Source organism: Stenotrophomonas sp. CFBP8980, from assembly GCF_034046095.1.
In the GTDB taxonomy this organism is placed as follows: domain Bacteria; phylum Pseudomonadota; class Gammaproteobacteria; order Xanthomonadales; family Xanthomonadaceae; genus Stenotrophomonas; species Stenotrophomonas lacuserhaii.
On the sequence record NZ_JAXCXF010000004.1, the window covers coordinates 227464 to 284297 of the forward strand.

52 protein-coding genes (2 of these 52 only partly in view) are annotated in these 56834 nt (G+C 68.0%); 26 read left to right on the forward strand and 26 right to left on the reverse strand.

The features are described from left to right. Positions 1–133: the 3' portion of a DUF350 domain-containing protein gene (locus SOM47_RS11225; protein ID WP_042612938.1), read on the forward strand. It extends 278 nt beyond the left edge of the window; 133 of the gene's 411 nt are visible here — the last part of the coding sequence; its start codon lies off the left edge, out of view; the stop codon is at positions 131–133. Between the two features lie 12 nt (positions 134–145). On the opposite strand, the gene SOM47_RS11230 is transcribed toward SOM47_RS11225, so the two are convergent. Further along, positions 146–1237 carry a Ca2+-dependent phosphoinositide-specific phospholipase C gene (locus SOM47_RS11230; protein ID WP_320505592.1) on the reverse strand — a complete coding sequence of 364 codons (1092 nt, stop codon included), beginning with the start codon at positions 1235–1237 and terminating at the stop codon, positions 146–148. A 186-nt stretch (positions 1238–1423) separates the two neighbouring features. Here SOM47_RS11230 and SOM47_RS11235 point away from each other — a divergent pair, with 186 nt between their 5' ends. Continuing rightward, complete coding sequence (locus SOM47_RS11235; protein WP_320505593.1) at positions 1424–2704, forward strand: putative DNA modification/repair radical SAM protein; 1281 nt, start codon at positions 1424–1426, stop codon at positions 2702–2704. A gap of 1 nt (position 2705) precedes the next feature. Beyond that, positions 2706–4160 (forward strand): UdgX family uracil-DNA binding protein, encoded by a 1455-nt coding sequence (locus SOM47_RS11240; protein ID WP_320505655.1) that lies wholly within the window; start codon positions 2706–2708, stop codon positions 4158–4160. Here the strand turns inward: SOM47_RS11240 and xth are convergent. Next, positions 4129–4941, reverse strand: coding sequence for an exodeoxyribonuclease III (gene xth, locus SOM47_RS11245; protein ID WP_042613555.1), 813 nt, complete (start codon positions 4939–4941; stop codon positions 4129–4131). The genes SOM47_RS11240 and xth overlap by 32 nt on opposite strands. A 90-nt stretch (positions 4942–5031) precedes the next feature. Here xth and SOM47_RS11250 point away from each other — a divergent pair, with 90 nt between their 5' ends. From SOM47_RS11250 to SOM47_RS11300, 11 genes are all read left to right on the forward strand, one after another. Further along, positions 5032–5457 (forward strand): YqaA family protein, encoded by a 426-nt coding sequence (locus SOM47_RS11250; RefSeq protein WP_042613556.1) that lies wholly within the window; start codon positions 5032–5034, stop codon positions 5455–5457. Between the two features lie 145 nt (positions 5458–5602). Beyond that, entirely contained in the window at positions 5603–6190 is a 588-nt protein-coding gene (locus SOM47_RS11255; RefSeq protein ID WP_320505594.1) for a biliverdin-producing heme oxygenase, read from the forward strand. Beyond that, entirely contained in the window at positions 6187–8418 is a 2232-nt protein-coding gene (locus tag SOM47_RS11260; RefSeq protein ID WP_320505595.1) for an ATP-binding protein, read from the forward strand. The genes SOM47_RS11255 and SOM47_RS11260 overlap by 4 nt, the downstream gene beginning before the upstream one ends. Next, positions 8415–8888: a response regulator gene (locus tag SOM47_RS11265; RefSeq protein ID WP_042613559.1), complete on the forward strand. Its 474-nt coding sequence runs from the start codon at positions 8415–8417 to the stop codon at positions 8886–8888. Before SOM47_RS11260 ends, SOM47_RS11265 begins: the two co-directional genes overlap by 4 nt. After that, positions 8881–11280: a PAS domain-containing hybrid sensor histidine kinase/response regulator gene (locus tag SOM47_RS11270; protein WP_042613560.1), complete on the forward strand. Its 2400-nt coding sequence runs from the start codon at positions 8881–8883 to the stop codon at positions 11278–11280. The genes SOM47_RS11265 and SOM47_RS11270 overlap by 8 nt, the downstream gene beginning before the upstream one ends. A 72-nt stretch (positions 11281–11352) precedes the next feature. Then, positions 11353–11991 (forward strand): M23 family metallopeptidase, encoded by a 639-nt coding sequence (locus SOM47_RS11275; protein ID WP_192083584.1) that lies wholly within the window; start codon positions 11353–11355, stop codon positions 11989–11991. Between the two features lie 152 nt (positions 11992–12143). After that, complete coding sequence (gene paoA, locus SOM47_RS11280) at positions 12144–12788, forward strand: aldehyde dehydrogenase iron-sulfur subunit PaoA (protein ID WP_042613561.1); 645 nt, start codon at positions 12144–12146, stop codon at positions 12786–12788. Next, on the forward strand, positions 12785–13735 hold the full coding sequence (locus tag SOM47_RS11285; protein WP_042613562.1) for an FAD binding domain-containing protein: 951 nt from the start codon (positions 12785–12787) through the stop codon (positions 13733–13735). The genes paoA and SOM47_RS11285 overlap by 4 nt, the downstream gene beginning before the upstream one ends. Before the next feature lie 3 nt (positions 13736–13738). Then, positions 13739–15937: an aldehyde oxidoreductase molybdenum-binding subunit PaoC gene (paoC, locus tag SOM47_RS11290; protein WP_320505596.1), complete on the forward strand. Its 2199-nt coding sequence runs from the start codon at positions 13739–13741 to the stop codon at positions 15935–15937. Further along, positions 15934–16935 (forward strand): XdhC family protein, encoded by a 1002-nt coding sequence (locus tag SOM47_RS11295; RefSeq protein ID WP_320505597.1) that lies wholly within the window; start codon positions 15934–15936, stop codon positions 16933–16935. Before paoC ends, SOM47_RS11295 begins: the two co-directional genes overlap by 4 nt. Then, positions 16932–17537, forward strand: coding sequence for a nucleotidyltransferase family protein (locus SOM47_RS11300; protein ID WP_320505598.1), 606 nt, complete (start codon positions 16932–16934; stop codon positions 17535–17537). Before SOM47_RS11295 ends, SOM47_RS11300 begins: the two co-directional genes overlap by 4 nt. 284 nt (positions 17538–17821) lie before the next feature. Here the strand turns inward: SOM47_RS11300 and SOM47_RS11305 are convergent, their stop codons facing one another. The 13 genes from SOM47_RS11305 to glgA all read right to left on the reverse strand — a co-directional run bounded on the left by SOM47_RS11305 (position 17822) and on the right by glgA (position 37055). Beyond that, the gene (locus SOM47_RS11305) at positions 17822–20176 is read right to left on the reverse strand and encodes a GH92 family glycosyl hydrolase (protein ID WP_320505599.1); all 2355 of its coding nucleotides are present in this window, start codon (positions 20174–20176) and stop codon (positions 17822–17824) included. A gap of 77 nt (positions 20177–20253) precedes the next feature. Continuing rightward, positions 20254–20577, reverse strand: coding sequence for a thioredoxin family protein (locus SOM47_RS11310; RefSeq protein ID WP_320505600.1), 324 nt, complete (start codon positions 20575–20577; stop codon positions 20254–20256). A 3-nt stretch (positions 20578–20580) separates the two neighbouring features. Then, positions 20581–21000 (reverse strand): host attachment family protein, encoded by a 420-nt coding sequence (locus tag SOM47_RS11315; protein WP_320505601.1) that lies wholly within the window; start codon positions 20998–21000, stop codon positions 20581–20583. Positions 21001–21139: 139 nt separating this feature from the next. Then, a complete protein-coding gene (locus SOM47_RS11320; RefSeq protein WP_320505602.1) occupies positions 21140–21832 on the reverse strand; it encodes a YjjG family noncanonical pyrimidine nucleotidase in 693 nt (230 codons plus the stop codon). Between the two features lie 472 nt (positions 21833–22304). Continuing rightward, entirely contained in the window at positions 22305–24302 is a 1998-nt protein-coding gene (locus tag SOM47_RS11325; RefSeq protein ID WP_235306045.1) for an HWE histidine kinase domain-containing protein, read from the reverse strand. Between the two features lie 7 nt (positions 24303–24309). Continuing rightward, positions 24310–24711, reverse strand: a complete 402-nt coding sequence (locus SOM47_RS11330; RefSeq protein ID WP_235306046.1) for a response regulator — start codon at positions 24709–24711, stop codon at positions 24310–24312. A 163-nt stretch (positions 24712–24874) separates the two neighbouring features. Beyond that, on the reverse strand, positions 24875–26980 hold the full coding sequence (gene glgX / locus SOM47_RS11335; RefSeq protein WP_320505603.1) for a glycogen debranching protein GlgX: 2106 nt from the start codon (positions 26978–26980) through the stop codon (positions 24875–24877). Further along, positions 26967–27146 carry a DUF2934 domain-containing protein gene (locus SOM47_RS11340; RefSeq protein ID WP_042613570.1) on the reverse strand — a complete coding sequence of 60 codons (180 nt, stop codon included), beginning with the start codon at positions 27144–27146 and terminating at the stop codon, positions 26967–26969. The genes glgX and SOM47_RS11340 overlap by 14 nt, the downstream gene beginning before the upstream one ends. Beyond that, entirely contained in the window at positions 27136–29676 is a 2541-nt protein-coding gene (treY, locus tag SOM47_RS11345; protein WP_320505604.1) for a malto-oligosyltrehalose synthase, read from the reverse strand. The genes SOM47_RS11340 and treY overlap by 11 nt, the downstream gene beginning before the upstream one ends. Beyond that, positions 29673–31550 carry a 4-alpha-glucanotransferase gene (malQ, locus tag SOM47_RS11350; protein WP_320505605.1) on the reverse strand — a complete coding sequence of 626 codons (1878 nt, stop codon included), beginning with the start codon at positions 31548–31550 and terminating at the stop codon, positions 29673–29675. Before malQ ends, treY begins: the two co-directional genes overlap by 4 nt. Then, positions 31547–33286, reverse strand: a complete 1740-nt coding sequence (gene treZ, locus SOM47_RS11355; protein WP_320505606.1) for a malto-oligosyltrehalose trehalohydrolase — start codon at positions 33284–33286, stop codon at positions 31547–31549. Before treZ ends, malQ begins: the two co-directional genes overlap by 4 nt. After that, positions 33283–35520 carry a 1,4-alpha-glucan branching protein GlgB gene (gene glgB, locus SOM47_RS11360; RefSeq protein ID WP_320505607.1) on the reverse strand — a complete coding sequence of 746 codons (2238 nt, stop codon included), beginning with the start codon at positions 35518–35520 and terminating at the stop codon, positions 33283–33285. The genes treZ and glgB overlap by 4 nt, the downstream gene beginning before the upstream one ends. Further along, a complete protein-coding gene (glgA, locus tag SOM47_RS11365) occupies positions 35517–37055 on the reverse strand; it encodes a glycogen synthase GlgA (RefSeq protein ID WP_414715793.1) in 1539 nt (512 codons plus the stop codon). Before glgA ends, glgB begins: the two co-directional genes overlap by 4 nt. A gap of 208 nt (positions 37056–37263) precedes the next feature. On the opposite strand from glgA, the gene SOM47_RS11370 reads away from it, so the two are divergent. Beyond that, positions 37264–37458: a hypothetical protein gene (locus SOM47_RS11370; RefSeq protein ID WP_320505608.1), complete on the forward strand. Its 195-nt coding sequence runs from the start codon at positions 37264–37266 to the stop codon at positions 37456–37458. Here SOM47_RS11370 and SOM47_RS11375 read toward each other — a convergent pair. From SOM47_RS11375 to moaA, 8 genes are read right to left on the reverse strand one after another with little or no spacing between them, the layout of a single operon-like run. Then, positions 37434–38144 carry an ATP-binding cassette domain-containing protein gene (locus SOM47_RS11375; RefSeq protein ID WP_192083594.1) on the reverse strand — a complete coding sequence of 237 codons (711 nt, stop codon included), beginning with the start codon at positions 38142–38144 and terminating at the stop codon, positions 37434–37436. The genes SOM47_RS11370 and SOM47_RS11375 overlap by 25 nt on opposite strands. Continuing rightward, positions 38134–38817: a molybdate ABC transporter permease subunit gene (modB, locus tag SOM47_RS11380; RefSeq protein ID WP_320505609.1), complete on the reverse strand. Its 684-nt coding sequence runs from the start codon at positions 38815–38817 to the stop codon at positions 38134–38136. Before modB ends, SOM47_RS11375 begins: the two co-directional genes overlap by 11 nt. Before the next feature lie 3 nt (positions 38818–38820). After that, positions 38821–39564 (reverse strand): molybdate ABC transporter substrate-binding protein, encoded by a 744-nt coding sequence (modA, locus tag SOM47_RS11385; protein ID WP_320505610.1) that lies wholly within the window; start codon positions 39562–39564, stop codon positions 38821–38823. Between the two features lie 14 nt (positions 39565–39578). Next, positions 39579–40070 (reverse strand): molybdenum cofactor biosynthesis protein MoaE, encoded by a 492-nt coding sequence (locus SOM47_RS11390; protein ID WP_042613578.1) that lies wholly within the window; start codon positions 40068–40070, stop codon positions 39579–39581. Between the two features lie 2 nt (positions 40071–40072). Further along, complete coding sequence (locus SOM47_RS11395; protein ID WP_320505611.1) at positions 40073–40333, reverse strand: MoaD/ThiS family protein; 261 nt, start codon at positions 40331–40333, stop codon at positions 40073–40075. After that, positions 40330–41586 carry a molybdopterin molybdotransferase MoeA gene (locus SOM47_RS11400; RefSeq protein WP_320505612.1) on the reverse strand — a complete coding sequence of 419 codons (1257 nt, stop codon included), beginning with the start codon at positions 41584–41586 and terminating at the stop codon, positions 40330–40332. The genes SOM47_RS11395 and SOM47_RS11400 overlap by 4 nt, the downstream gene beginning before the upstream one ends. Further along, on the reverse strand, positions 41583–42581 hold the full coding sequence (gene moaCB / locus SOM47_RS11405) for a bifunctional molybdenum cofactor biosynthesis protein MoaC/MoaB (protein WP_320505613.1): 999 nt from the start codon (positions 42579–42581) through the stop codon (positions 41583–41585). Before moaCB ends, SOM47_RS11400 begins: the two co-directional genes overlap by 4 nt. An 8-nt stretch (positions 42582–42589) precedes the next feature. Continuing rightward, positions 42590–43585, reverse strand: a complete 996-nt coding sequence (gene moaA / locus SOM47_RS11410) for a GTP 3',8-cyclase MoaA (protein ID WP_042613613.1) — start codon at positions 43583–43585, stop codon at positions 42590–42592. Between the two features lie 239 nt (positions 43586–43824). On the opposite strand from moaA, the gene SOM47_RS11415 reads away from it, so the two are divergent. Next, positions 43825–44673, forward strand: a complete 849-nt coding sequence (locus SOM47_RS11415) for a DeoR/GlpR family DNA-binding transcription regulator (RefSeq protein ID WP_320505614.1) — start codon at positions 43825–43827, stop codon at positions 44671–44673. 20 nt (positions 44674–44693) lie between these two features. Further along, positions 44694–45830: an MFS transporter gene (locus SOM47_RS11420; RefSeq protein WP_042613582.1), complete on the forward strand. Its 1137-nt coding sequence runs from the start codon at positions 44694–44696 to the stop codon at positions 45828–45830. Positions 45831–45841: 11 nt separating this feature from the next. Here the strand turns inward: SOM47_RS11420 and SOM47_RS11425 are convergent, their stop codons facing one another. Further along, positions 45842–46138 carry a DUF3817 domain-containing protein gene (locus SOM47_RS11425; protein ID WP_235306047.1) on the reverse strand — a complete coding sequence of 99 codons (297 nt, stop codon included), beginning with the start codon at positions 46136–46138 and terminating at the stop codon, positions 45842–45844. Between the two features lie 174 nt (positions 46139–46312). Between SOM47_RS11425 and mdcA the strand changes: the two genes are divergently transcribed. The 9 genes from mdcA to SOM47_RS11470 all read left to right on the forward strand — a co-directional run bounded on the left by mdcA (position 46313) and on the right by SOM47_RS11470 (position 54529). Next, positions 46313–47956 carry a malonate decarboxylase subunit alpha gene (mdcA, locus tag SOM47_RS11430; protein ID WP_320505615.1) on the forward strand — a complete coding sequence of 548 codons (1644 nt, stop codon included), beginning with the start codon at positions 46313–46315 and terminating at the stop codon, positions 47954–47956. Between the two features lie 12 nt (positions 47957–47968). After that, positions 47969–48292, forward strand: coding sequence for a malonate decarboxylase acyl carrier protein (gene mdcC, locus SOM47_RS11435; RefSeq protein ID WP_042613585.1), 324 nt, complete (start codon positions 47969–47971; stop codon positions 48290–48292). After that, complete coding sequence (locus tag SOM47_RS11440) at positions 48289–49179, forward strand: biotin-independent malonate decarboxylase subunit beta (protein ID WP_042613586.1); 891 nt, start codon at positions 48289–48291, stop codon at positions 49177–49179. The genes mdcC and SOM47_RS11440 overlap by 4 nt, the downstream gene beginning before the upstream one ends. Next, the gene (gene mdcE, locus SOM47_RS11445) at positions 49176–49880 is read left to right on the forward strand and encodes a biotin-independent malonate decarboxylase subunit gamma (protein WP_042613587.1); all 705 of its coding nucleotides are present in this window, start codon (positions 49176–49178) and stop codon (positions 49878–49880) included. The genes SOM47_RS11440 and mdcE overlap by 4 nt, the downstream gene beginning before the upstream one ends. Positions 49881–49883: 3 nt before the next feature. Next, positions 49884–50522: a malonate decarboxylase holo-[acyl-carrier-protein] synthase gene (mdcG, locus tag SOM47_RS11450; RefSeq protein ID WP_042613588.1), complete on the forward strand. Its 639-nt coding sequence runs from the start codon at positions 49884–49886 to the stop codon at positions 50520–50522. Continuing rightward, the gene (gene mdcB, locus SOM47_RS11455) at positions 50519–51376 is read left to right on the forward strand and encodes a triphosphoribosyl-dephospho-CoA synthase MdcB (protein WP_320505616.1); all 858 of its coding nucleotides are present in this window, start codon (positions 50519–50521) and stop codon (positions 51374–51376) included. Before mdcG ends, mdcB begins: the two co-directional genes overlap by 4 nt. Next, complete coding sequence (gene mdcH, locus SOM47_RS11460) at positions 51373–52290, forward strand: malonate decarboxylase subunit epsilon (RefSeq protein ID WP_042613590.1); 918 nt, start codon at positions 51373–51375, stop codon at positions 52288–52290. The genes mdcB and mdcH overlap by 4 nt, the downstream gene beginning before the upstream one ends. A gap of 88 nt (positions 52291–52378) precedes the next feature. Further along, positions 52379–53725 carry an SLC13 family permease gene (locus SOM47_RS11465; protein WP_192083607.1) on the forward strand — a complete coding sequence of 449 codons (1347 nt, stop codon included), beginning with the start codon at positions 52379–52381 and terminating at the stop codon, positions 53723–53725. 84 nt (positions 53726–53809) lie between these two features. Next, positions 53810–54529 (forward strand): GntR family transcriptional regulator, encoded by a 720-nt coding sequence (locus SOM47_RS11470; RefSeq protein WP_042613592.1) that lies wholly within the window; start codon positions 53810–53812, stop codon positions 54527–54529. A 15-nt stretch (positions 54530–54544) separates the two neighbouring features. On the opposite strand, the gene SOM47_RS11475 is transcribed toward SOM47_RS11470, so the two are convergent. Both SOM47_RS11475 and SOM47_RS11480 read right to left on the reverse strand, forming a co-directional pair. Continuing rightward, on the reverse strand, positions 54545–56461 hold the full coding sequence (locus SOM47_RS11475; protein ID WP_042613593.1) for a PAS domain-containing hybrid sensor histidine kinase/response regulator: 1917 nt from the start codon (positions 56459–56461) through the stop codon (positions 54545–54547). Further along, on the reverse strand, positions 56448–56834 hold the final stretch of the coding sequence (locus SOM47_RS11480; protein ID WP_042613594.1) for a sensor histidine kinase. The gene runs 486 nt beyond the window's last position; the window shows 387 of its 873 coding nt (coding positions 487–873); its start codon lies beyond the right edge, outside the window — the gene reads right to left on this strand; it ends in the stop codon at positions 56448–56450. Before SOM47_RS11480 ends, SOM47_RS11475 begins: the two co-directional genes overlap by 14 nt.

Here is a 56834-nt window from a genome sequence, read left to right on the forward strand (position 1 = left end):
CGGTATCTCGCGCGCCATCATCACCCGGCGCGGACCGGACCAGATCGACGCCGGCAACGAAAGCGCCGGCTGGTTTTCGGCGGGCGTGGCGATCGCCGTAGGCTTGGTGAACTCGGCCGCGATGGTGCCCTGAACCGCTTGCTGTTCAAGGCAGGGCTTCAAGATCGGTCATGCCGCAGTGGTCTGCGCGCACGGGATTGCAGGTCGCCGCTGCCCCCTGCGGCAGCGGCACCTGGTAACCGGTGGCGAAGCGCGGATCGGGCCAGAGATAATCCGTCGATACATACTGCGCCCCGCCGGCCAGTGCGGCGTCACGCCGCCGGATATCCCCGGTGCGCGCCTCGCGGGTTTCCGCATCGGCACGGGTGCGCACGATGAAACCCTGTTGCACCGCGCGGCGGATCTGGTCCGCTTGGCCGATCGGGTCGTTTAGGGTCATGTAGGCAGCGGCCGGTGAATCGGCATCGGTGTTGACGAACAGCACCCTGCCCTGCAATGAACGGCGATCGCCCCGATACAGCGCCACCTTCGCCGGACCTTCGTCCAGCGCGAACAGGAAGCGGCCGCGCGCCTGCTCCAGCGCCGGCCAGTTTCCCGCCAGCACCGCCTCGCGCAGCGTCGGGTAGTCGGCCTGCACGTCATCGGGCACGATCAGTTTTTCCGGCCCGAGCACCGCGCGGATTTCCGCATCCAGCGCGTCGAACGCCGCCGCATCGAAGCGCAATGCGTCGATGCCACCCAGGCGGGCGTTCTGGTCATCCTTGGCGTTGACCAGCAGCAGGATCGGCGCGTGACGGGGATGTGCATCGGACCACGCGCGCAGCTGCCGCAGGCACTGCAGCAGTCTGGTGCAGCTGCTGGCATTGTCCAGCCCAGGCATGTGCAGCACCTTGAAGCCTGGCCGTTGCAGGTCCGGGTCGGCCGATCCGGCCGCGTAATGGCCACCCTGCGGGTCGAAGTTGACGTCCAGCTCGATCTGGCGCGCCCCGTGCTGCAGCTGCTCGACCAGGGGACGGTGGGCGTAGTCCAGCGCCTGCGCCATCTCCGGCTCGCGTCCGGCAAGCGCCTGCAGGCGGGCTTGCGGCATCGGCAGCTTGTAACTGTTGTGGGTGCCGACGGCAAGCACATCGTTGATGCGCAGCACGGTAGGCGTTGCCGCAGCGGCGGCGGCGGCGGCGGCCGGACCCAGGGCCAGCAACAACAGCAGTGCGGATCGGGGTCTGCGGGAGAATGCCACTTGGAATAACCTGTCAGCTGCGGGGCCGGCCAGCATGCCGATGCGCGCATACACACAGATGACAGACGCCACCTGTTAGTATTTATGCTAACTGGCTGGAATCGACACGCGATGTCGACTGAAGCCTTCAGATTGCCGTTGCTGTCCGTCTCACAGCCTGAGACGCGCCCTCCCTAGCGTGGCCCCATGGAAACCCTGCGCAAACTCGAAATCCTCGCCGACGCGGCAAAGTACGATGCTTCGTGTGCCTCCAGCGGGGCCGGCAAGCGCGACTCGAAAAAATCCGGTGGCATCGGCAGCACCGAAGGGTCCGGCATCTGCCACAGCTATACCCCGGATGGCCGCTGCGTCTCCCTGCTGAAGATCCTGCTCACCAACTTCTGCATCTACGACTGCGCCTACTGCGTGAACCGCGTATCGAGCAACGTGCCGCGCGCCCGCTTCCGCGTGGCCGAAGTCGTCGCGCTGACGTTGGACTTCTACAAACGCAACTACATCGAGGGGCTGTTCCTGTCCAGCGGCATCATCCGCAGTGCCGACTACACCATGGAGCACATGGTGGAGGTGGCGCGCCAACTGCGCGAAGAACACCGCTATGCCGGCTACATCCACCTCAAGACCATTCCCGAGGCCTCGCCGGAACTGCTGGCGGCAGCGGGAAAGTACGCCGATCGCCTGTCGATCAACGTCGAGCTGCCGACCGAAGCCGGCCTGGCCGCGTTCGCGCCGGAAAAGACCATGCCCACCATCCGCGGCGCGATGGGTGAGCTGCGCTGGCGCATCGAGGAATCCAGGGAGGAGCGCGCCCGTCCTTCCGTGGTGGCCACCCCGCACCGCAGCGCGCAGAAGCGCGCGCCGAAGTTCGCGCCTGCCGGTCAGAGCACGCAGATGATCGTCGGTGCCGACGGTGCCAGCGACCGCGACATCCTGACCACCTCCGACCAGCTGTACGGCAATTACCACATGCGTCGGGTCTACTATTCCGCCTTCAGTCCGATTCCCGATGCCAGCAAGGCACTGCCGCTGCAGCCCCCGCCGCTGCAGCGCGAGCATCGGTTGTACCAGGCCGACTGGCTGCTGCGCTTCTATGGCTACGGTATCGAAGAGATCACCGACACTACCCGGGACGGCATGCTGGACCTGGACATCGACCCGAAGATGGCCTGGGCGCTGCGCCATCCCGAGCAGTTCCCGGTGGACCTCAACCTGGCACCGAAGGAACTGCTGCTGCGGGTGCCGGGACTGGGCGTACGCAACGTCAAGCGCGTGCTGATGGCGCGCCGCCACGGTCGGCTGCGGGTGGCCGATGTGGCGCGGCTGCGCGCGCCGATGCGCAAGCTGCTGCCGTTCGTGCAGCTGCTGGACCACCATCCGCACCGTCGGCTGGATGATCCGGCCAGCCTGCGTGCCAGCCTGGCGCCCCCGCCGCGGCAGGGCTCGTTGTTCGGCGAAAGCCTTGCCAGCTGAAATGCAGCGGTGGTCGGCACGGATCGATCCGCCGTGGTCACTGGATGCCTGGCGGGCGGCCGCGCGCCTGGGGCTTGCTGCCGGCGTGACACCGGAGCAGATCGACTGGCTGGAGGGCACCGAGGCATCGCTGCTGGATGCGCCGACGCTTGCTGGCGCGGCGACGTCGGGCGGCGGCGCTCCCGGCCCACGCGTGTCCAAGGCCTTCCTGGAACTGGCGGCCAGCGTGCTGTGCCACCGCGATCCGCAGCGCCTGCCGCTGCTGTACCGCTTGTTGTGGCGGATCGCCCACGGCCAGCGCGAGGTGCTGTCCAACCCCGCCGATGCCGATGTGCTGCGCGCCAATGCGCTGGCGCAGGCGGTACGCCGCGATTCGCACAAGATGAAGGCCTTCGTGCGCTTCCGCGAGGTGCCCGGCGAAGACGATGCGTTCATCGCCTGGTTCGAACCGGACCACCACATCGTGGACCGCGTCGCGCCATTCTTCGCGCGCCGCTTTGCCGGCATGCGCTGGGCCATCCTGACGCCCTCGCGCAGTGCGTACTGGGATGGCAGCCATCTGAGCGCCGGGCCCGGTGCACAGCGCAGCGACGCCCCTGCCGATGACTCACGCGAGGAGCTGTGGCGCACCTATTACGCCAGCATCTTCAACCCGGCGCGGTTGAATGAGCGCATGATGCGCCAGGAGATGCCGGTGAAATACTGGAAGCACCTGCCCGAAGCCACGTTGCTGCCGCGTCTGGTACGCGATGCCGGTACGCGTGTCGAGGAAATGCATGCGCGCGAAGCATTGGCGCCGCAGCGCCGGATTCCCGAGGCCCCACTGCTGCCGTCGGCAGCCGCCGCACGCGCCGCCGAGGCCCTTCCCGATTCACTCACTGCGCAGCGCCACCGCGCCGCCGCCTGCCGGCGCTGCGCGCTGTGGGAACCGGCCACCCAGACCGTGTTCGGCGAAGGACCGGCCGATGCGCGGGTGATGCTGATCGGTGAGCAGCCCGGAGACCGAGAGGACCTCAGCGGCCGACCGTTCGTGGGGCCGGCCGGCCAGTTGCTGGATCGCGTGCTCGCCGAGGCCGGCATTGACCGGACCACGCTGTACCTGACCAACGCGGTGAAGCATTTCCGCTTCCAGCGCCGGGGCAAAGTCCGCGTGCACCAGCGCCCCGACCGCGAGCACGTGCAGGCCTGCCGTTCCTGGTTGGCGGGTGAGATCGAGCAGGTACGTCCGGAGACGGTGGTCTGCCTCGGGGCTACCGCCGCCTCGGCGCTGCTCGGCACCGCGTTCCGTTTCAGCGAGGGACGTGGCCAGTGGCACACCCTGCATGACGGCACCCCGGCGCTGGTCACCGTGCATCCGTCGTGGGTACTGCGCCAGGGCGAGGGCGCCGCGCGCGAGGCCGCCCATGCGCTGCTGCTGGCCGACCTCAGGAAGCTCGGCGGACCGCCGGCAGTTTGATCCTGGCCCAGGTGGGCGCATGGTCACTGGCCTTCTCCTGCAGGCGCACCCAACGGTCCACGCCGGCCTCTACCAGTCCCTGCGCCAGCACCGGATTCAGCAGCAGGTGGTCGATGCGCAGGCCGCGGTCGCGTTGCGCGTGCTGGCGGAAATAATCCCAGAAGGTATACACCCGTTGCTCACCGAAACAGGACCGCAGCGCATCGGTCCAACCCTGCGCCAGAAGCTCCTGGTAGGCCTCGCGCACCGCCGGCTGGATCAGCGCATCCTTCTTCCAGGCGGCGGCGTCGTACACATCCTCATCGGTGGGAATGACGTTGAAATCACCGACCATCGCCACGGGATGCTCCAGCGTCACCAGGGTGCGGGCATGGCGCGCGAGCCGCTGCATCCACGCCAGCTTGTAATCGTACTTCGGCCCCGGCTGCGGATTACCGTTGGGCAGGTAAAGCGCGGCCACCACGATGCCGTGTACCGCCGCCTCGATATAGCGTGCCTGGGTATCCGCGGGTGCGCCGGGAAGGCCGCGGCGACTCTCCACTGGAACGCTGCCGCGGGCCAGCAGCGCAACGCCGTTCCACGACGCCTGGCCTTGCCAGATCGCCCCGTAGCCTGCGCCTTCGATGGCGGCGATCGGGAACCCACTGTCGGTCGCCTTCAGTTCCTGCAGGGCGACGACATCCGGCTGTTCCTGCTCCAGCCACGCCAGCAGGTGCGGCAGACGGCTGTTGATGCCGTTGACGTTGAAGGTCGCGATCGTCAGCGTGCGCGAACGGGGCATGCAGCACCTCGGTTGCTGCGGATGGACCGGCACAGGATGGCGCGGGCGGTCTGAAAGCCGCGCGACGACACCGCCACCGTAGAATGATGCATGCTTTCCCTGTCCGGCCTGTTCCTCGCCGCCCTCATCGCTGCCACCCTGCTGCCCGCCCAGTCCGAGGCGGTGCTGGTGGCCTTGCTGCTGGAAGGCGGCGATCCGGTCCTGCTGGTCGCGGTGGCGACCGCCGGCAACGTGCTGGGATCGCTGTTCAACTGGTGGCTTGGACTGCAGGTGCAGCGGTTCCAGGGACGTCGCTGGTTCCCGGTATCGGCAACCCGGCTGGAACGCGCGCAGGCCTGGTATCGACGTCATGGGCGCTGGTCGCTGCTGCTGTCGTGGGCTCCGGTGATCGGCGACCCGATCACCCTGGCCGCCGGGGTGATGCGCGAGCCGCTGCGGGTCTTCCTGCCGCTGGTGCTCATCGCCAAGGGCATGCGCTACATCGTGCTCGCCTTGGTGACCCTCGGGCTGATGTAGACCGGTAGCGCCGACCCATGACTGGCGAGCGCAGCGGGCCGTTGGCGCATCACCGGAGCACATGAAATTCCGTTGACACGAGGCCAGCGAGCGGTCTGATATTCTGCAGCGTCTCCCCTATCGTGCATCCTGCCTGTCGTCGTCGATGCCAGTACCTGAACCGGCCCTGCCGCCTACCCGTGCCGAGCGCCTGAAACGCGCCACCCATGAAACGCACGAGCGGCTGGACCAGCGCATCATGGCCCAACGCATCTTCGAAAGCCGCGAACGCTTCGCCGCCTTCCTGCGCGTGCAGCACCGCCTGCACCAGCACGTGGACTGCCTCTACGCTGCACCGGCATTGCAACCGCTGCTGCCCGACCTGCCTGCCCGGCGTCGGCTGGAAGGGATCACCCGCGACCTGTACGACCTGCAGGCTCCCCTGCCTGCGCCGGTCCCGGCGCTGCCCGCCACCCTGCCCCTGCCCGCCGCGCTGGGCTGGCTGTACGTGGCCGAAGGATCCGCGTTGGGCGGCGCGGTGATCTACAGACTGGCCGCGCCGCTGGGCGTGGACCGGGCCTTCGGTGCACGCCATCTTGCTCCTCCTGCCGGGGGCGTTGCGCCCCATTGGCGCCGCTTCACCACTGCATTGAATGCCATCGCGCTGCCCGAGGCAGACGAACGGCACGTGGAGGACGGCGCACGCGCTGCCTTCGCCGCCGTGGGCAGGTTCGTTACCGAGGAGTTCCCATGAACGACGCCCCTGATGTCGACCTGGATCTTTCCAGCTGCGCGCGTGAACCGATCCATACGCCCGGGGCCATCCAGCCGTACGGGCTGTTGCTGGTGGTGGACCCGCTGTCAATGCGGGTGCAGGAACGTGCCATAGGCCAGGCGCAGGTACTGGAGGACTTCGGCGATCCGCTGGACCAGCACCTGGACCGGGTGCTCGGCGGCGCGCTGGTGCCCTATCGGCGGCATCTGGACCTGCTGGCACCGGAATCCACGGTGTTCCTCGGCTCGATCCAGCTCGGGCGGTCCGGTCGCCACCATGCGCTGGCGCACCGCAGCGAAACGCATTTCATCATCGAACTGGAAGAGCCGATGGACGGCGAACCCGGCTCGCTGGAAGACCTGTATCCGCACATACGCCGCTTCATGGGCGAGGTCGAGACGGCCCCGGACATCGCTTCGCTGTGCGAGATCGGTGCGCGCCACGTACGCGACCTGTCCGGTTTCGACCGCACGCTGATCTACCAGTTCGACAAGGACTGGAACGGCGCGGTGGTAGCCGAAGATCGCAATGACCGGCTGCCGTCCTACATGGACCTGCGCTTCCCCGAATCGGATATCCCGGCGCAGGCACGTGAGCTGTATCGCCGCAACCGCGTGCGGCTGATCGCCGACAACGACTACCGGGCGGTGCCGTTGCTGCGCAGTGCAGGCCTGGCCGGCGCCGCTCCCACCGACCTCAGCCTGGCGGTCCTGCGCAGCGTTTCGCCCGTGCACCTGCAGTACATGCGCAACATGGGAACCGGCGCCTCGCTGTCGGTGTCGCTGCTGGCAGAAGGCCGTCTGTGGGGGCTGGTGTCCTGCCACAACCAGCTGCCGCGCCGCGTGCCCTATCACGTCCGCACCGCGTGTGAGTTCATCGGGCAGATCCTGTCGTTGCAGATCGCCTTGAAGGAGCGCGCGTTGGCGGTGGAAGAGCGCATCGCGCGGCGCGCCATCCAGGTCCGCCTGCTCGGGCGGATGGCAGGCGACGAGGATTTCATGGCGGCACTGGGTCGCGACCAGAAAAGCCTGCTGGACCTTACCGGCGCCACCGGCGCGGCGATCGTCCACCGCGGCCAATGCGTGCTGCTGGGACAGACCCCGGGGCAGACCGACGTCAATGCGCTGGTGGACTGGCTGACCCGCCATCACCCCGCCGAAGACGTGTTTCACACCGATGCCCTGCCCGCGATCTGGCCGGAAGCGGCTGCCTTCGCCGACCTCGCCAGCGGCGTCATGGCCATTTCCATCTCGCAGCTGCACGACAGTTTCGTGCTGTGGTTCCGCGCCGAAGTCATGCGCACGGTGAGCTGGGGGGGCGAGCCCCGCAAGGCCCTCGTCGACGGCAGGCTCTCGCCGCGGCTGTCCTTCGAGGCATGGAAGGAAACGGTGCGCGAGCAGTCCACGCCCTGGCAGGATGTGGACCGCGACGCAGCGATCGAGCTGCGCACGGCCATCGTGGACATCGTGCTGCGCAAGGCCGAGGAAATGGCCGAACTCAATGAACAGCTGCTGCGCAGTAACAAGGAGCTGGAGGCGTTTTCCTATTCGGTCAGCCACGACCTGCGCGCGCCTTTCCGCCACATCGTCGGCTATTCCGAACTGCTGGGCAGTTCGGCGGCGGATAAGCTGAGCGACACCGAAAAACGCTTCCTGGCCACGATCGTGGAATCGGCCAAATCCGCCGGCACGCTGGTCGATGACCTGCTCAGTTTCTCGCAGATGGGCCGCTCCAGCATGGGCCTGGTGAGCGTGGATGTCGCCGCGCTGGTGGAAGACGTGCAGCGCAACCTGGTCATGGAAACCGGCGGGCGCAGCATCACTTGGTCCATCGCACCGTTGCCGCGGGTCGAGGCCGATTCCAGCATGCTGCGGCTGGTGTGGCAGAACCTGCTGGGCAATGCGATCAAGTTCACCCGTGACAGCGCCGAGCCGACCATCGAAATCGGCCACGAAGACAACGGCAGCGAGCACGTCTTCCATGTCCGCGACAACGGCTGCGGGTTTGACATGCGCTATGTCGACAAGCTGTTCGGGGTCTTCCAGCGGTTGCACCACGCCGACGAGTTCGAAGGCACCGGTATCGGGCTGGCCAACGTCCACCGCATCGTCAGCCGGCACGGCGGCCGCACCTGGGCCGAAGGCGAGCCGGGCTTCGGCGCCACGTTCCATTTCACCTTACCGTATTCCCAACGAGGTACTGCATGAGGGACCTGCGACCGATCCTGCTCGTGGAAGACAACCCGAAAGACGCCGAGCTGACCCTCGATGCGCTGGCACGCTGCCAGTTGCTCAACCAAGTGACCCATGTGCGCGACGGGGTCGAAGCACTGCAGTACCTGCGCGGCGAAGGCGCTTGGCAGGACCTCAACCATGGGGGCCCCGTGGTCGTGCTGCTGGACCTGAAGCTGCCCAAGTTGAACGGCCTGGAAGTGCTGGCAGAGGTACGCGGTGACCGCCACCTCAGCCGCACCCCGATCGTGATGCTGACGTCCTCGCGCGAAGAGCAGGACCTGGTTCGCAGCTACGAGCTGGGCGTCAATGCGTTCGTCGTCAAGCCGGTGGACTTCAAGGAATTCTTCGACGCCATCCAGGGTCTGGGAATGTTCTGGGGCATCACCAACAATCCGCCGCCGCATCCCATCCGCCCGCCAGGCCAAGGCCGCACGAATGACTGAAACCGCCGGGGATGCGCCGATCCGCATCCTCATGCTCGAGGACAGTGCGCTCGACGCGGAACTGATCCAAGCGCAGCTGTCCCGCGCGCGCATGGCGTTCGTGATCCAGCGCGTGTGGACGCGGGAAGCGTTCCTCGCCGAGCTCGATGGTGATCGCCACGACGTGATCCTTGCCGACCACGTCCTGCCCGGCTTCGACGGCGACACCGCATTGACCCTGGCCAGCGAGCGGGTGCCGCAGCTGCCTTTCATCTTCGTCTCCGGCACCCTGACCGAAGAACTGGCCGTGCAGGCGCTGACCCGCGGCGCGCGCGACTACGTAGTCAAGCAGCGCCTGCAGCGCCTCCCCGATGCCATCCTGCGCGCCATCCGTGAAGCGGAAGCCAGGGAGAAGCTGCGCCGGGCCGAGGTGGAACTCAAACAGAGCCGTGACCGCCTGCAGCTGATCACCGATTCGATGCCCGCACTGATCGCCCACCTGGGCCCGGACCATCGTTACCGCTTCGCCAACAATGCTTACCAGGCCTGGCATGGACGGCCGCCAGCGGAGATGATCGGCCTGCAGATCAGTGAAGTGGCCGGCCCGGGCATGTTCGATGCCGCCCTGCCCCACCTGCAGCAGGTGCTGCAGGGTGAACGGGTCAGCTTCGAGCTGGAGGTCCCGCGCGCCGACGGGAGCGCACGCCATGTGCTGCTCGACGGCGTGCCGGAGATCGCCGCCGATGGCCAGGTAGCCGGCTACTACACCCTGGCCCGCGACATCAGCGACCTCAAGCAGGCCGAGCTGTTGCTGCGTGATGCCAACGAATCGCTTGAACAGCAGGTCGAGCAGCGCACCGCCGACCTGCGCCAGAGCGAAAGCCGGCTGCAGGCCGTGTTTGAATCCAGCTTCCAGCTGCAGGTGCTGATCAGCCCGGACGGCCGCGTGCTGGATGCCAACCGGGCCTCGCTGGCGGCGATCCTGGCAGAGAAAAGCGATGTCAGCGGCCGCCTGTTCTGGAACTCGGCCTGGTTTTCCGGCAGCCCGGATGCGGCCACCGCCGTGCACGGCGCCGTGCAGGCCGCCGCCGCCGGCAACGAATCCCGGCAGGAACTGGAGCTGCAACTGCCCACCGGCACCCGCTCGTTCGAGTTTTCCTTCCGCCCGCTGCTCGATCACCATCGGACGGTCACCGCCGTGGTCTCCGAAGCCGTGGAAACCACCGCACGCCGGCAGGCCGAAGAGGCTTTGCGGCAGAGCCAGAAGATCGAGGCGGTTGGCCAGCTGACCGGTGGCATCGCCCATGATTTCAACAACATCCTGACCGTCATCGCCGGCAACGTGGAGCATGCCAAGCTGCTGACCGATCGCCTCGGCGAGCAGGCAGGCCCCGTTTCGCGCCCGCTGGACAACGCACTGAAGGGGGTGCTGCGCGCGGCCAGCCTCACCCAGCGCCTGCTGGCCTTCGCACGCCGCCAGCCGCTGCTGAACCAGGCGGTCAACCTCAACGAGCAGGTGCAGGGCATGCAGGACATGCTGCAGCGCGCCCTCGGCGAACTGGTCAGGCTGGAGATCGCGACCGCGCCGGATGTGTGGTGCGTGGAGGTCGATCCGGGCCAGCTGGAAGCGTCCATCCTCAACCTGGCGGTGAACGCGCGCGACGCGATGCCCGACGGCGGGACGCTGGTGCTGGAGACGGGCACCAGCGTGCTGGACGAGGAGTTCGCCGAACAGAATCCAGACGTCCCGCCCGGGCAGTACGCGGTGCTGCGGGTCCGCGATGATGGGCATGGCATGGACGCGGACACCATGGCCCGGGTGTTCGAACCGTTCTTCACCACCAAGGAAGTCGGTCGCGGAACCGGTCTCGGCCTGTCGATGGTGTATGGCTTCGTCAAGCAGTCCGGTGGCCACGTGCAACTGGATTCCACCCCCGGCAGCGGCACGGTGATCACCATGCTGTTCCCGCGTTCCAGCCTGCCGCTGCCGGGCCCGCGGCTGGCCGAGGACAATGGCTACGCCGAGTACGAGGCACGGGATGAAATCATCCTGGTGGCTGAAGACAACGACGACGTGCGTGCCTATACCGTCGAAGCGCTGCGCCAGTTCGGCTACCGCGTCCTGGAGGCGCATGACGGGCCATCGGCGCTGCGCCTGCTGGATCGTCCCGATGTGGACGTGGACCTGCTGTTTTCGGACATCGTGATGCCCGGCATGACCGGCTGGGAACTTGCCCGCCAGTCACGCCAGCGCAAGCCCGCGCTGAGCATCCTGTTCACTTCGGGCTATCCGCGCGACCATCAGTCCAACAACCAGCTTGGCCGGAACATCGCGATCCTGCCCAAGCCGTTCACCCGCATCGACCTGGCACGGGCGGTGCGTGGCACCCTGGACGAAGAACGCGCCGGCTGACCGGCCCGCCCCGGGGCGCGGCAGGTTCGATCAGTCCGTCGGCGGCCACGCACCGTTGATGCCGCCGCTGGCATGCTGGACCGTCCTCCAAGACCGGCCTGCCTGTTGACTGATCCCACCGCCGCACCTGCAGCTCCTTCGCCCGCGCGAAAACTCCGCCGCTGGCTGTTGCGCCTGTTCTGGATCGCCGTGCTGATCGTGGCCGGCGGTGCGCTCTGGAACAGCCGCTGGGCCGATGTGCCGCGCGCGATGTGGGAGATCTCACGGATGCCCGCGCCCACCGCCCTGCCGGTGCCGGTCGAAGGCGTCCGCGCACGCCAGGTGGCCGACACCTTCGGTGCCCCACGCGGCGCCGATCGCACCCATGCCGGGGTGGACATCTTCGCCGCACGCGGCACCGCCGTGCGCAGCGCCACCCGCGGCATCGTGATGGACGTGCGCGAGGGCGGCCTGGGCGGGCGCCAGGTGTGGATCCAGGGGCCCGCACGGGAACGCTACTACTACGCCCACCTGGATGGCTGGCGGGACGGGCTGGCGCGCGGCGAGGTGGTCGATGCGGGGACACTGCTGGGCTATGTCGGCGATACGGGCAACGCCAAGGGCACGCCGCCGCACCTGCACTGGGGCATCTATGGCGCGCAGGGTGCCTACGATCCGCTGCCATTGCTGAAAGCCTGGGCAGCGCGCCCGCCGCCCGCGTCGGGTCGCTGACGCCGTGCTCCCCTGCCTTGCTCCCGCTGGGCGTCGGTTCACCCCCTGACTACTTCGCTGCAGCCATGCTGGAGTCGTCGGTGCCCTTTCTGGATCGGAGCGCCGCGATCCCCTCAGCCATGCCTGCACCCGCCATAGAGGATCCGCCTTGCATGAATACCCCTCCCCAATTCGCGCTCAGCCGGCGCACCCTGCTGAAGCTCGGCGCGGGCTCGGCATCGGTGCTGGTCGCCCCTGCCGCCATGGCTGAGGTGCCCGGTATCGGCGCCCCTGCGCGCGCGCCGGTCACCGCCGAGGTGGCTTTCAAGGTCAACGGCAAGGCCCGGGCATTGAAACTGGATACGCGTGTCACCCTGCTCGACGCGCTGCGCGAGCACCTGCACCTGACCGGCACCAAGAAAGGCTGTGACCACGGCCAGTGCGGCGCCTGCACGGTGATCGTCGACGGCCGTCGCATCAACGCCTGCCTGAGCCTGGCGGTGATGCACGAAGGTGCCGAGATCACCACCATCGAAGGCCTGGGATCACCCGATGACCTGCACCCGATGCAGGCCGCCTTCGTCAAGCATGATGGCTACCAGTGCGGCTATTGCACGCCGGGGCAGATCTGCTCGGCCGTTGCGGTACTGAAGGAAATCAAGGATGGAATACCCAGCCATGTCACCGCCGACCTGACCGCGCGCAGCGAGGCAAGCGCTGAAGAAATACGCGAGCGCATGAGTGGCAACCTGTGCCGCTGCGGCGCCTATTCCAACATCATCGAAGCCATTGAAGACGTCGGAGGCCAGCACGCATGAGAGCCTTCACCTACGAACGCGCCCGCACCCCGGCCGAAGCGGCCGCGGCCGCCGCCCGTACCCAGGGTGCCCGTTTCATCGCCGGCGGCACCAACCTGCTGGACCTGATGAAGCTGGAGATCGAGATCCCCAGCCATCTGATCGACGTCAATGGGCTCAAACTGGATACCATCGAGGCCACCGAGGACGGCGGCATGCGCATCGGCGCACTGGTGCGCAACACCGACCTGGCCGCCGACAACCGCATCCGCCGCGACTACGCCCTGCTGACCCGTGCGCTGGTGGCTGGCGCGTCCGGACAGCTGCGCAACAAAGCCACCACCGCCGGCAACCTGCTGCAGCGCACCCGCTGCCCTTACTTCTACGATACCGCCCAGCCCTGCAACAAGCGTCTGCCCGGCAGTGGTTGCGCGGCCATCGGCGGCGTCAGCCGGCAGCTGGCGGTGATCGGCACCAGCCCATCCTGCATCGCCACCCATCCCAGCGACATGGCCGTGGCCATGATGCTGCTGGATGCAACGGTGGAAACCGTGCGCGCCGACGGCAGCTCGCGCCGCATCGCACTGGATGAGTTCTACCGCGCACCGGGAAAGACCCCGCACATCGAAACGGTGCTGGAAAAAGGCGAGCTGATCACCGCCGCCGTCCTGCCTGCCCCGCTGGGCGGTACCCACATCTACCGCAAGGTACGCGACCGTGCGTCCTACGCGTTCGCGCTGGTGTCGGTCGCCGCCGTGCTGCAGGCCGACGGCAGTGGCCGCGTGGCACTGGGTGGCGTGGCCTACAAGCCATGGCGCAGCGACGCCGCTGACGCCCTGTTGCCGCAGGGCGCGCGCGCGGTGGTCGGCAACCTGTTGCAGGGCGCCACGCCCAGTCCTGAAAACCAGTTCAAGGTACAGCTTGCCGAACGCACGCTGGCCTCGGTCCTGCTGCAGGCGAGGAGCTGATCCATGAAATTCGATACCCCCGCAGGCACCAATCCGATCGACCAGATGAAGGTGGTCGGCAAACCGCTGGACCGCATCGATGGCCCGCAGAAGACCACCGGACACGCCCGTTACGCCTACGAATGGCACGACGTGGCCGCATCTGCTGCCTACGGCTACGTGGTCGGCGCCGGCATCGCCAAGGGCCGGGTCACCGCGATGGACCTCGATGCCGCACGTGCCTCGCCCGGCGTGCTGGCGATCGTCACTGCCGACAACGCCGGCACGCTGCACAAAGGCGACCGCAACACGGCCCCGTTGCTGGGCGGCCCGCAGGTGGATCACTACCACCAGGCACTGGCACTGGTGGTGGCCGAGACCTTCGAACAGGCGCGCGCCGCCGCGGACCTGGTACGGATCCGCTATGCCCCGGCCAAAGGGGTGTTCGACCTTGATGCCGCGAAAAAGGCCGGAAACAAGCTGCAGGACACCGATCCGGATGCGCGGGTGGGCAATTTCGAAAAAGCCTACGGCGATGCACCGGTCACGCTGGACGCCACGTACCACACCCCCGACCAGTCGCACGCGATGATGGAACCGCACGCCTCGCTGGCGGCCTGGGAGGGTGGCCAGCTGACCGTGTGGACCTCCAACCAGATGATCGCCTGGGGAAAGAAAGACCTGGCCACTACGCTCGGCCTGCCGGAGGACAAGGTGCGCCTGGTATCGCCGTTCATTGGCGGCGGCTTCGGCGGCAAGCTGTTCATCCGTTCCGACGTGGTGCTGGCCGCTCTCGGTGCGCGCGCAGCCAAGCGCCCGGTCAAGCTGGCGCTGCAGCGGCCGTTGATCGCCAACAACACTACCCACCGGCCTGCCACCGTGCAGCGCATCCGGCTGGGTGCCACGGCCGAAGGCACGCTTACCGCGATCGGCCATGAGTCGTGGTCTGGCAACCTGACCGGCGGCTCGCCGGAAGAGGCGGTACAGCAGACCAAGCTGCTGTACGCCGGCGCCAATCGACTGGCCGGCCTGCGCCTGCACACGATGGACCTGCCGGAAGGCAACGCCATGCGCGCACCGGGCGAAGCACCGGGGCTGATGGCGCTGGAAATCGCCATGGACGAAATGGCCGAGAAGCTCAAGCTGGACCCGGTCGAATTCCGGATCCGCAACGATACCCAGTTCGACCCGTCCAACCCCGAACGGCCGTTCTCGCAGCGGCAGCTGGTGCAGTGCCTGCGGGAGGGCGCGCAGCGCTTCGGCTGGGACAAGCGGTCCGCCGCGCCGGCCCAACGCCGCGACGGCCGTTGGCTGGTCGGCATGGGCGTGGCCGCCGGCTTCCGCAACAACCTGGTGATGAAGTCCGGCGCGCGGGTGCGGCTGGACGCCAAGGGCCATGTCACCGTGGAAACCGACATGACCGACATCGGTACCGGCAGCTACACCATCCTCGGCCAGACCGCTGCGGAAATGCTCGGCGTGAGCCTGGACCAGGTCACGGTAAAGCTGGGCGATTCCAGCTTCCCGGCCTCGGCCGGCTCCGGCGGCCAGTGGGGCGCCAACAGTGCCACCGCCGGCGTGTTCGCGGCCTGCACCAAGCTGCGCGCAGCCATTGCCGGCAAGCTCGGCTACGACGCGGACAGCGCCACCTTCGCCGACGGCAAGGTCGGCGATGGCAACCGCTCGGCGCCGCTGGGCAAGGCCGCCGCCGATGGTGAACTGGTGGTCGAAGACAGCATCGAGTTCGCCACGCTGGAAGAGAAGTACCAGCAGTCCACCTTCGCTGCACATTTCGTGGAAGTCGGCGTGGACGTGGCCACCGGCGAAAGCCGCATCCGCCGCATGCTCGCCGTCTGCGCCGCCGGCCGCATCCTCAATCCGAAGACCGCGCGCAGCCAGGTGATCGGTGCGATGACGATGGGCATCGGCGCGGCGCTGTCCGAAGAGCTGGCCGTCGATACCCGCCTGGGCTTCTTCGTCAACCACGACCTGGCCGGCTACGAAGTACCGGTGCATGCCGATGTCCCGCACCAGGAGGTCGTGTTCCTGGACGAAGCCGATGCGATCTCTTCGCCGATGAAGGCCAAGGGCGTGGGGGAGCTGGGGCTGTGCGGTGTCAGCGCGGCGGTCGCCAACGCGATCTACAACGCGACCGGCGTGCGCGTGCGCAGCTATCCGATAACACTGGACAAGCTGCTCGGTGGGCTGCCGGACATCGCATGACCCGGCTGCCTGCCATCCCGGTAGTGGACGTGCCCGATGCCGGGATGGCACGGGTGCTGGAGGCAGCGGCCGCTGCGTGCACCGCTGGCCAGCCGGTGACGCTGGCGGTGGTGCTGGAGACCGAAGGCTCCACCTACGCAAGGCCCGGCACTCTGGTGCTATTCGGCGAACGCACGCACGTCGGTTGGCTCAGCGGCGGCTGCCTGGAGCCGGAGATCGAGCGCGTGGCACGGGAGTGCGCCACGAGCGCTCGCATCGGCTGGATGGAGATCGATACCCGCGACGATTCCGCGCTGTTCTCCGGTAATGCGGTCGGCTGCCGCGGCTGCCAGCGCGTCCTGCTGTTGCCGTTGTCCGCGCTGCCCGGGGTTGCCGCGGTGCTGCAGGGATGGTTGCGCGGAGAGGGTCCGTTGCGGCTGGACGTGGATGCCGGCGGCGGCGTGCGCATTGGCTGTGCAGGCTTCGTGGTGGATCAGCGCCTTCCCTTCGATTCCTGTGGTTTCCACGCCACGCAGAGGCTGTGGTCGCTGCGCTGGATGCCGCCGCCGCGCGCCCTCCTGCTCGGCGCCGGTCCCGAAGTAGCGGCGCTGTGGCCAACGCTGCGGGGGCTCGGCTGGCAGGTCCGGGTGGCGGACCCACGCGCGTCGTGGCGTGCGCGCAGCCAGGTCGAGGTGGAGCCGCTGGCTGCCACGACCGCGCTGGCCGATGCCTCCGTCGTGCCCGACGTCGTGCTGGTGATGCATCACAATTTCGAACTCGACCTGCAGGCACTGGAGGCGCTGGCGCCCTGCGCCGTTCCCTTCATCGGGCTGCTCGGCCCGACCCGGCGCCGCGATGACCTGTTCTCGTTGCTGCCCGACACCGCACGGCTCGCCTTGCAGCCACGCCTGCATTCGCCGGTCGGGCTGGACCTGGGGGGACGCGGCCCCGACGCGATCGCGCTGAGCATCGCCGCCCAGCTGCAGTCGTGGCGCCACGCCGCCACGGCGTCCGTGTGAGCGAGCGCGCCGGGCATGCCGTGGTGCTGCTCGCCGCCGGCAGCAGCACGCGGCTGGGCCAGCCCAAACAGCTGCTGCGCCGCGATGGCGAAACCCTGTTGCGCCGTGCGGCACGTAGTGCGCTGGAGACCGGCCCGGAGGTCCTCCTCGTCGTCCTGGGCAGCAATCGGTCCGTGTACCAGGCCGCACTCCAGGACCTGCCGTACGAGACGGTCATCAATGAAAACGCCGCCAGCGGCATGGCCAGCAGCCTGCAGGCTGCTGCATCGCACGTGGCCGGCCATGCCCAGGTGCTGGTGATGGTGTCGGACCAGCCGGCGCTTTCGACCGCGCACCTGCAGTGCCTGCTGGAGGGTGCACGCCGGTCACGCTCCGGCTGCGCGGCTACCCGCCTGCAGGGGCTGGCCGGCGTGCCGGCGGTGGTGCCTGGTGACTGGTTCGACGCGTTGCCGCAACACGCAGCCAATGCCGGCTTCCGTGCCCGGCTGCGCGCGCTCGCCGATGACGCGCTGCTGCTGTTGCCGGCAGGCGGGCTGGAGCTTGATATCGACACCCCGCAGGACCTGGCGCATGCGCGCGCCTTGGGACTGCTGGACCCCTGATCCCGAAACCGTTCTGCGTCGGCGATGACGGGCGGGGCCGGACGCTGGGGCTGTGCGGGGGACGGCAAAAGCCGCTCCTGCGGGCCTCGTTTCGCGCCATCCATGGCGCTCAACGCCCCCGCCCAGCCCCACCGCCCGCCCCTCTGACAGGGTCCTGGCGCCGCCACCCGCGTAATAAAAATAAAAAGCGGTAGCGCCGACCCATGGTCGGCGAGCGCAGCGGGCCGTTGGAGGGGGCGTTCCGCCGACCAACAGGTCGGCGCTACCAGGACACAGTACGCCGGTTACTGCTGCAACGCGCCGGACATCGAATACGGTCGTTCGGCGTCTTTTCCGGGCCATGCGGTGTTGGCTTCGGCCTGCATCACGAATCGCAGCTCACCTCCGGCGATGATCTCGTCGTGGCGCAGGAACGCACGCTGCAGCGGCTTGCCGTTGAGCGTGGCCGAGGCGATGTAGCCGTGTCCCGCCGTCAGTCCTTCGGCGACAATGGTGAAGACCTTGCCATTGGGCAGGTTCAAGGTCGCCTTGGGCAGGAACGGCCGGCCGATGATGTACTCGCCACTGCCCGGTGCAATCGGATAGAAACCCAGCGCGGTGAACAGATACCACGCCGACATCTGGCCGAGGTCGTCATTGCCTGCCAGGCCATCGGGGCGATCGGCGTACTGGGTGTCCATGATCTGCTTCAGACGTGCCTGGGTGCGCCACGGCTGGCCTGCATGGGCGTACAGGTAGGCTACGTGGTGGCTGGGCTCGTTCCCGTGCGCATACCAGCCGATCAGCCCGGTGATGTCTTCCATGTGCTCGAACACGGCCGGGTCGACCTTGGCCTCGAACACCTGGTCCAACCGCTTCAACAGCGCGTCGCTGCCGCCGTGTGCATCGGCCAGGCCCTGCACGTCCTGCGGCACGTACCAGGAATACTGCCAGGCGTTGCCTTCGGTGTAATCAGTGCCATAGCCGCTGGCCGACGGATCGAACGGGGTGCGGAAACTACCGTCGCGCTTGCGCGCGCGCATGAAGCCGGTCTCTTTGTCGAACGCATGCCGCCAGTTGCCCGCACGCTTGCCGAACTCGGCAGCGACATCCTTGCGTCCCATCGCCTGCGCCATGCGTGCGATGGTCCAGTCGTCGAAGGCATACTCCAGCGTCTTGCTGGCGGCTTCGCCTTCTTCGTCGATCGGCACCCAGCCCAGCTCACGATATTGCGCGATGCCATCGTAGGGACCGTAATTGGCAGTGGCGACCATCGCCTCAAGCGCCTTGTCGCCATCGAAGCCGCGGATGCCCTTCAGGTAGGCGTCGGCGATCACCGGAACGGCGTGATAGCCGATCATGCACCAGGTTTCCTGGCCGTGGAACGACCACACCGGCAGCATGCCGTAAGGGCTGTGCGCCTGGTGGGCGAGCAGCGAATTGATGAAATCACTGTTGCGCTGCTCCGGCTGCACCAGGGTCAGCAGCGGATGCAGGGCGCGATAGGTATCCCACAGCGAGAACGTGGAATGGTGGCGGAACCCTTCGGCACGGTGCACCGCATTGTCCGGACCACGGTACTGCCCATCCACGTCCATCGACAGGGTCGGCCCGAGCAGCGAGTGATACAGCGCGGTATAGGCGCTGCGGCGGTCCGGCAATGGCGCTTGGATGTCCACCACCGCAAGTGCTTCCATCCACTTCTTCTTTGCATCGGCGCGTACGCGGTCGAAGTCGAACGCGGGCACCTCGGCATCCAGGTTGGCGATGGCACCTGCCTCGCTGACCGAGGAAATGGCCACCTTCGCCACCAGCGGACCGTCGAGCTTGCCAAAATCAAAGGTTGCCACCAGTTGGCGGCCTTCCACCTGTGCCCGCTGCAACGGCGAGCCGTGCCCCGGTGGCGGGAAGCCCTTGTAGGCGATGTCCGTTTCGGTGTTGTGCAGCGCATGCCCGGTGAGCGGGCGCGAGAAGCGCATCGCGAAGTACAACTGGCGCCCCGGTGCCCAGCCCCTGGTTTCGCGGAAGCCGGTGACCGTGCCGTCTTCATGCACGCGCAGGCGCGACCACAGGATCTTGCCGGGGTAGTCGTACAGGCTGGTGCGCAGGTCCAGCAGCACCTTGGCCTGCTCCCCTGCCGGGAAACGATAGCGGTGCACGCCGACGCGCTCACTCGCGGTCAGCTCGGCGCGTACGCGGTGATCGTCAAGGGTCACTGCGTAATAGCCCGGCTCGGCGCGCTCGTCCTTGTGGCTGAAGCGCGACGCATAACCGCTGCGCGGCTTGTCCGGATCGCCGCGTTCCAGCCCGGGTTCGCCGGTGTAGGGCATCAGCAGCACATCGCCGAGGTCGGAATGGCCAGAGCCGGAAAAATGGGTGTGCGAGAAGCCGACGATGCTGGTGTCGTCGTGGCGGTAGCCGGCGGCCCAGTCATAGGCCTTTTCGCGGGGTTGGATGCGCGTGTCCGGACTGAGCTGCACCATGCCGAACGGGACGGTGGCACCGGGATAGGTATGCCCCTCGCCAGCCGTGCCGATGAAGGGATCGACTGCAGCGAAGGCGCGCTCACCCACGCTGGCAGTCCCGGCCGCTGCCGCCGTTGAGCCCAACAGCATTGCGGCTGCAAGAAGTATCCATCGACGCTTCGCACGGTTTGGCATGGGCGGCATTTAGATCGATTCAGGGAACCCGATCCTAGCACCGGCGGGCGCGCCGTTCATGCTGCATTGCGTTGTTGCTAGACCGCCATTGCATTCTGCAGCGGCGCGAGGTCCTGCTCGCGCAACGGGCGGACCACCCGCGCCACCTCCCGCCCGTCACGCAGCAGGACCAGCGTGGGCCACAGCTTCACCGCGAACGAGCGCCCAAGCGGGCGCCCTTTGCCATCCTCCACCCATGAATGCAGCAGCGCATGCCCCTGCACGAACGCCTGCACCACCGGCTTGGCGGCCTGGCAGTGACCGCACCATGTCGCACCGAACTCGAGCAGCAGCCAGCCTTCGCTGGCATCGACAGCCGATCGCAGTGGCTCCGGTTGCGGCGTTCCTGCAGGCGTTGTCATGGCTCAGCCCAAAGCGCGCTGGATGTCTTCCAGCGGTGCGTTGGTGAAATCCTTGGCCAGGTCACGCACCAGCCGCGATTGCACTTCTTTGTGCAACTGCGGACGGATCCGGCCAAGCGTCTGCGGATCGGCCACCAGCACCAGATGGGCGTAGCGGTTGTTCAGGGCATCATCGTTCAACTGCTCGGCCAGCTGCTTGGCGAACGTCGCCTCGTTGAGCTGGGCGATGCTCATGTCCTTGGGCACCGCACCGGAAGGACCCTGGCCGGAGACGCCGGCTTCGCTGACATCGCGCAGCACCAGTTCGTCCTGCTGCTTGAGCTTGAGCTCGGTCTTGCTGCCGACGTTGGTGAAAACGCGGGCCGAGCCGCCGTCAGCGACAACAATCAACGTGCCTTCGGGGATGGGAGCGTGCTCGGTCATGGTCGTTTCCTCTGTGTGGTGCGCTACGGCGTGAAGCCCCACCGTAGAGGCTGGGATGTAAGCGTGCTGCAATGCCGGCGTGTGCATGCCGTGCATCTTTGCGCAGAAGCAGGCGCAGCGCAGCGCCCGGCCGAGGCGCTCAGGCCACCCCAAGCACGGCGGGCAGGTCACTGAGCTTTTCAACCTGGCAGGTCGGCACGGCCTCTCCGGTGAGCGCAACAGCGCCCGGATTGAACCAGCAGCTGTCGATCCCGAAGCGGTTGGCACCCAGGATATCCGCTTCCAGCCGGTCACCGATGATGATCGTGCGGTGGGGTTCGAATGTGCCGGCCATGGCGGTGGCGTAAGCGAAGAAACGCACGTCCGGCTTGGCGTGGCCGCAGGCTTCGGACGTCGCCACGAAGCTGATCAGGTCGGCCAGCCCGGATACCGCTATGCGCCGGCTCTGCACCTGTTCGATGCCGTTGGTGATGACGCCGATCTCGCCGCGCGCCGCCAACGCTTCGCAGGCGGCGCGTGCACCGTGCACCAGCACCACCGTCTGCGGTAACCACTCCAGGTAGACATGGCCGGCGCGCGCCGGATCGGCGTCGATGGCATGCGCGGCGAACAGGCGCCGGAAGCGCTCGACCTTGAGGAAATCCTTGTCCACCCTTCCCTGCTCCAGTGCCTCCCACAGCGCACGGTTGCACTGCTGGTAGGTGGCATACAGCGGGTCCACCGCCGCTTCGACACCGAGGCTGGACAGCGTACGGGCGAATGAGAGCCGTTCGGAGGCGCGGAAATCCAGCAGCGTGTCGTCCAGGTCGAACAGGAAAAGACGGTGATCCATGGGCGGGGCAGCGTTGCAGGGGGAGTAAAGGCTAGCATTGCCGTCTCCCCCCGGCCCAGTAGCGCCGCCCGCTGGCCAACGAAAAACACCCCGCCGTTGCCGGCGGGGTGTCGCGCGTTGGGTGACCACGTGCGCTTGCGTGGATCAGGCGGCTTTGAGCACCTGATGATAATCGTCGTTATTGGCGATTATGGTTGTTGCGCCGATGACGTCGGTCGCCTCCCGGGCTGTCCACGCCGAATGCTCGCCACGTCGAAACCAATACAGCCCCTTCAGCTGGGAATTGGCCCCCCAATACCCAGGTGGTGGAGCTGGCGGGACTCGAACCCGCGTCCGCAACGCCTCCTCTTTGCTTCATACAGCCATACCCCGTTGCCAACGACTGCGTTCCGGGAACGCCCCGTGGCGGCGGCGCAGGGGCATTTGAGCAAGACAGGCGATGCGGCGCTTCAAGATTTCGCGCATCAGGGAATCAGGCCGTCCCGGCATGCACCAGGCGCGCAAGCGCGCGGGCGATCCCTGCCGGCGTAGCCGGCTTCTGCAGGCGCACGAAGCGACCCGCGTCGAGCGGGGCAGCCCCTTCGTCATAGCCGGTGACCACCACGAACGGCAGCCCAGCCCGTTGCAGGGCAGCGATGACTCCGGTCTCGGCACCCTGCCCGAGATTGATGTCGATCACCGCCGCATCCACCCCGCCGCCGTCCAGCCGCTGCAGCGCGGCCTGCACGGTCGAACACGGCCCCTGCACGACGGCGCCGGCGCTGCGCAGCGCAGTGGCGGTGTCATGGGCGAGATAGAAATCATCCTCCACCACCAGGACGCGATGGCCGGCGAGCAGCCCGGCATCTCCCAGGTCGACCGAACCGCCGGCAATGGCGGTGCCCTGCGGCGCATCCGTCTGCAGGATGCTGTCACGATGCCGCAACGGGAAGGAAATGCGTGCCTGGGTCCCCTCGGCAGCCACCTGCAGATGTCCCTCGCCTTCCAGCTCATACGGAATCCGGTCTTCGATCAGCGAGGTGCCGAAGCCGCGGCGGGCCGGCGGTTCCCAACCAGCCCGTGCAGCATGGGTCTCAATCCAGTGCAGGTCGACCCAACGCTGCTGCTGCGGGTCCTCGCGCACCTGCCAGCTGACCTCCAGCCTCCCGTTCGGATCGCGCAGGGCGCCATGCCGGAGCGCATTGGTAGCCAGTTCGTGGACGGCCAGCGACATCACCTCGGCAGCCTTGGGCGGCACCATCACGGTCGGTCCATCCAGCACGAACCGCTGCGCGCCGTAGGACGACGAAGACAGCTCGTCGTTGAGCAGGCCACACAGATCGATGCCAACGTTGCCGGCGCGGGTCAGCAGGGCCTGCGTGCGTGCCAGTGACATCACCCGGCCGGACAGGCGTTGCGCATAGTCTTCCACGCTGGTTGCCGATTCGCGGGTGCGCAGGGTGATCGAGCCGATGGTGGCCATGATGTTGCGTACCCGGTGCTGTAGTTCTGCCACCAGCACGGACTGATGTTCGGCCCAGCGTCGTTCCTCGGTGACATCGCGGGCGATGCCGGCAATCCGGCTGACCCGTCCCTGCTGGTCGAACAGGGGAAAAACGGTGTCACGGACCCAGCGAAACCGGCTGTCGTCCTCGCGCTGCACGCGGAACTCGTGGACGCGGGGCAGGCCATCGCGCACTCCGGTTACCGCATCGATGGCGGCCTGGCGATCATCGGGCACCACCCGCGCCGCCCAGCAGCGCAGCGCGCCTGACGCCTGCCCGGGGGGCAGCCCGTACACCGCGTCGAAGGCAGTGCTCAGCAGCTCGGTGTCCAGACTGTCGGCATCTCGGATCCACAGCGCGTCGGAAGAGGCGGCGGCGAACTGGCGGAACCGTTCCTCGTTGGCCTGCAACGAAGCGTTCGTGCGGCGCAGCTCACGTTCGGTGCGCTCGCGCTCCACCCGCGCCACGCGCTCGGCGGTGGTGTCGAACATGGTCACCAGCACGCCACCGATCGAGCCATCGCAGTCGCGCACCGGGCTGTAGGTGATGGTGAACCACACGTCCTGCAACCGTCCGTGCCTGTGCAGGGGATAGCATTTGTCGGAAAATGTCAGGGTCTTGCCCTGCCACACCTGTTCGTAGAGCGGTTCATTGATGTACCAGACTTCCGGCCAGCACTCCGACGTCGGCTGGCCCAGCCCGGCCGGGTGCTTATCCGCCATGATTTCAGCATACCCATCATTGTAGATCTGCAGCAGCTCGGGGCCCCACAGCACGATCATCGGAAAGCCGTGGGCAGTCATCAGGTCCACGCAGGCGCGCAGGTGCGGAGGCCAGTCGTCCATGCTCCCCAACGGTGACGCCGCCCAGTCATGGCCCTGGATGCACTCGCGCATCCCGCCGCGGACGGCCGTGGCCATCACCCCTGCATGATCGACCGCACGGCCGGGCTGCGGCGCAAGGCGCGGATCCAGATGGCTGGCCATGGGCAAGTCAGCTGCTGCCGGGCACGTGGCGTGCCTGCAGCGCCTGTTCCAGTGCCTGGGTCAGTGCTTCCAGCCGATAGGGCTTGCCGCAGCGCGGGGCATAGGCAAAGCGCTCAGGTACGTTGTCGTCGTAACCCGACGTCAGCACGAACGGAATGTTGCCGTCGCGCAGGCGGTCCGCCAGCGGATATACCAGCTCCCCGCCGAGATTGATGTCCAGCAGCGCGCCGTCCACCGGCTGCGTGTCCAGCAGAGCATCGAGCGCCTTCAGGTTTCCGGCAGGACCGACCACGTCGACGTCCTTCATCTGCAGATATTCCACCAGGAACATGGCGATGTTGTATTCGTCTTCGGCGACCAGTATCCGCTTGCCCGCCAGCCCGCCATTGTCCACGTTCGTCACCGTCACACACTGCCTCCAGGAGTAGCCCCGCCACATCGCGGCGGCATGAATACAGCACGATGATGGACGCAGTGCACCGCAACGGAACGTGACGGGAGGGTTTGTTGCGCTTTGACACCGTTGACGGGCAGGTGGCGCGTCCGCCGGATGCGCCACCTGCCCGCCGCCGTCAACTACTGCTGGCTGCCAGCAGGCACAGGCTGTGGCCGGGCAGTTCCCATTGCCCCTCGTCATCCTGGTGCAGTGGCAGCTCCGGCGTCTGCAGCAGCACCTTGCGGAAATCCATGCCTTCCAGGGCGACCCGATACACCTGCGGCGAGCCGCCGGTGTTGATCAGCAGCGCCAGGCTGACGTTGCGGCCGGACGCGTGCGCCGAGGCCGGACTGCGGCCGTCCAGCACGATGGTCAACGCCCTGCGCTCGCCGTCGTGCCAGTCGGCCTCCTGCATGCGGTGGCCTTCCGGCGTCAGCCAATGGATGTCGCCGCTCTGCTGCCCGGCGTCGCGCAGGAACCGGTTGCGCCGGAGCAGTCCATAGCGGCGGCGCAGCAGCAACAGGCGCCGCACGAACGCGGCCTGCGCCTGCGCAGCCGGCTGCTCGGCGCGCTCCCAGTCGATCCAGGCCAGCTCGTTGTCCTGGCAGTACACGTTGTTGTTGCCGTGCTGGGTGTGGCCGAACTCATCGCCCGCCAACAGCATCGGGGTGCCCTGCGAGAGCAGCAGCGTGGCGAGCAGGTTGCGCATCTGCTGCGCGCGCAGGGCCAGGATCGGGGGGTCGTCGGTCTCGCCTTCCACGCCATGGTTGCTGGACAGGTTGTGGCCGTGCCCGTCGCGTCCGTCTTCTCCGTTGGCCAGGTTGTGCTTGTGCTGGTAGCTCACCAGGTCGTGCAACGTGAATCCATCATGGGCCGTGATGAAGTTGATGCTCGCCGAGGGGCGGCGCCCATGATGGTCGAACAGGTCGGCCGACCCGGTGAAGCGTGCGGCGAAACCGGGAAGCTGGCCGCCGTCACCCCGCCACAACGCGCGGCTGGTGTCGCGGAAACGATCGTTCCACTCGGCCCAGCCCGGCGCGAACGCACCCAGCTGGTAACCGCCCGGGCCGATGTCCCACGGCTCGGCGATCAGCTTGACCTGGCTCAGCACGGGATCCTGGCGCACCGCGTCGAGGAAACTGCAGGACGGATCAAAGCCATGCTTCTCGCGCCCGAGGATCGTGGCAAGGTCGAAGCGGAATCCGTCAACGCGCATTTCGGTCACCCAGTAGCGCAGCGAATCCATCACCATGCGCAGCGCACCGGCATTGGTGAGGTCAAACGTATTGCCGGTTCCAGTGTCGTTGATGTAGTAACGCCGGTCATCGCCCAGCCGGTAATAGCTGGTGTTGTCGATCCCCTTGAAAGAGAGCGTCGGGCCCAGTTCGTTGCCTTCGGCGGTGTGGTTGTAGACCACATCCAGGATCACCTCCAGCCCGGCATGGTGCATGCGTGCCACCATCTGCTTGAACTCCGCCACCGTGCCCTGCGACAGGTAACGCGGATGCGGTGCGAAGAAACCGATCGAGTTGTAGCCCCAGTAGTTGCGCAGGCCCTGCTCCAGCAGGTACTGGTCATCAATGAAGGCATGCACCGGCAGCAGTTCCACTGCAGTCACGCCCAGGTGCGTGAGGTGATCGACCAGCGCATCGTGGCGCAGCGCCGAGAACGTGCCTCGCTCGTCCTGCGGCACCGACGGGTGGCGCATGGTGAGTCCGCGCACGTGTGCTTCGTAGATCACCGTGCGGTCCCAGGGGGTGGCGGGCGCGCGTTCATTGCCCCAGCTGAACGCGGGGTCCACCACCGCGCAGCGCGGCATGTAGGCGGCGCTGTCACGCCGGTCGAAACTCAGGTCGCGGTCGCGGTGGCCAATGGTGTAACCGAACAGGTGGGGAGCCCACTTGAGCTCGCCGACGATCTGCTTGGCATACGGGTCGAGCAGCAGCTTGTTCGGGTTGAAACGATGGCCCGCGTCCGGCGCATAGGGCCCGTGCACCCGGTAGCCATAGCGCTGGCCAGGACGGGCATCGGGCAGGTAGCCGTGCCAGATTTCGTCGGTGTACTCGGGCAACGCGATGCGTTCCTTCTCACGCCCGCGGGCATCGAACAGGCACAGCTCCACCTTGGTGGCATGCCGCGAGTACAGTGCGAAATTGACGCCCAGTCCGTCCCAGCTTGCACCCAGCGGATACGGCAGGCCCTCGCGCACGCGCGAGGTCTGTGTCCATTTACGAAGCGCCAACGGCTGCCTCCTCCGGTTGCTTGCCATGGGCGGCTTCGATATCGGCCAGCACCAGGCGTTCGGCCATCTGCCAGTGGCGTAGCTGTTGCCCGTCCGGGCGCCCTTCGGCCTCCCATATCTGGTGGGCCAGCGCGGCCGTACGCCGTTTGCGTTCCTCAGCGTCCATCATCTTCTCCGTTGTCCAATACCCATATCGCCAGCGGCGCCCCGTCCAGCAACGCATCTGCCTCGATGTCATCCCCGCCCTCGCGGCGTCGCGCGTCCAGCAGGCTGCGCCAGTGGCCCACTGGAAGGCCGACGCGACCGCGCTCGCTATCCTCCTGGCGCAGCAGCGTGCCCGGCGCCAGCGGCGTCTCCAGCCGGGCCGTCGTGTCGAGCATCAGCAGCAGCTGGTCGTCACCGAGCTGGCGCGACAGTACCCACGCGCCGGCGGTGGCAGACAGCAGCGTCAGCGAGCCATCGATGAACAAGGACGGCACCGCAGCGCGATGACGGAGCAGGGTCGCCAGCAGCAGCGCCTTGGCACTGCCCCCGCTCCAGTGCTCCTGCAGGGCCTGCCGCCAGTCCGGCGGCGAGCCGAGCCATGCGCGCCGCTGCAGGTAGTCGACCTCGCGTCGGTTGTCCGGATCCACCAGGCTGGTATCCCAGCCTTCGTTGCCCTGGTACAGATCGGGCACCCCGGGGCAGCACAGCTGCAACGCCAGCTGGACCAGCCCCAGCCGCGCGGCGTGCGGTGCGATGGCGTGCACGAACGCGTCAAGTGCCGAGCGCAACGGCGCCGCCTGGGGGCTGCTGCCCAGCCATGCCAGCCAGTCCGATGCGCCCTGCTCGAGCGCGCGGTCCGGATCGCTCCAGCTGCTCACCTGCTTGCCTTCGCGCAGGGCCTTCTGCAACCAGCCGTCGACGCGGCCGATGAAGCCGGCATCCACCCGCTCGGCCTGCAGCGGCCAGCTTGCCAGCAGCGTCTGCCACAGCATCAGGGTCTCTGCGCCCGGCAGCGGACAGGGGCGACCGACCTGCATGGCGAGCTCGTTCCAGTGCGCCAACTGGGCTGACCAGTGCGCCAGGTTGCAACTCACCGTGGCCAGACGACAACGCGCGTCCGGACCGCGCTTGTGGTCGTGCGTGGCCACTGCCAGCAACGCGCGCGGCCACTGCTGCGCGCGTTGCCGTGCCCGCAGCAGGAACTCCTCCAGCGGCAGATGCAGCCTGCCTGGATCACTGCCGACCTCGTTGCGCGACAGCAGCCGCCCGTAGCGATAGAACGCGGTGTCTTCGACCGCCTTGGCATTCAGCGGTGCGGTCAGCTGTTCGAACCGGGTCAGCATGGCGGGAATCCCGTGCAACCAGACACACAGCTGCTCGAGCGCGGCGCGGTCACCTTCCCCCAGCTGGGCGGCGGCGGCGTCGGCGGCACGCGCCAGCCACGTCTGGTCGGCTGCCGAGCGCAGCCCATGCGTGCGGTAGACCGGAAAATGCTGCAACAGCGCCCGCAGGGCCCGTTCCAGCATGCCGCCGGTGATGTCGGCCGCTGCGGGATTGGCCAGCCGCTGGGCATCAAGCCGCCGCAGCAGCCGGTCGAAGTCGCAGCGCAGCGAACCCTGCAGCATCTGCAGGCGCGCCTGCTGCTGATGCTGGTCGAAGCTGCGGGCGTCGCCGCTGGCTGAGTGCCAGAGCGCGTGCAGGGCAGGTCCGGCTTCGCTGTCGTGCAGCAGCGCCCCGACCTGGTCCATGAAGTCGTAGCCGGTGGTTCCGTCGCAGGCCCAGTCGGCGGGTAGCGCCTCGTCATCGGCCAGGATCTTCTCCACGTGCAGGGTGATCGCCTCGGCGGGGCGACCTGAGGCGGTGGCAGCCTGATCCAGGCCGCTGCGCAGCCGACCCAGATACCCCTGCGGATCAGCCAACCCATCCACATGGTCCACACGCAGGCCATCGACATGGCCCTCGGCGACAAGACGCAGCGGCAATGCGTGGACGGCGTCGAAGACCTCCGGCAGCTCCATCCGCAGCGCGACCAGGCCGTCGATGTCGAAGAAACGCCGATAGTTGGTATGGTCGGCGCCGGTACGCCACCAGCCCAGGCGATACGCCTGCCGCTGCAGCACATCCTGCATGCGTTGCGGGCTGCGCAGGCAACGCGCGATCCACGCAGGCCAGCTGTCGGCCTGCGCCGGATAGCTCAGCGGCGACAGCGGCAGTTCCAGATCGTGGTGGCGCAGGCAGGGCCCTTCTGCACCGAGGTCCAGATGCAGCGCGCCGTCCGCCAGGGCGGCAGCCAACGGCCTGTCCAGCACGGCCAGCCACAGCCTGCCGTCGCATTCCGGGGCGTCCCAATCGATGTCGAACCAACCTGCGTGTGCGCTGCGCCGGCCATTGCGCAGCACATCGTTCCACCACGGATTGGCAGGATGCACCGCCATGTGGTTGGGCACGATGTCCAGCAGGATACCCATCCCATGCTGGCGGGCGGCATCGGACAGTCGGAGGAAGCCTTGCTCACCGCCCAGCTCCAGGCTGATGCGGGTGGGGTCGACGTTGTCATAGCCGTGCGTCGAACCCGGCACGGCGCTGGCAATCGGGGACAGGTAAAGGTGGCTGATGCCGAGCCGGGCGAAGTAGTCGACCTGGGCAGCCGCCGCATCGAAATCGAAGCCGGCGTGCAGTTGCAGGCGAACGGTGGCGCGCAGCGTCGTCATGCAGCGGCTCCCTGCCTGCGCTGCGCAGCGAAGGCCGCCAGCCGTCCTTCGATCGCCGCGGCATCACCGTGCGGCGCCATCCGACGGCACCAGTTGGGATGTGCTTGCACGGTGCCCGGCAGGTTCGGCTGTTCGATGCTTGCCGTGGCATCTTCCAGCGGCAGCAGGGCCAGTACGGACGGTGCGCGCGCGGTGAGTGCCAGCGCATCGCGCTGCAGGTCTCCGCTGTCCACGCCTTCGGCCTGCACAAGTGCAGCCAGCTGCTGGACCTCGGCCTGGCGTTGTAGCGCTTGCGCCTGGTCGGCGTCGTCGTCGTTCCAGCCCAGCTGTCTGCGCCACTGCAGGTCGCGGCCCTGCAGCCAGCCTGCCACCGGCGGCAGATCATGGGTGGAGGACATCGCCACGGCCGATTTCCGCCACTGCGCGGTGGGCAGGAAGCCCTGCTCATCGCGGTTGAAGGCGAGCACTTCCATGCCCAGCACGCCGCGCGCGGCGAGCGCATCACGGATGCCCGGTGGTACCACACCCAGGTCTTCGCCGATCACCACGCAGTGGTTGCGCCAGGACTCAAGCACCAGCAGGTTGAGCAGGTCATCGAAGGGGTAGCGCAGATAGATGCCCTGCCCGGCACCCGCGCCGCGCGGCAGCACCCACAACCGCAGCAGGCCCAGGATGTGGTCGATGCGGACGCCCCCGCGTTGGGCCATTACCGCACGCAGCAGGGTGATGAATGGCGCGTAGCCCTGGGCGCGCAGCGCGCCCGGTGCATAGCCTGTGATCCCCCAGGCCTGGCCATGCGGATTGAAGGCATCCGGTGGCGCGCCGAGTTCCAGGCCTTGCAGCACGGCATCTGCGTTGTCCTGCGCCTCGACACCGGCCGGATCGAATCCCACCGCAAGGTCGGCGATCAGGCCGATCGCCATGCCGTCCTGGCGCGCGTCGTGCTGCAACTGCCGCCAGCTGGCCTGCGCCAGCCACTGGCCAAACGCCTGCAGAGACGCCGGGCTGCGCGACAACGCCGCGGTCTGGGCAGCCCATGAGGCCAACGGCGCACCCCCAGCTGCCAGTTCGGATTCGATCTGGCGCCACCGTTCGGGACGATGGGTCTGCAGCCAGGCCGGCAACCTGCCGATCCACTGCCACTTGGCAGCGGCCGCGTCAGCCCAGCGGATTTGCCCATCGGCTTCGTGCGCGGCCAGCCGCGCATCCAGTTCCGCATCCGCTGCGCGTACCGCCGCGGCGGCTTCGGGAAGCTGTTGGAGAGGGGCGCCGTGCAGCGGTTCAAGCCAGCGCCGGTCGCTTGGCGAATACGGGCTGAAGCCGCTGCCGATCGGCATGCTGGCGTGGATCGGCGAAAGCGCGATCGCCGTGGCGCCGTGCGCGCGCAGTCGCGGAATCCATCCCGCGATGCCACCGCTGTCACCGATCCCGCCGTCCCCGGTTCCGGGCACGCTGTAGACCTGTGCGGCGACACCCCAGTGACGGCAACCGGTGCCTGGTACGGGAAACCAGCTGCGCTGCGGTGCTACTGCCACAGCCTGCAGGCGCGTGCCCTGCGCCCAGTGCCAATAGCCAGGCGTCGGGGGCGCCTGCCACTGCCCTGCCCCTGTCTGCCGCGCCGGTTGCGCTGTGCCGTCTTCTGCAATCCAGTGGGCGTCGCCGCTGCCCGCCCCGGGCACCGACAGGGTCTGTCCGACCACGCAGGTCAGCAGGGGCGGGGCGGCGCCTGCGGCACGGGCACTGTCTGCCAGCGACCTCAGCACCGCGTCGACCACGTCCGGTGCGACCTCCCGCTCGACGCCCGCCACGTCGGTCCAACGGACCTGCAGGCCGGCCTCTGCCGCGCGTAGCAGCAGCGCGTCCTCGCTGCTCATCGCGGTACCCAATGCACGCACACGCTGCCTGCGGCGATCTGCCCGGGCGCTGCGTCCTGTTGTTGCCACACCAGCGTCCCGTCGGGAAGTTCGTGCCCCAGCGCCGCGTCGCCGACGTTCAGCGCGATCCACCATTGGCCATCGGGGAGCTGCCAGCCCGCCTGTACGGCAGCGGGTCCCAGCACGCGGGCGCCCAGCGGGCGCGCATGCGCAAGCCCGGGCTGCAGATAGCGGCGGCGCAATGACAGCAGCGTGGTGAACACGGCAAGATGAGCAGCGGCCTGGGCATCGTCGGCCGCCGGCAGGGCAACACGGGACGCCTCGAAGGTGGAGCGTGCATTGGGATCGGGAATCCGCTGCCGCTGGGCCGCGTCGGCGAATGCCGCGAACCCGGCGAACTCGCGCCGCCGGCCTTCGCGCACCGCTTCGTCCAGCGGCGGCAGGTAATCGGTGAAGAACAGGAACGGTTGCCTGGCCTGCCACGGTTCACCCATGAACAGCAGCGGCACCATCGGTACCAGCAGGACCAGCGCCAGCGCGGCACGTGCGTGATGGTCAGGCACCAGCGAAACCAGTCGCTCGCCCAGCGCCCGGTTACCTATCTGGTCATGATTCTGGGCGAAAATCACGAAATGCTGGGGGGCCACGTCAGCGCTCGGCTCGCCGCGCAGCTCGCCCTTGTGGTTGCGCTCGCCCTGCCAGGCGAAGCCTTCCGAAAGCGCCCGCGCAAGCAACTGCGGGGCGCGCCCGGCATAGTCCGCGTAGTAGCCTTCCGACTCACCGGTGAGCATCACATGCAGTGCGTTGTGCAGGTCGTCATTCCACTGCCCCTGGTACCCCTGGCGCAGCCAGGAGGCCTGGTTGCGTTCGTTTTCAAGTACCAGATGCACGTGCGGCCGGTCGGCGCAGCCGGCGCGGATGGCCTGCAGCAGCTCACCGAGGAACGCGTTCGGGGTGATCGCCTGCACCGCATCCAGCCGCAGGCCGTCAAAGCGATATTCCTGCAGCCACATCAGCGCGTTGTCGACGAAGAAGCGCTTGACCTGGGGCTGGTTGAAGTCGATGGCCTCACCCCAGGGCGTCGGCGCCTGGTCGTTGAAGAACGCCGAAGCATAGCTGGCCAACAGGTTTCCCTGCGGACCGAAATGGTTGTAGACCACGTCCAGCAGCACCGCCATGCCCTGCGCATGGGCGGCGTCGACCAACCCCTTCAGCTCATCCGGATGCCCATACGCTTCGGCCGGTGCATAGGGGAACACACCGTCATAGCCCCAGTTGCGTCGGCCGGGGAACTGCGCCACCGGCATCAGCTCCAACGCGGTGATGCCCATCGACGCCAGCGCAGGCAGCTGTGCCTTCAGGCCAGCAATGCCCCCGCTGCACCCCAGGTGCACCTCGTAGATGACCAGTTCCTGCCACGGCCGGCCTTCCCAGCGCGCCTGCCACGCATGGCCATCATCGGGCAGCAGCGCGCTGGCGCCTTCCACGCCGTGTGGCTGCCAGCGCGAGGCAGGATCAGGCACCTGCGCCTGGCCGTCGATCAGGAACCGGTAGGGTGTCCCGCTGCTGCCGGTGGCCTCCGCGCGGAAGCAACCGTCCTCGCCCGGCGACATCGCGCGTACTTCGCCATCCAGCACCAGCGCCACCTCACGTGCGTCGGGCGCCCACAGGCAGAAGCGGTAACGGCCGTCGCCAAGGGGCCATGCACCCAGTCGCTCCCTTACCGCTGCCGTCATGCATCCACCTGCAGGTAGAGCGTGGCCAGCGGCGGCAGGGTCAGCTGCAGCGAATGCGGCTGACCGTGCATCGCCTGCGGCTCGGTTGCCAGCGCGCCGCCGTTGCCGACGTTGCTGCCGGCGTAGAACATGCTGTCGCTGTTGAGGATCTCCCGCCATCGCCCCGCGCGCGGAACGCCGACGCGGTAGCCATGGCGGGGTAGCGGAGTCAGGTTGCTGACCACCAGCAAGGGCGGTGTCAGGCCTTGGGGATCGTGGCGCACGAAGGCGAACACGCTGTTGGCATGGTCATCGCCGATGCTCCATTCAAAGGTGCGCTCATCCTGCTCGTCACGGTGCAGCGCCGGATGCCCGCGCAGCAGCTGGTTCAGGTCACCCACCAACCGCGCAAGGCCCTGGTTGAGCGGGCGTGCGGCCTGCTCCCAGTCGAGCGCTTCGCCGTGGTTCCACTCGTGGCTCTGTCCGAACTCGCCGCCCATGAACAGCAGTTTGCTGCCCGGGTGCGCCCACATCAGCGCGTAATAGGCGCGCAGGTTGGCGAAGCGCTGCCAGTCATCGCCCGGCATCCGCGCCAGCAGGGCCCCTTTACCGTGCACCACCTCATCGTGGGACAGCGGCAGCACGTAGCGTTCAGAGAACGCATACACCAGGCCGAAGGTCATCTCGCTGTGGTGATGCTGGCGGTGCACGGGATCATGCTGCATGTAACGCAGCGAATCGTGCATCCAGCCCATGTTCCATTTATGGGTGAACCCCAGACCACCCTGCTCCACCGGGGCGGTGACGCCGGGCCAGGCGGTGGACTCTTCGGCGATCACCATCACCTGCGGGAAACGCTCGCGCAGCGTGGCGTTCATCTGTTTCAGGAAGGCCACCGCCTGCAGGTTCTCACGCCCGCCGTGCTCGTTGGGCACCCACTCCCCGTCATTGCGGCTGTAATCGCGATACAGCATTGAAGCCACCGCGTCCACGCGCAGGCCGTCGATGTGGAAACGCTCGACCCATTCCAGCGCGCTGCCGATCAGGTAGGCCGCTACTTCGTTGCGACCGTAGTTGTAGATCAGGGTGTGCCAGTCCTGGTGGAAGCCTTCCCGCGGGTCGGCGTGCTCATACAGCGCGGTGCCGTCGAAGCGCTCCAGGCCGTGCGCGTCGTTGGGGAAATGCGCGCTCACCCAATCGACGATGACGCCGATTCCTGCCAGGTGGCAGCGTTCCACGAAGCGCGCGAAATCATCCGGCGTGCCGTGGCGCGCGGTCGGCGCGTAGATACCCAGCGGCTGGTAGCCCCACGAACCGCCGAAGGGATGTTCGCTCACGGGCAACAGTTCGATGTGGGTGAAGCCAAGTGCCTGGACGTGCGGAATCAGCCGGTCGCCCAGCGCGTTCCAGTCCAGCTCGTGACCTTCTCCGTCGCGCTGCCAGGAACCGGCGTGCACCTCATAGATCGACAACGGCGCGTCCGAACAAGCGCTGCGTTGCTGCATCCACTGGCTGTCCTGCCACTCGCGCTGTGCCGCGGGGGCAACCCGCGAGGCGGTGGCCGGAGGCAGCTCGGCCCAGCGCGCCATGGGGTCGGCCTTGTCGGCGAGCACCACGCCATCTGCCCCGGTAATGCGGAACTTGTAGCGCGCACCGGCGGCGATGGCGGGCAGGAACAGTTCCCAGACGCCCGCATCGTGACGCAGGCGCATGGGATGTCGACGGCCATCCCAGCTGTTGAACTCCCCCACCACGGCGACCCGCCGCGCGTTAGGCGCCCAGACCGCGAACCGCACCCCGTCGACGCCGTCGACCTGCATCGGAACCGCTCCCAGCGCGCGCATGGCTTCGCCATCCCCCGCGCGCACGCCATCCAGTACGTCATCGGGCAGCACGGGCCAGAAGCCGTAAGGATCGTCCAGCCGCTGCTCGCCGTCGGGCCAGGTGATGCGCAGGCTGGCCCGGCCAGGGCCGGCGACGGCAAGCTGGAACAGGCCATCGCACGTTGCGGCCGCCGCCATGGCCCGCTCTGTGGGCTCGCCGGGCAACCGGGCATGGACGGCCAGCGCACCGGGCAGCAGCGTCCTCAGCAGGTATCCGCCGTTGCCGTCGCCGTGCACGCCCAGCCAGGCGAAGGGATCGGCCGGTTCACCCCGCGACAGCGCCTGCAGCGCGGCCGGAAGCGTTTCTGTCACCGTCGCTTGGACAGGTTCCTGTGCGATGGCGGACTCCTGCACGCGCTCACCCTCCATCATGCAGCCACCCGTGCCTGCCGATACAGGTCAAGGTACTGCCGCCCGGCGATATCCCAGCCACTGGGCCGCAGCATCGCCGCACGCTGCATCGAACGCAGCAGGCTGGGCATGCGGAAGGTGCGCAATGCGCGCTCAACGCAGCGGCGCATGACGTTGGCGGTTGGCTCGTGGAACAGGAACCCGGTCACCCCGTCGTCCACGGTGTCCACCAGTCCACCGGTGGCGTGGGCGATGGGCAGGCAGCCAAAACGCTGCGCATACATCTGGCTGAGCCCACATGGCTCGAAGCGCGAGGGCATCAGCAGGAAATCCGCACCGGCGAACATCTGGCGCGCCAGCTGTTCGTCAAAACCGATCCAGGCGCCGACCTGCCCCGGGAAGCGCCGCGCAAGAGCGCGCACCTGCTCTTCAACCTGCGGCTCGCCGCCGCCGATGACCACCAGCTGGCCACCGGCGGCGATGATCTGCGGCGCGACGTCGCAGGTGATGTCCAGCCCCTTCTGGTGCACCAGCCGGCTGACCACCGCGAACAACGGACCGTCACTGTCGCGCAGGCCGAACGCCTGCCGCACGCTCGCCGCATTGGCGGCGCGACCGGCACACTGCTGCACGCTGAAGTGCGCGCTCAGGTGCGCATCCGAACGCGGATCCCAGCTTGCATCGATGCCGTTGACGATGCCGCTCAGGTGCCCGCGCGCGGCGCGCCGCGCCAAAAGCGCATCCAGCCCGCAGCCATCGGCCGGCGCGGTGATCTGCTCGGCGTAGTGCAGGCTCACCGTGTTCAAGCGCGTGGCATTGACGATGCCGGCCTGCAGGAAGGACATGTGTCCGAAGAAATGCATTTCCTCCAGGTGTTCGGCCGGGATGCCCAGCGCCTCTGCAAGCGCGTACGGGAACAGACCCTGGTAAGCCAGGTTGTGGATGGTCAACAACGTGGCCACCTCCGTGCCGTCCCAGCGCACGTAGGCAGCGGCCAGCGCGGTGGGCCAGTCGTTCAGGTGCAGCAGCCCCGGGGCCCAGTCCATGCCGGTGCGGCCAGCGGCGATTTCCGCCGCTGCATGTGAAAGCGTCGCGAAACGGATCGCGTTGTCTTTCCATTCCTTGCCTGCGGCGTCAACGTAGGGAGACCCTTCGCGGTCGAACAATGGGCCGTTCAACAGGACATAGATCGGCAGCCCGTCGGTCTGCAGTGCACGCCCGATGCGGCAGGCAGGCAGGTGACCCCGCGGCGCCACGCTGCCGACCACTTCGATCGAACGCAGGCGTGAAAGGACTTCCGGATAGCCGGGAATCAGCACCCTGACATCACAGGCGCTGCGCAATGCGCGCGGCAACGAGGCGGCGACATCCCCCAGGCCGCCGGCCTTGATGAAGTCCGCCATCTCCGACACCACGAAAAGCACCGGCTCGCCGCGGTCTACCGAGGCCAGGGTGGGAACGAACCGGCCGCGCGCATCGCGCCGGCGCAGGCGCTGGCTCGCCTTGCGCGCGACAGGTGACGGCGACGGACGACTGAATGGGGCAATGGTGTTCATCAGGTAGCTCGAAGGGCGTGCAGAATGGCGTGCCCAGCCGCCAGGAGGCAGCGGGGCATAAAGGGAAAGTCGGCGCGGGCGTGGGGGACGCTGGCGAAGCTCTTGCAGTGAATCTAAACCTGCGATCAATCAAACCTTCGTGAAATCGCTGCGTTGTCTTTGTGACATCGCGTGATGTGTGACGAACATCGCCGCATGAGCTGAGCGTATGCACCGCTTCAGCGGCCAGTACCGCCACGTGCCGCGTGCCGACAGCGCCGCAGTGCGCAGCAATGCAGCCGCGCATGGATTGGCTGAAGATTTCAGATTCGCGCGTCGTGGGCACCGCGCCGCAGTCCATGTGCGCGCCGATTTCCGCGAACCGCGCGACCCCGCGCGCTACGAGGCTGGCGGCTCAGCGTGACGGCATTGAACGCGTTCGTCGGGTACTGCCGCACGGCCGTCAAGCAGATGCAGTACCTGCTCGCCGAACACGGCCACATCCTCTGGATCATGGCTTATCAGCAACAGCGGCATGCCGGCCTGGTCGAGCACGGCCTGCAGCTCGATACGCAGGTGCGCACGCAGATCGTGGTCCAATGCAGCGAAGGGTTCATCCAGCAACAGCGCACGCGGACGCGTCACCAACGCCCTGGCAAGTGCGACGCGCTGCCGCTGTCCGCCTGAAACCTGCGAGGGCAGCAGCTCACCCAAGCGGTCGATGCGCAGCACGCGCAGCCAGTGCTCGACCTCGGCGTGGCGACTGCCACGCCGTGCGTTCCACCATCCGCGCTGCACGCCGAAGGCCACGTTCTGCCGCACGGTGAGATGCGGGAACAGCGCGTAATCCTGGAACACGTAACCCAGCCGGCGAGCGCGTGCGGGCACGCAGATCCCGGCATCAGAATCGAACAGCACCTGGCCGTCGAGCACGATGCGACCGGCATCGGGGGTGAGCAACCCGGCGATTGCTTTCAGGGTAAGGCTCTTGCCTGCCCCGGAGGGACCGAACAGCACCACGCGACGCTGCGTGCACTGCAGGTGCACCTGCAGCCGGAAATGTTCACCCGAGGCATGCAGGTGGCGCTGGATATCCGCGTCAAGCCACATCGCGTACCTCCCTGCGCCGTCCGCCGACGAGCCGGGCCGCGACCAGCAGCACCACGATGCACACCGCCGAGGTCAGCAGCACCAGCGCATTGGCGCGTCCATCCTGGCCCGCCTGCACCGCTTCGTAGATGGCGATGGACAAGGTCTGGGTGCGCCCGGGAATGCTGCCCGCCACCATCAGCGTTGCACCGAATTCCCCCATCGCGCGGGCGAACGCCAGCAACAGGCCGGCCAGGATGCCGCGCCAGGCCAGCGGCAGCGTGATGCGGAAGAAAACCGCCGCTTCGCTGGCGCCCAGCGTGCGCCCCGCCTGCTCCAGTTGCCCGTCCACGCCTTCGAAGGCCGCACGGGCCGGCTTGAACACCAGCGGCAAGGAAGCCACCGCCGCCGCGATCACGGCCGCCTGCCAGGTGAATACCAGGTTGATGCCGAAGCTGGACTGCAGCCAGCCCCCGAGCGGACCATTGCGACCGATCAGCACCAGCAGGTAGTAGCCGAGCACGGTCGGCGGCAGCACCATCGGCAGGGTCAGCAGTGTGTCCAGCAGTTCGCGCCCGGGGAAGCGGCGACGCGCCAGCAACCAGCCCAGCGCCACACCCAGCACGAGGTTGATCGCGGTGGCCCATCCGGCCACTTTCAGGGACAACCCGAGTGCGCTCCAGTCCAGGTCCATCGATCAGGGCGCGCTGAAGCCATGCCGGCGCAGGATCGCCTGGCCTGCTGCCGACTGCACGAAGGCGACGAAGCGCTGCGCTTCGCTCGCCCTGCCGCTGTGCGAGGCCACCGCCAGCGGATAGGTGATGCCGGCGCTGACCGGTACCTGGAACGCACGTTTGACACGGCCGGGCATCGCCTGCGCGTCGGTGGCATAGACGAAACCCGCGTCCACCTCGCCGCGCGCCACGTAATCCAAGGACTGGCGCACGTTCTGGGTGGTGATCGTCTTGCGCTGCACGGCCGTCCACAGTGCGGCGGACTGCAGCGCAGCGTGTGCATAACGGCCCACCGGCACGCTGTCCGGGTTGCCGATGGCTACCCGCGTCACTTCGGGTTGCGCAAGGGACTGCAACGAGGTCAGGGGCCGGCGGCTGTCCGGCGGCACGATCACCCACAGCGCGTTGCGCGCGAATACCCGGCGGGTGGCCGGGTCCACGTGGCCCCCCTTCACCGCCTGGTCCATGGTCGCTTCATCGGCCGAGGCCAGCACGTCCACCGGGGCACCGCGTGCGATCTGCTGCAGCAGCACGCCGGAGGCGGCGAAGTTCAGGTCGATCCGGGTGCCGGGATGGGCCTTCTGGTAGGCGGTTGCGATGTCGCGGAAGCTCTCGGTCAGGCTCGAGGCGGCTGATACGGTCAGTTCCGCCGCACCTGCCACCGGCGCAGCGGCGAGCAGCAGGAAGGCGGCGATCCAGGATTTCATCTGGCAGGCCTCTTTCATGCTGCGGGGGGCGACGAGGCGGGGCCGACATCATCGGCAGCGTGGCACAGCGAACAGCCTTCGCTCCAGACACTGTCGCCGTCCTGGTAGTGCTCCTGTTTCCAGATCGGACTGCGGTGCTTGACCGCTTCGATCAGCGCGCGGCAGGCCTTGAAGGCCTCGTCGCGGTGCGGTGTTCCGGCGGCCACCACCACGGCCGTATCGCCCACCGCCAGGCGGCCCTTGGCATGCGCCACGTAGAGTTTCACCCGCGGCCCGAACTGCCCGCGCACCTCGCCGACCAGCCTTTCGAACTCGGCCATCACCAATGGATCGAACAGGTCATAGGTGATGCCCAGCACGGCGCGTCCCTGATTGAGGTCGCGCACCTTGCCGATGAACACATCGATGCCGCCGAAGCCGGGATCAGACACGAAGGCGATCGCCTCTGCCGCATCGATGGCCGCGCTGGCGCGGTCGACGATCAGCCACTGGTCCTGCTCTGCCATGCTCATCCTCCACTCACCGGCGGCAGGATCGCCACGCGCCCGTCCTCAGGCAGCGCGTCATCATCGCGCAGCACACGCTGCTGGTCGGAGAACGCCGAGTACTCCAGCAATCCAGCGCGGAACGCGGGCCAGCGCACCGGCAGCAGCGCTTCCAACGCCGCGCGCAGATCCGCCACCCGGCCGCCGGCCACATCCACCGCGATCTCGCGCGTGGGATCCAGTTCGGAAAACGCCCCGAACAACTGCACCGTCACCTGCCTCATGCCTGCTCCTGTCGATTCACCTGCAGGGGCGTTGCATGACCCCACCCCATCACCTGCACCCGGCTACCCGCCGGGGCCTGGTCACCTGCTTCATCCAGTACCGCCCACGCATTGGCCTGCAATGAAGACTTCAGGCGGAACGATTCCTGCCCGGCCAACACGCGCACGCCCAGCTGCCCACTGGCATCGATCTCAACCCGCGCACGCGCATGGAAGCGCAGGCCTTCCGGTTTGTCCGCAGCGACCAGCAAGGGCAGGCGCAGCGCGACCTCCGCCGGCAGGCCGAGCATGCCGCGCAGCAGCGGCTCCACGAAGAAACGCTGGCCGACCGCGGTCGACACCGGATTGCCCGGCAGGCCGAAATAGAGCGCGCCGCAGGGCAGTCGCGCGAACAGCACCGGCTTGCCCGGGCGGATCGCCACCTTGTGGAACAGGATGTGCGCTCCGCGCGCCTGCAACGCGGCGGGAATGAAGTCGTAGCGGCCGGCAGACACCGCGCCGGTACTCACCAGCACCTGTGCGCCGGCCGCGAGCGCCTGGTCCAGCGCTGCATCAAAGGCGGCCACCTCGTCACCCACCAGCGCATCGGCAACCACCTGCGCACCGGCCAACTGCAGCCGGGCGACCAGCGCCGGACGGCTGCTGTCACGGATCTGTCCGGACTGCAGCGCCTGGCCGGCCTGGCTGACCAGTTCTTTGCCGGTCGCGATGACCGCAGCGCGGGGACGCGCCCTGACCCTCACCTGCCCTGCGCCGATGGCATGCAGCAGGCTCAGTGCGTTGAGATCCAGGCGCTCACCTTCTGCCAGCACCTGTTCACCGGACTGCACGTCCTGGCCGCGCAGGCGCACGAACTGGAACGGCGCTACGTCGGCGCGCAGGCGTACCCGCAGGGGGCGTCCGCCTTCGCTGCGCAGGACCTCCACCTGCTCCACCGGCACCACGCTGTCCAGGCCATCCGGAAGACGGGCACCGGTCATGATCTCCCATGCCCCGTTGCCCGCGACGCTTGCCGCATCCCCTGCGGCCTGCCAACCGAACACATCGAATTCGCTACCCGCCGTGGCCGTGGATCCGTCCAGGCGCAGCGCGAAGCCGTCCATCGCGGAATTGTCGAACGGAGGAACGCACTGCGGGCTGTAGATGGGCGCGGACAGTGTGCGACCGCACGCCTGGTCCAGCGCGACCGGCTCGTCCGGCAGCAACGGTGCCGCCTCCAGCACGATGCGCAGCGCCTCGGCATAGGTGATCACGCGTGCCCCCTGCCCGTCATCATCGCCAGGGCATGGCCCAGCAGTGGTGCCAGCATCTCCAGGCATTGCGCGGCGGCGCGTGGGCTGCCCGGCAGGGCAAACACCAGCATGCCGTCCAGCTGTACCACCTCGGCGCGACTGAGCCAGGCCATCGGCGTGTGCTGGGCACTGAGCGCGCGCAGCATCTGCGCCAGCCCATCCACGCGCCGGCCGCCCAGCGACTGCAGCGCTTCGGGGGTCAGGTCACGCGGCCCCAGGCCGGTACCGCCGGTGCACAGGCACAACTGCACGCCCTCGGCCGCCAGCGCGCGCAGGCGCGAGGCAAGCGGCTCGATCCCATCAGCCAGTACCTCCGCGGACGCGACCTCCGCGCCCAGCGCCTGCAGGCCCTGCACCAGCACTGGCCCGGACCGATCCTCGTAGCGGCCATCGCTGGCACGATCACTCAGGGTCAACACCGCACTACGCGCGCCCTGCAGCTGCAACGGCGCACGCGGGGCGAAGCGTTCGGTTTCCTGCGCATCCAAGCCCTGCGGATGGATCCATACCCCGCGCTTGCCCCCCTCCTTGAACAGCAGCCGCACGCCACTGATCTCCAGCGCCGGTTCGACCGGTTTGGTCAGGTCGTACAGCGTCAGCAGCGCGGCATTGACTCCCGCCAACGCTTCCATCTCCACACCGGTACGGGCCTCGCTGGCGCACTCGCACCACACCCGGATGGCGTGTCGTCCGGGCACCGGCGCACAGTGCACGCGCACCAGTTCCAGCGGCAGCGGGTGGCACAGCGGCATCAGCGCAGAGGCCATCTTGGCGCCCTGCAGCCCGGCGATTTCGGCCATTACCAGCGCATCGCCCTTGGGCAGGCGGCGCTCGACGATCATCGGGTAGGCCAGCGAGCCGGCGAGCAGCTCGCCCACCGCCACCGCGCGGCGTCGGGTTATCCGTTTGTCACGCACATCGGCCATGTGGAAGGCCGCGCTCATCTCACCACTCATGCTGTGTTTCATCCTCCAATGGAGGCCAGGTGCGGGATCAGCCCGGTCTGGCCCTGGTGCAAGCCGTGGCCGGCCGCCTTCAACCCGAGCTGGGTCGTGATGCGGGCCAGCAGGGCGTCGAAGTCGTCGTCGGACTGCAGCAGCGGGCGCAGCGGCACGCCGAACTCACCGAACAGGCACAGCCGCAGGTCACCGCGCGCGGTCACCCGCAGGCGATTGCAGCTGCTGCAGAAATCACGGGCGTACGGCGCGATGATGCCGACCGTCCCCCGGTGGCCGGGATGGCCGAACTCGCGCGCCGGCCCGGCATCGGGATACCGCGGACGCTCGCTCCAGCCGGCCTCCAGCAACTGGGTGATGACCTCGTCCGCGCGCCGGTGGTGCTGCAGGAAGTAGGCCTCGTTGTCGCCGGTGCGCATCAGTTCGATGAAGCGCACGCTGACCGGTCGCTCGCGAAGGAATTCCATCCACTGCGGCAGTTCGTCATCGTTGACGCCGCGCAGCAGCACCGCATTGAGTTTCACCGATTGAATATTCAGTGCCTGCGCCATCTGCAGGCCCTGCAGAATTTCCGGTTGCCGGTCGTGGCCGGTCAGAGCATGGAAACGATCGCGCTGCAGGCTGTCCATGCTGACGTTGAGCCCGGTCAGTCCGGCACGATGCCAGCCGGGCAACCGACGTGGCAGCAGCGTGCCATTGGTGGTGACGGCCACCTTGCGGATGCCCGGCACGGCGGCAACCACTTCGATGATCTGCTCCAGGTCCTTGCGCAGGCTGGGCTCGCCACCGGTCAGGCGGATCTTGTGCATGCCCAGTGCCGCAAAGCCACGCACCAACCGCTGGATTTCCGCCACGCCGAGAAAGCGAGGACCAGCCTCGCCCTGGTAGCCATCAGGCAGGCAGTAACTGCAGCGGAAGTTGCAGGCTTCGGTGAGCGACAGGCGCAGATAAGGGAAACGACGGCCGAAGCTGTCGCCGAGCGCAGGCGCGCCCCCATCGACCATCGCGCCGTCACGTACTACCGCCATGCGTTGACCATCCTTCCGGTTCCCTTCGCCATCATGGCCGTCAGCGTACCGGCCGCGCCGTCGTGATGGGATGACTTTCGCGCGTGTCACGTTGCGGCGCCGCCGCGTTGCGGGGCGCCGTTGATCGCGGCACGGCCAGCGGGCACGCCGCAGGTCAGTGAATACGTATGCACGACGATGCACGATCTTGCACGAACGCGCGCGGGCTCGATAGCATGGCGATCCGCCCGAACCGCGTGCCCGCCCATGCCCTCCCCCTTGCGTACGGCATCGCTCCATTGAACAGTGCCGACACCCTGCCCGGCGAGCGCCAGCGGGCCATCCTGCAGTTGCTGCGTGAACAGGGCCGCGTGCTTGCTTCGCCGTTGGCGCTGCAGTTCGGCGTGTCGGAGGACTCCATCCGCCGCGACCTGCGCGAGCTGGCCCAACGCGGTCTTTGCCGGCGCGTGCACGGCGGCGCGTTGCCACTCACCCCGACCTTCCCGCCGCTGGCCGAGCGCCAGCAGCAGGACCTGCCGCGCAAGCAGGCGCTCGCCCTGCGGGCAGCAGGCCTGGTCCGCCACGGTGAGGTCATCGCACTGGATGCCGGATCGACCAACAGCGCCATCGCCGCGATGCTGCCCCGTGACCTTCAGTTGCGGGTGGTCACCAACGCACCGGACATCGCCCTGCTGTTGATGGCGCGCGAGGGCATCGAGGTCAGCCTGATCGGCGGCCGCCTGGAACGGCGTTCCGGCGCGGTGCTCGGCAGCCAGGCGATGGAATGCCTCGCCGAGCTGCACGTGGATGTCTGCTTCGCCGGCACCTGCGCGATCGACCGCGAGGGCACGGCCTGGGCGGTGGACGGCGAGGAAGCCGCTTTCAAGCGTGCACTGGTGCGCTGCGCCGACCGCATCGTGGTGGTCGTCAGCAATGAAAAACTCGGCGCGATCGCCAGCCATCGGATCGCCTCGCGCGAGCAGGTCGACGTGCTGGTTGTCGAGGCCGATGCGCCCACCGCGCTGGTCGATGCGCTGCGCCTGCAGGGGCTGGACGTGATCGTCAGCGGTGCCCCCTCTTCCTGATTCCCTCACCGAGCCTACCGATGTCTGCAGCTATCCCGTCCGTCGCCCTGCGGCAGCAGCATGCCACGCGCGCCGTGTTCTTCCTGCCCGGCTTCGCCATCGCGGCCTGGGCCCCGCTGGTTCCCTTCGCCAAGGCACGCACCGGCCTGGACGAAGGCGGCCTCGGCCTGACCCTGCTCTGCCTCGGTGCCGGCTCGCTGCTGGCGATGCCGGTGGCCGGCGCATTGGCCGCGCGCCACGGCTGCCGCGCGTTGATGCTGGTGACCCTGCTGATGGCCGGCCTGACCCTGCCGCTGCTGTCCCTCGCCCCATCGGCGATCAGCCTGGCGCTGGCCCTGTTCGTGTTCGGGGCAGGCATCGGCGCCTGCGACTGCGTCATGAACCTGCAGGCGGTGCTGGTCGAGCGCGATGCCCGGCGCCCGATGATGTCCGGATTCCATGCTTTCTACAGCATCGGCGGGGCGGTCGGCGCGGCGGCGATGACCGGCCTGCTCGCACTCGGCGTGGCGCCGTGGGTCGGCGCCTGCCTGCTGGTGGCGGCGATGGGGCTGATAGTGGCCTTGGCCGCGCCGTACTGGCGCAGCGAGCGCGCGCCCGGCGATGCCCCCATGTTCGCCATCCCGCGCGGCATCGTATTGCTGATCGGTGTGTTGTGCTTCGTTGCCTTCCTCGGCGAAGGGGTGATGCTGGACTGGAGCGCGGTGTTCCTCAACCAGGTGCAGGGTGTGCCAGCGGGCCGTGCGGGCCTGGGCTTCCTGGTCTTTTCGGTCGCGATGACCGTCACGCGTCTGTTCGGTGATCGCGCTGTGGCGTGGCTGGGCCAGCAGCGTGCGGTGCTGATCGGCGGTGCGGTGGCAGCCGCTGGCCTGCTGTTGGCCACCTTCGCCAGCGCGCTGCCGGTGGCACTGGTCGGCTATGCGTTGGTCGGCCTGGGCTGCGCGAACATCGTGCCGGTGCTGTTCACCCTGGCCGGCAACCAGAAGGCCATGCCGGAAAGCCTGGCGATCCCCGCGGTCACCACGCTGGGCTATGCCGGCGTGCTGGCCGGTCCGGCACTGGTCGGGCTGGTGGCCCAGCTGAGCAGCCTGGTGACGGCCTTCGTGCTGGTGGCCATCGCCCTGCTGCTGGTCGGCATCGCGGCGCGCGCGGTGCGCTGAGCGGCTGCGCCTCAGCGCTGGGCCGACAACAATCCGCGGCGGCGGAACCACCATTCCAGCGGCAGGGTAACCAGCGGCGGCACGGCCGCCAGCAGCGCCAGCAGGGTCGCCCACCACGGCCAACGCAGGCGAAGTGCAGCCAGCACGGTCACCGCCACGTAGGCCATGAACACCACCCCATGCAGGCGGCCGAACAGCCAGACCACCGACTCGGTGGTCTGCGGGCCGTATTTCAGCCACATGCCCAGCAGCAGGCCAGCCCAGGTCAGGGCTTCGAAGAAGGCGGTCCACGCGAACACGCGGCCCATCGGACTGATCGGGCGAAGAGAGGTCAAGCAGGACTCCGGTGGCGGGCCAAAGATACGGATGATACGCATCCGCACTGATTCGCGTGCGCTGGTGTTTCTGCTGCACTCACGCTTGCAGGGTCAGGAATCCGGTGATAGCGTCGTAATTACTCCGTAATTACAAAGGTCAGTGGCATGACCCGTGTCTGGAATACCCTTGAGCAACAGCGCCAACAGCGGCTGCAGCGGGCCGCCGAGGCCGGACTGCAGCGCGAGGTGCCGCACGCCCGCGTGACCGACCTGTTCGAAGCCGTCATCGAACCGGGCGACCGGGTCTGCCTGGAAGGCAATAACCAGAAGCAGGCTGACTTCCTCGCCGAGTCGCTGGCCCAGGTCGACCCGACACGGGTGCGCGACCTCCACATGGTGCAGTCGGTGCTGTCGCTGCCTTCGCACTTGGATGTGTTCGAGCGCGGCATCGCCAAGCGGCTGGACTTCTCCTTCTCAGGACCCCAGGGCGCGCGGCTGGCCGGGCTGGTGGCCGAAGGCCGCATCGACATCGGCGCCATCCACACCTACCTGGAGCTGTTCGGCCGCTACTTCATCGACCTCACCCCGAAGATCGCACTGGTGGCCGCGCAGGCCGCCGACCGCCACGGCAACCTCTACACCGGCCCCAATACCGAAGACACCCCGGTGATCGTGGAGGCCACCGCGTTCCGTGGCGGCATCGTCATCGCCCAGGTCAACGAGATCGTCGACACGCTTCCCCGCGTCGACATCCCGGCCGACTGGGTCGACTTCGTGACCCTGGCGCCGCGTCCCAACTACATCGAACCGCTGTTCACCCGTGATCCGGCGCAGATCTCCGAAATCCAGGTGTTGATGGCGATGATGGCGATCAAGGGCATCTACGCCGAATACGGCGTGCAGCGGCTCAACCACGGCATCGGCTTCGATACCGCGGCCATCGAGCTGCTGCTGCCCACCTATGCCGAATCGCTGGGCCTGAAGGGAAAGATCGGCAGCCATTGGGCGCTCAATCCGCACCCGGCGCTGATCCCGGCGATCGAATCGGGCTTCGTCAAATCCGTTCACTCCTTCGGCTCTGAACTGGGCATGGAGAAATACATCCAGGCCCGCCCGGACGTGTTCTTCACCGGCGCCGACGGCAGCATGCGATCCAACCGCGCGTTCTCGCAGACCGCCGGGTTGTATGCCTGCGACATGTTCATCGGCTCCACGCTGCAGATCGACCTGCAGGGCAACAGTTCCACCGCGACCCGCGACCGCATCGCCGGTTTTGGCGGCGCGCCGAACATGGGCTCCGATGCCCGCGGCCGTCGTCACGCCAGTCCGGCCTGGCTGAAGGCCGGCCAGCAGGCCGCCCTGCCCGGCCAGATGCCGCGCGGGCGCAAGCTGGTCGTGCAGATGGTGGAAACCTTCCGCGAACACATGGCGCCGGCCTTCGTCGACCGTCTGGATGCCTGGGAACTGGCCGAGCGGGCCAACATGCCACTGCCACCGGTGATGATCTATGGCGACGATGTCACCCACATCCTCACCGAAGAAGGCATCGCCAACCTGCTGCTGTGCCGTACGCCGGAAGAGCGCGAACAGGCGATCCGCGGGGTCGCCGGCTACACCGCCGTGGGCATGGCACGCGACAAGGCGATGGTGGAAAACCTGCGCGACCGCGGGGTGATCCGCCGCGCCGAAGACCTTGGCGTGCGCAGCCGCGATGCCAGCCGCGACCTGTTGGCTGCGCGCTCGGTGAAGGACCTGGTGCACTGGTCCGGCGGCCTGTACGAACCGCCCAAACGTTTCCGCAACTGGTAAGGGACACTCTCCATGGAAACCCTTCGTTATCGTTTTCCCGGCACCCAGGTACTTGGCAGCGCCGAGCTGCATGCGCTGGTCGGCGTGGTCGCCTCCGGCAACCTGGAAGTGCTGGTCGAGCCGGCCCCACTGGATGGCGCGATGGAGATCGAGGTGATCACCTCCGCGCGCGGTTTCGGCGACGTCTGGCAGGCGGTGCTGGCTGATTTCGCCGCTCGCCACCCGCTGCGCGATATCCGCCTGTCACTGAATGATGCCGGCGCCACCCCGGCGGTGGTCAGCCTGCGCCTGCAGCAGGCGCTGGAAACCCTTGCCGAACGCGGGAGTGATGCATGAACCAGCGCAGCTACTACGAAGCCGATGCGCGCGAGCGCATCGAGGGCCTGCTGGATGCTGGCAGCTTCAGCGAATTCTTCGGTCCGCGCCGCCGCACCATCAGCCCGCACCTGGCACAGCTGGACGTGCCCGGCGCGTTCGACGATGGCATCGTGGTCGGTGCCGGGCGCCTGCAGGGGCGCGAGGTGCTGGTCGCTGCACAGCAAGGCGCCTTCATGGGCGGCGGTGTGGGCGAGGTGCATGGCGCCAAGCTGACCGGCCTGCTGGAACGCGCCCGCGAGCTGCGCCCGGAAGCGGTGTTGTTGCTGCTGGACAGCGGCGGGGTGCGCCTGCACGAGGCCAATGCCGGGCTGATCGCCATCTCCGAAATCATGCGCGCGGTACTTGCCGCACGTGCCGAGGGTGTTCCGGTCATCGCGCTGGTGGGCAGCGGCAATGGTGCGTTCGGCGGCATGGGCATCGTCGCCCGCTGCTGCTCGGCCGTGCTGATGTCCGAAGAAGGCCGCCTGTCGCTGTCAGGCCCGGAAGTGATTGAAACCGTGCGCGGCGTGGAAGAGTTCGACTCGCGTGATCGTGCGCTGGTATGGCGGGTGACCGGTGGCAAGCACCGTTACCTGATCGGCGAAGCCTCCACGCTGGTCGCTGATCGCATGCAGGCGTTCGCCGATGCGGCGGTCGCGGCGATTGCCGCCTGTGATCCCGACCAGGATCCGCTGGCGGCGCTCGAGCAGGCCCAGCAGCAGCTGGAAGCGCGCATCGCGGCCTACGGTGATTGCCGCGACGGGCTGGAGATCTGGGCCCGCCAGGGCATCGCCGATCCCGAGCGGTTGCCGCTGCTGGATACGGCCGCCTTCCTCGACGCGGTTGCCGCGCGGAGCGTCCCATGAACCTTGATCAGTTGCTGCCGGCGCTGTTCCCCGCCGGCCATCGCGTCGAACGCAACGACGACGTGCTCACCGGGACGGCAACCACCGCCGGCGGCGAGGTGACGGTGATCGGCACCGCCAACAAGCTGGAGGTCGGCGTGGACCATGCGCTGGCACTGTCGGCCTGCGTGCTGGCCAGCACCCGCGGCCATCCCACACGACCGATCGTGATGCTGGTCGATACCGCTGGCCAGCGGCTGGCGCGGCGCGATGAACTGCTGGGCATCAACGGTTGCTTCGCCCACCTGGCGCGCAGCCTGGAGCTGGCGCGCCGGCGCGGCGCTGCACTGGTCAGCCTGGTCTACGGTGAATCGGTCAGCGGCGGTTTCCTGTCCTTCGGCCTGATGGCCGATCGCATCTTCGCCCTGCCCGAGGCACAGGTACGGGTGATGGACCTGCGCGCGATGGCGCGTGTCACCAAGCAACCACTGGAAAAGCTGCAGGCACTGAGCCTGAGCTCGCCGGTGTTCGCACCCGGCGTGGACAACTACGTGCGCATGGGCGCGGTGGAGGCGGTATGGCAGGGTGACCTGGCCGCCGCGCTGGCCGCCGCGCTGAGCGAACCGCAACGGCTCGACCTGCGCCGCGAGCGCGGGCTGGAACGTGGCGGTCGCTTGCTGGCGCACCACGTCGCCCGCGCCGTGGCCGCAGGCGAGGCCTGAGACATGCATCGCCACGACCTGGTCTGGATCGACCCGCAGGCGAGGTGGACCACGCTGAGTCCGCAGGCCGAACCGCGCCTGCGCGCGTGGATGCAGGCGCGCCTGCCGCTGGTGGTGGCGCGGCGTGACCCGGCCGTCGATGGCGCACAGCTGCGGCTCGGCGTGCCGTTGCCGCTGGATGAGGGCCGGCAACGGTTGTCACTGCGGATCGAGCGCGAGGCGGTCATCCGTCACGCGCCCCCGCCGCGGTTGACCGAGGTGATCGAAGCATTGTCCGCACCGTGGCGCCCTGCCCTGCAAGCGCTGCAGCACCGCTGCGCGGCCCAGGCACTGTCTCCACGCGTGTTTGGCAGCCACGCCTGGCAGGCGATCACCGGACGGGATTACCTGCATGCAGGCTCCGACCTGGACCTGCTCTGGCAGGTCGATGGACCCCGCCAGGCATCGCAGGTCTGCCGCCTGCTGCAGGACTGGGAGGCGCTGCACGGCCTGCGTGCCGATGGCGAACTGGTGTTCGATGCGGCGCAGGCCGTGAACTGGCGTGAGTACGCCGGCGAAGCCGCGCAGGTGCTGGTCAAGGGCGATGCCGCCTGCTGGCTGGCAGCGCGTTCACGCCTTGCCGGCATGGAGCTGCCCGCATGAGTGCGCTGGCCCGCCCGCTTTTCGCGGCGACGGCCGTGCCGCGTGCGCGTCCGCTCGGTCGCCTTGCTATCGTCGCGCTGCACGCCGAACTGGCCTGCAGCCCGAAGCCCGGACTGGTCACTCCCTTCAGCCGTGGCAGCCACCAGGACATGGATGCCGGCACCTTCCTGCGCAGCCTGTTCGCGCTGCGCGGTTACTTCACCGCGATCGCCGCGCAGGCCACCGCCAGCGCCGATTTCGCGCCGCTGCGCGAGCTCGGCATCCAGGCCGAGCGCGGCATGCTGGCCGCCACCGGCAACGTCAATACGCATCGCGGCGCGATCTTCAGCCTCGGCCTGCTGGTGGCTTCGTCGGCGCGGCTGCACGCTGAAGGCTGCCCTGCCCCCTCCGCCGGCGCGGTGTGCGAAGGCGTGCGCCAGTGGCGCCACGCCCTGCTGCAGGCGCCGCTGGATGTCGGCAGCCCCGGGCAGCGTGCGCGTGTCCGCCATGCCGTCCCGGGGGTGCGCGAACAGGCGGCCGCGGGCTTCCCGCTGCTGCACGGGGTGGCGGTACCGGTGCTGCGCGCCGCGCTGGCCGACGGGCTGGCGCGCGATGCCGCCCTGCTGCAGACCCTGATGCAGCTGGTCGCGGTCACCGATGATCTCAACCTGCTGCATCGTGGCGGCGCCGAGGGCCTGGCGTTCGCACAGGCGCAGGCACGCGGCTTCCTTGACGCCGGCGGCGTGCGCGCAACCGACGCCCCCGCGCACATGGCACGGATCTGCCACGCTTTCGAACAGCGGCGACTCAGCCCGGGCGGCAGCGCCGACCTGCTGGCCTGCGCAGTGTTCCTGCTGCAGCAGGAAGCCGCATGAGCCTGGCCATCCTGTGCCCCGGACAGGGCGGCCAGCACCCGGACATGTTCTGCCGCGTGCAGGCTGATCCTGATGCCACCGCCCTGCTGGCTGCGGCGGCTGTGCTGCTCGGCGAAGCGCCCACCGAGGCTGCCAACCGCCCCTCGCGTTTCGACAACGCCATCGCCCAACCGCTGGTCTGCGCCGGCGCACTCACCCATTGGCTGGCGCTGAAAGCATGCCTGCCGGTGCCCACCGTCGTTGCCGGCTACAGCGCCGGCGAACTGGCCGCGCACGCGGTGGCCGGCAGCTACGATGCGGCGACCTGCCTGCAGCTGGCCATGCGCCGCGCCGCCTGCATGGATGCAGCCAGTCCCGCCGACGCCGGCCTGCTGGCGGTGCTGGGGCTGGGTCGCCGCAGCGTCGAGGTGCTGTGCGCCGACCACGGCGTGTTCCCTGCCATCGTCAACGGGGATGACCACGTGGTGCTGGGCGGCCTGCGCGCCGATCTGCTGGCCGTGCAGGCGGACGCCGAACAACGCGGCGCACGCTGCGTGGTATTGCCGGTCCAGGTGCCGGCGCATACCCCGCTGCTGGACGCCGCCGCCACCGCGTTCGCCCAGGTGCTGGATGACACGCCACTGCAGGCCCCACGGCTGCCGCTGCTGGCCGGCCTCGATGGCCGCCGCGTGGCCACGCCGGAACAGGTCCGTAACACCCTGGCCGGCCAGATCGCCTGCACCGTGCAGTGGCAGGGCGTAATGCAGCAGGCCGTGGAACGCGGCGCACGGGTGTTCCTGGAGCTGGGCCCCGGCAATGCATTGAGCCGTCTCGCCCGCGAGCTGCATCCGCAGCTGCAGGCGCGCTCGGTCGAGGATTTCCACACGCTGGAGGGCGTCGTGGAATGGGTGGAAACGGCCTGCGCGCGCGCATGAGTGGGCGCATCGGCCACGCAGTCCAAGCATTACCCCTGGATGGCGGGTCGCCATCGGAAGCAACGAACCAGGTGTCTCGGGAGGGCGCATGAGTCCGGAAATTGCAACGATCATCGGTCTGGTGATCATGTTCATCGTGGCCACGGCCCTGCCCATCAACATGGGTGCCGTCGGCTTTGCATTGGCGTTCATCGTCGGCGGCATCTGGGTCGGCATGGACGGCAAGGAGGTCCTTGCCGGATTCCCGGGCGATCTGTTCCTGACCCTGGTCGGCATCACGTATCTGTTCGCCATCGCGCAGAAGAACGGCACCATCGACCTGCTGGTGCACTGGGCGGTGAAAGCCGTAAGAGGCCACATCGTGGCCATCCCGTGGGTGATGTTCATCGTGACCGCAGTGCTTACTGCATTCGGTGCGCTGGGTCCGGCGGCGGTGGCGATCATCGGCCCGGTCGCACTGCGCTTTGCCAAGCAGTACAGGATCAATCCGTTGATGATGGGCCTGCTGGTGATCCACGGCGCGCAGGCCGGCGGCTTCTCGCCGATCAGCGTGTATGGCGGCATCACCAACCAGGTGGTGCAGAAGGCGGGACTGGATGTCACGGAAATGGCGGTGTTCCTGACCAGCCTCGGCTTCAACCTGCTGATGGCGTTCATCTGCTTCTTCGCCTTCGGTGGCATCGCGCTGCTGCGTCGTGGGCGTGCGGTGGCCGAAGAACCGCTGGTCGCCGGCGTGCAGGCGTCATCGCGCCAGTTCGCCATTGAAGGCCATGGTGCGGTGGTCAGTGCCGGTGGCGGCACCCTGTCCAATGACCCGCAGGCACTGGACGAAGTCCGCATCAACCGCGACCGCCTGATCACCCTGGTGGGCCTGCTGGGCCTGGGCGTAGCGGCACTGGTGTATGACCTCAACGTGGGCCTGGTGGCGATCACCGTCGCGGTCGCCATCGCGCTGGCCTCGCCGTCCGCGCAGAAGGGCGCGGTGGATGGCATCAGCTGGTCCACCGTGCTGCTGATCAGCGGCGTGGTGACCTACGTCGCGGTGCTGCAGAAGGCCGGCGCGGTCGACTTCGTCGGCCACGGCGTCGGGGCCATCGGCATCCCGCTGCTGGGTGCGCTGCTGGTCTGCTACGTGGGTGGCATCGTCTCGGCGTTCGCCTCGTCGGCGGCCGTGCTCGGCGCCACCATCCCGCTGGCGGTGCCGTTCCTGATGCAGGGTCACCTCAGCGCCGCTGGCGTGATCTGCGCGCTGGCGGTGTCGTCCACGGTGGTGGATGTCAGCCCGTTCTCCACCAATGGCGCGCTGGTGGTGGCGTCAGCAGCGAAGGAGGAGCGCGAGGCCCTGTTCCGTCGCTTCCTGGTCTACAGCGGACTGGTGGTGGCCTTCGGCCCGCTGCTGGCATGGTTGCTGTTCGTGGTACCGGGCTGGATGTAATCCGCCCGGGAGGTGGCGACCGTTGGTCGTCACCCCCCGGTGCACCCGCTAGACTGATGCATCCACCTGGACTGCGCTTCGACCATGCCCCTGGCCCCCGGCCCCCGTAAAAGCACCCGCCGCGTGCCACTCTATGAAGAGGTGGCCGAACAACTGCGGCAGAAGATCTACGATTACCTCCTGCCACCGGGCGAATGGATCGACGAACCGGCGCTGGCCGAGGAACTCGGCATCAGCCGTACGCCGCTGCGCGAAAGTCTGAAACTGCTGGCCGCCGAGGGCCTGGTGCAGATCGATGCCGGGCGTGGCAGCCGGGTCACCCGCCTCACCCTCGAAGACCTCAACCAGCTGTTCCCGGTGATGGCGATGCTGGAAGGCCGCTGTGCGCACGATGCGGTGCGCCGCATCGATGACGCCGGCATCGCCCAACTGCAGGCCCTGCACGATGCGATGGAAGCGGCGGCCGCGGCCGGCGACCTGGCCGAGTACTACCGCAACAACTACTTCATTCACGAATCCCTGCAGACTCACGCCGGCAATCCGTGGCTGATCCGGGTGACCCATGACCTGCACCGGATCCTGAAGATGCACCGTGGCCGCCAGCTGCTGACGCCGGGCCGGATGGCGCAGTCACTGGCCGAACACCGCGAACTGATGGACTGCATCCGCCGTCGGGATGCAGCTGCCGCCGAAGCGACCATGAACCGTCACCTGCTCAGCCAGGGCGAAGCGCTGGCCGCCTACGTCGCGGCCGGCGGGCAGCTGAATGTTCCCGCGCCACTGCCGCGCGAAGGCGGCGTCTAAGCACGAGCGCTTGGCTCAACGCAGGGCGAAACTCACCGCGCGCAGCAGTTCGGACAGGTTGAACGGCTTGGGCAGCAGGCCCATTCCCGGCCCGAGGAACTCATTGCGCACCGCTGCGCGTTCGGTGTAGCCGGTGATGAACAGCACCGGCAGGCGCGGACGCAGCTCGCGAGCGGCATCGGCCAGCTCACGCCCGTTCATGCCCGGCAGGCCGACATCGGACAGCAGCAGCGCGATGCCCTCGTCGTCGCGCAGCTCGCGCAGCGCCTGCCGCGCATCGGCCACCGCGATGACCTCGTATCCTGCCTCACGCAGCATGTCCTGCACCATCTGGCGCACCGAGTCGGTGTCGTCCACCACCAGGATCCGCTCGAAGCGGCCGACCGGTGTTTCACCGCGCTCCCCGGCCACCTCGATCTTGGCCGCATCGCCCAGTGGCAACAGCAGTTCCACTTCGGTCCCTACCCCGGGTTCGCTGCTGATGCGCGCCACGCCGCCGCTCTGGCGGGCAAAGCCATAGGTCATCGACAGACCCAGCCCGGTGCCCTCGCCCTGTGGCTTGGTGGTGAAGAACGGTTCGAAGACCTTCTTCAGCAGGTGCGCTTCGATGCCACTGCCGTTGTCCATCACCTTCACGCTGATGTAGTCGCCGGCGGCCAGGCTGTAGTCGCCTTCCACCGTGGTGCGCTCACCGCGGATGCGGATCAGGCCGTTGCCGCCCAGCGCATCGCGCGCGTTGATCACCAGGTTCAGCACCACGCTTTCGAACTGGTTGGGATCGGCCAGTGCCACCAGCGGTTCGTCGCCGAGTTCGAACTCCAGCTCGATGTTCTCACCGATGGTCCGCCGCAGCAGGTCTTCCAGCGAATGCACGCGCTGGGCCACGTCGAACGGCTGCGGATCCAGCGGCTGCTTGCGCGCGAAGGCCAGCATGCGCTGGGTCAACGCCGCGGCACGCGTGGCCGAACTGGACGCGGCATCGATGTAGCGGCCCAGCCGCTCCAGCTTGCCGGTGTCGGCCGCCAGTTCGATCATGTCCAGGCCGGAGATGATGGTGGTCAGCAGATTGTTGAAGTCGTGCGCGATGCCGCCGGTCAACTGGCCCAGCGCGTCCATCTTCTGCGCCTGCAGCAGCTCGGCTTCGGTGCGCTCGCGCTCGGAAATCTGGTACGCCAGTTCGCGTCGCTGCTCGCGGTCGCGCTCGTGGTGGGCGGTGATGTCTTCCACCACCACCAGCCCTTGGTCGGGCTGCTGGTACGGGGTCAGGCGCCACTGGGTCATGCGCGGGGTCCCGCCCGGATTGGGCAGGGCGACGGTGCCCTGCCAGCGCTCGCGCCGCTGCAGCGCCCCCCGCAGCCCATCGATGAAATCGCCTGCCCCGCCGAGCCGGTCCAGGGGCGAGCCGCCACTGATGCCGGTGCCCAGCAACCGGGCGAAGGCATCATTGGCGTCGCGCACGCTCAGGTCGGCGTTCAATACCGCGATGGGCGCGTTGATCTGGCGGAAGATCTCGCCGAAGCGGGCCTCGGCCTCGCGCAGCGCATCTTCGGCGCGGCGGGCCCGCAGCAGGCTGCGCAAGGTGGCCAGCAGCACTTCCGGATCGACCGGGTGGGTGAGGTAGCCATCGGCGCCGGCGTCCAGCCCGGTGATCATGTCCCCGGTGCTGATCGAAGCCGCCGACACGTGCACCACCGGCAGCAACGCAGTACGCGGTTGCGATCGCAGTTCGCGGACGACGTCGAAGCCGCTCATGTCGGGCAGGTTCACGTCCAGCACCAGCGCGGCGAAGTCATTGACCGCCACCGCATCCAGCCCATCCTGTCCCATCCCGGCTTCATCCACGCGGAAACCGTGATGCTCCAGCACCCGCCGCACTGCATAGCGCGTGGCCACGTTGTCATCCACGATCAGGATGCGGTCACGGTGCGGCATCGACGGCCTCTGCTGCGGTTTCAAGGTTCACCGGTACCACCACGAAGAACTCCGAGCCTTCGCCCTGCACGCTGTTGACCCCGACATGGCCACCCAGCAGTCCGGCGAAGCGCTTGCACAGCGACAGCCCCAGCCCGGTACCCCGCAGGCGCTTCTGCAGCGGCGAATCGACCTGCATGAAATCCTCGAACAACGCCGCCTGCATCTCCTGCGGGATGCCGATGCCGGTGTCGCGCACACTGAAGCGCACCGCCGCATCGCCTTCCAGCTCGGCGGAGACCACGATCCGGCCGCGCGGGGTGAACTTCAACGCGTTGGACACGTAATTGCGCAGGATCTGCGCCAGCTTCTTGTCATCGGTGTACAGCATCGG

Coding starts and splice junctions, on each gene's coding strand:
- xth (WP_042613555.1), bottom strand. CDS start 4,941: ATGCCCCGTTCGCGCACGCTGACGATCGCGACCTTCAACGTCAACGGC.
- SOM47_RS11250 (WP_042613556.1), top strand. CDS start 5,032: ATGCTTTCCCTGTCCGGCCTGTTCCTCGCCGCCCTCATCGCTGCCACC.
- SOM47_RS11390 (WP_042613578.1), bottom strand. CDS start 40,070: ATGGCAGAGCAGGACCAGTGGCTGATCGTCGACCGCGCCAGCGCGGCC.
- mdcH (WP_042613590.1), top strand. CDS start 51,373: ATGAGCCTGGCCATCCTGTGCCCCGGACAGGGCGGCCAGCACCCGGAC.
- paoA (WP_042613561.1), top strand. CDS start 12,144: ATGAATACCCCTCCCCAATTCGCGCTCAGCCGGCGCACCCTGCTGAAG.
- SOM47_RS11310 (WP_320505600.1), bottom strand. CDS start 20,577: ATGACAACGCCTGCAGGAACGCCGCAACCGGAGCCACTGCGATCGGCT.
- SOM47_RS11270 (WP_042613560.1), top strand. CDS start 8,881: ATGACTGAAACCGCCGGGGATGCGCCGATCCGCATCCTCATGCTCGAG.
- SOM47_RS11285 (WP_042613562.1), top strand. CDS start 12,785: ATGAGAGCCTTCACCTACGAACGCGCCCGCACCCCGGCCGAAGCGGCC.
- SOM47_RS11370 (WP_320505608.1), top strand. CDS start 37,264: ATGCACCGCTTCAGCGGCCAGTACCGCCACGTGCCGCGTGCCGACAGC.
- moaCB (WP_320505613.1), bottom strand. CDS start 42,581: ATGAGTGGTGAGATGAGCGCGGCCTTCCACATGGCCGATGTGCGTGAC.
- SOM47_RS11275 (WP_192083584.1), top strand. CDS start 11,353: ATGCTGGACCGTCCTCCAAGACCGGCCTGCCTGTTGACTGATCCCACC.
- mdcC (WP_042613585.1), top strand. CDS start 47,969: ATGGAAACCCTTCGTTATCGTTTTCCCGGCACCCAGGTACTTGGCAGC.
- mdcB (WP_320505616.1), top strand. CDS start 50,519: ATGAGTGCGCTGGCCCGCCCGCTTTTCGCGGCGACGGCCGTGCCGCGT.
- mdcG (WP_042613588.1), top strand. CDS start 49,884: ATGCATCGCCACGACCTGGTCTGGATCGACCCGCAGGCGAGGTGGACC.
- SOM47_RS11320 (WP_320505602.1), bottom strand. CDS start 21,832: ATGGATCACCGTCTTTTCCTGTTCGACCTGGACGACACGCTGCTGGAT.
- SOM47_RS11305 (WP_320505599.1), bottom strand. CDS start 20,176: ATGCCAAACCGTGCGAAGCGTCGATGGATACTTCTTGCAGCCGCAATG.
- SOM47_RS11255 (WP_320505594.1), top strand. CDS start 5,603: ATGCCAGTACCTGAACCGGCCCTGCCGCCTACCCGTGCCGAGCGCCTG.
- glgB (WP_320505607.1), bottom strand. CDS start 35,520: ATGATGGAGGGTGAGCGCGTGCAGGAGTCCGCCATCGCACAGGAACCT.
- SOM47_RS11425 (WP_235306047.1), bottom strand. CDS start 46,138: ATGGGCCGCGTGTTCGCGTGGACCGCCTTCTTCGAAGCCCTGACCTGG.
- SOM47_RS11420 (WP_042613582.1), top strand. CDS start 44,694: ATGTCTGCAGCTATCCCGTCCGTCGCCCTGCGGCAGCAGCATGCCACG.
- SOM47_RS11240 (WP_320505655.1), top strand. CDS start 2,706: ATGCAGCGGTGGTCGGCACGGATCGATCCGCCGTGGTCACTGGATGCC.
- treY (WP_320505604.1), bottom strand. CDS start 29,676: ATGACGACGCTGCGCGCCACCGTTCGCCTGCAACTGCACGCCGGCTTC.
- SOM47_RS11375 (WP_192083594.1), bottom strand. CDS start 38,144: ATGTGGCTTGACGCGGATATCCAGCGCCACCTGCATGCCTCGGGTGAA.
- SOM47_RS11465 (WP_192083607.1), top strand. CDS start 52,379: ATGAGTCCGGAAATTGCAACGATCATCGGTCTGGTGATCATGTTCATC.
- modA (WP_320505610.1), bottom strand. CDS start 39,564: ATGAAATCCTGGATCGCCGCCTTCCTGCTGCTCGCCGCTGCGCCGGTG.
- SOM47_RS11265 (WP_042613559.1), top strand. CDS start 8,415: ATGAGGGACCTGCGACCGATCCTGCTCGTGGAAGACAACCCGAAAGAC.
- SOM47_RS11295 (WP_320505597.1), top strand. CDS start 15,934: ATGACCCGGCTGCCTGCCATCCCGGTAGTGGACGTGCCCGATGCCGGG.
- SOM47_RS11470 (WP_042613592.1), top strand. CDS start 53,810: ATGCCCCTGGCCCCCGGCCCCCGTAAAAGCACCCGCCGCGTGCCACTC.
- glgA (WP_414715793.1), bottom strand. CDS start 37,055: ATGAACACCATTGCCCCATTCAGTCGTCCGTCGCCGTCACCTGTCGCG.
- SOM47_RS11325 (WP_235306045.1), bottom strand. CDS start 24,302: ATGGCCAGCCATCTGGATCCGCGCCTTGCGCCGCAGCCCGGCCGTGCG.
- SOM47_RS11475 (WP_042613593.1), bottom strand. CDS start 56,461: ATGCCGCACCGTGACCGCATCCTGATCGTGGATGACAACGTGGCCACG.
- mdcA (WP_320505615.1), top strand. CDS start 46,313: ATGACCCGTGTCTGGAATACCCTTGAGCAACAGCGCCAACAGCGGCTG.
- paoC (WP_320505596.1), top strand. CDS start 13,739: ATGAAATTCGATACCCCCGCAGGCACCAATCCGATCGACCAGATGAAG.
- SOM47_RS11340 (WP_042613570.1), bottom strand. CDS start 27,146: ATGGACGCTGAGGAACGCAAACGGCGTACGGCCGCGCTGGCCCACCAG.
- SOM47_RS11260 (WP_320505595.1), top strand. CDS start 6,187: ATGAACGACGCCCCTGATGTCGACCTGGATCTTTCCAGCTGCGCGCGT.
- SOM47_RS11395 (WP_320505611.1), bottom strand. CDS start 40,333: ATGAGGCAGGTGACGGTGCAGTTGTTCGGGGCGTTTTCCGAACTGGAT.
- malQ (WP_320505605.1), bottom strand. CDS start 31,550: ATGAGCAGCGAGGACGCGCTGCTGCTACGCGCGGCAGAGGCCGGCCTG.
- SOM47_RS11235 (WP_320505593.1), top strand. CDS start 1,424: ATGGAAACCCTGCGCAAACTCGAAATCCTCGCCGACGCGGCAAAGTAC.
- treZ (WP_320505606.1), bottom strand. CDS start 33,286: ATGACGGCAGCGGTAAGGGAGCGACTGGGTGCATGGCCCCTTGGCGAC.
- SOM47_RS11415 (WP_320505614.1), top strand. CDS start 43,825: ATGGCGATCCGCCCGAACCGCGTGCCCGCCCATGCCCTCCCCCTTGCG.
- mdcE (WP_042613587.1), top strand. CDS start 49,176: ATGAACCTTGATCAGTTGCTGCCGGCGCTGTTCCCCGCCGGCCATCGC.
- SOM47_RS11315 (WP_320505601.1), bottom strand. CDS start 21,000: ATGACCGAGCACGCTCCCATCCCCGAAGGCACGTTGATTGTTGTCGCT.
- modB (WP_320505609.1), bottom strand. CDS start 38,817: ATGGACCTGGACTGGAGCGCACTCGGGTTGTCCCTGAAAGTGGCCGGA.
- moaA (WP_042613613.1), bottom strand. CDS start 43,585: ATGGTCGATGGGGGCGCGCCTGCGCTCGGCGACAGCTTCGGCCGTCGT.
- SOM47_RS11440 (WP_042613586.1), top strand. CDS start 48,289: ATGAACCAGCGCAGCTACTACGAAGCCGATGCGCGCGAGCGCATCGAG.